At 73.8% G+C, this 55,535-nt stretch carries 53 protein-coding genes (1 of these 53 cut by a window edge); 15 read left to right on the top strand and 38 right to left on the bottom strand.

Going from position 1 to position 55,535, the window contains the following annotated elements; all coding sequences use genetic code 11:
- Window positions 1–130, bottom strand: partial view of a LysR family transcriptional regulator gene (locus ACIQI7_RS23560; protein WP_401113069.1) — the 5' portion only. 872 nt of this gene lie to the left of the window's left edge; 130 of the gene's 1,002 nt are visible here — the first part of the coding sequence; its start codon is at window positions 128–130; the stop codon falls past the left edge of the window.
- 139 nt (window positions 131–269) lie between these two features.
- Between ACIQI7_RS23560 and ACIQI7_RS23555 the strand changes: the two genes are divergently transcribed.
- Complete coding sequence (locus ACIQI7_RS23555) at window positions 270–1,274, top strand: NADP-dependent oxidoreductase (protein WP_401113067.1); 1,005 nt, start codon at window positions 270–272, stop codon at window positions 1,272–1,274.
- Between the two features lie 94 nt (window positions 1,275–1,368).
- Here ACIQI7_RS23555 and ACIQI7_RS23550 read toward each other — a convergent pair whose 3' ends face one another.
- Complete coding sequence (locus tag ACIQI7_RS23550; protein ID WP_401113065.1) at window positions 1,369–2,349, bottom strand: sigma-70 family RNA polymerase sigma factor; 981 nt, start codon at window positions 2,347–2,349, stop codon at window positions 1,369–1,371.
- A 74-nt stretch (window positions 2,350–2,423) separates the two neighbouring features.
- Here ACIQI7_RS23550 and ACIQI7_RS23545 point away from each other — a divergent pair, with 74 nt between their 5' ends.
- The gene (locus ACIQI7_RS23545; RefSeq protein ID WP_401113064.1) at window positions 2,424–3,113 is read left to right on the top strand and encodes an FMN-dependent NADH-azoreductase; all 690 of its coding nucleotides are present in this window, start codon (window positions 2,424–2,426) and stop codon (window positions 3,111–3,113) included.
- Window positions 3,114–3,162: 49 nt separating this feature from the next.
- On the opposite strand, the gene ACIQI7_RS23540 is transcribed toward ACIQI7_RS23545, so the two are convergent.
- From ACIQI7_RS23540 to ACIQI7_RS23530, 3 genes are all read right to left on the bottom strand, one after another.
- Window positions 3,163–4,119, bottom strand: coding sequence for a M48 family metalloprotease (locus tag ACIQI7_RS23540; protein WP_387753125.1), 957 nt, complete (start codon window positions 4,117–4,119; stop codon window positions 3,163–3,165).
- A 3-nt stretch (window positions 4,120–4,122) separates the two neighbouring features.
- Entirely contained in the window at window positions 4,123–4,548 is a 426-nt protein-coding gene (locus ACIQI7_RS23535; protein WP_387753122.1) for a BlaI/MecI/CopY family transcriptional regulator, read from the bottom strand.
- Window positions 4,549–4,751: 203 nt separating this feature from the next.
- Entirely contained in the window at window positions 4,752–5,660 is a 909-nt protein-coding gene (locus ACIQI7_RS23530) for a DMT family transporter (RefSeq protein WP_401113061.1), read from the bottom strand.
- Between ACIQI7_RS23530 and ACIQI7_RS23525 the strand changes: the two genes are divergently transcribed.
- Window positions 5,659–7,113: a PLP-dependent aminotransferase family protein gene (locus ACIQI7_RS23525; protein WP_401113059.1), complete on the top strand. Its 1,455-nt coding sequence runs from the start codon at window positions 5,659–5,661 to the stop codon at window positions 7,111–7,113. The genes ACIQI7_RS23530 and ACIQI7_RS23525 overlap by 2 nt on opposite strands.
- 40 nt (window positions 7,114–7,153) lie before the next feature.
- Here ACIQI7_RS23525 and htpX read toward each other — a convergent pair whose 3' ends face one another.
- From htpX to ACIQI7_RS23470, 11 genes are all read right to left on the bottom strand, one after another.
- Window positions 7,154–8,014 carry a zinc metalloprotease HtpX gene (gene htpX / locus ACIQI7_RS23520; protein WP_401113057.1) on the bottom strand — a complete coding sequence of 287 codons (861 nt, stop codon included), beginning with the start codon at window positions 8,012–8,014 and terminating at the stop codon, window positions 7,154–7,156.
- Window positions 8,015–8,210: 196 nt separating this feature from the next.
- Entirely contained in the window at window positions 8,211–9,779 is a 1,569-nt protein-coding gene (locus tag ACIQI7_RS23515; protein WP_401113056.1) for an NADH-quinone oxidoreductase subunit N, read from the bottom strand.
- Window positions 9,780–9,835: 56 nt separating this feature from the next.
- Window positions 9,836–11,392: a NuoM family protein gene (locus ACIQI7_RS23510; RefSeq protein WP_401113054.1), complete on the bottom strand. Its 1,557-nt coding sequence runs from the start codon at window positions 11,390–11,392 to the stop codon at window positions 9,836–9,838.
- Window positions 11,393–11,445: 53 nt separating this feature from the next.
- The gene (locus tag ACIQI7_RS23505) at window positions 11,446–13,506 is read right to left on the bottom strand and encodes an NADH-quinone oxidoreductase subunit L (RefSeq protein ID WP_401113053.1); all 2,061 of its coding nucleotides are present in this window, start codon (window positions 13,504–13,506) and stop codon (window positions 11,446–11,448) included.
- Entirely contained in the window at window positions 13,503–13,895 is a 393-nt protein-coding gene (gene nuoK, locus ACIQI7_RS23500; protein ID WP_401113051.1) for an NADH-quinone oxidoreductase subunit NuoK, read from the bottom strand. Before nuoK ends, ACIQI7_RS23505 begins: the two co-directional genes overlap by 4 nt.
- Entirely contained in the window at window positions 13,895–14,644 is a 750-nt protein-coding gene (locus ACIQI7_RS23495) for an NADH-quinone oxidoreductase subunit J (protein ID WP_401113049.1), read from the bottom strand. The genes nuoK and ACIQI7_RS23495 overlap by 1 nt, the downstream gene beginning before the upstream one ends.
- Window positions 14,641–15,276 carry a NuoI/complex I 23 kDa subunit family protein gene (locus ACIQI7_RS23490; RefSeq protein WP_401113047.1) on the bottom strand — a complete coding sequence of 212 codons (636 nt, stop codon included), beginning with the start codon at window positions 15,274–15,276 and terminating at the stop codon, window positions 14,641–14,643. The genes ACIQI7_RS23495 and ACIQI7_RS23490 overlap by 4 nt, the downstream gene beginning before the upstream one ends.
- A gap of 73 nt (window positions 15,277–15,349) precedes the next feature.
- A complete protein-coding gene (gene nuoH, locus ACIQI7_RS23485; protein ID WP_401113046.1) occupies window positions 15,350–16,309 on the bottom strand; it encodes an NADH-quinone oxidoreductase subunit NuoH in 960 nt (319 codons plus the stop codon).
- Window positions 16,306–17,388: an NADH-quinone oxidoreductase subunit C gene (locus ACIQI7_RS23480; RefSeq protein ID WP_401113044.1), complete on the bottom strand. Its 1,083-nt coding sequence runs from the start codon at window positions 17,386–17,388 to the stop codon at window positions 16,306–16,308. Before ACIQI7_RS23480 ends, nuoH begins: the two co-directional genes overlap by 4 nt.
- Entirely contained in the window at window positions 17,385–18,035 is a 651-nt protein-coding gene (locus tag ACIQI7_RS23475; RefSeq protein ID WP_401113043.1) for an NADH-quinone oxidoreductase subunit B, read from the bottom strand. The genes ACIQI7_RS23480 and ACIQI7_RS23475 overlap by 4 nt, the downstream gene beginning before the upstream one ends.
- Window positions 18,026–18,442 (bottom strand): NADH-quinone oxidoreductase subunit A, encoded by a 417-nt coding sequence (locus ACIQI7_RS23470; RefSeq protein ID WP_355267027.1) that lies wholly within the window; start codon window positions 18,440–18,442, stop codon window positions 18,026–18,028. Before ACIQI7_RS23470 ends, ACIQI7_RS23475 begins: the two co-directional genes overlap by 10 nt.
- A 341-nt stretch (window positions 18,443–18,783) precedes the next feature.
- Here ACIQI7_RS23470 and ACIQI7_RS23465 point away from each other — a divergent pair, with 341 nt between their 5' ends.
- Window positions 18,784–19,953, top strand: a complete 1,170-nt coding sequence (locus tag ACIQI7_RS23465) for a sensor histidine kinase (RefSeq protein WP_401113248.1) — start codon at window positions 18,784–18,786, stop codon at window positions 19,951–19,953.
- Window positions 19,954–20,364: 411 nt separating this feature from the next.
- Here the strand turns inward: ACIQI7_RS23465 and ACIQI7_RS23460 are convergent, their stop codons facing one another.
- Complete coding sequence (locus ACIQI7_RS23460) at window positions 20,365–21,492, bottom strand: S1C family serine protease (RefSeq protein WP_401113246.1); 1,128 nt, start codon at window positions 21,490–21,492, stop codon at window positions 20,365–20,367.
- 175 nt (window positions 21,493–21,667) lie between these two features.
- On the opposite strand from ACIQI7_RS23460, the gene galE reads away from it, so the two are divergent.
- Window positions 21,668–22,654, top strand: coding sequence for a UDP-glucose 4-epimerase GalE (galE, locus tag ACIQI7_RS23455; RefSeq protein ID WP_401113040.1), 987 nt, complete (start codon window positions 21,668–21,670; stop codon window positions 22,652–22,654).
- 37 nt (window positions 22,655–22,691) lie between these two features.
- Here galE and ACIQI7_RS23450 read toward each other — a convergent pair whose 3' ends face one another.
- Window positions 22,692–25,085, bottom strand: coding sequence for a PQQ-binding-like beta-propeller repeat protein (locus ACIQI7_RS23450; RefSeq protein WP_401113039.1), 2,394 nt, complete (start codon window positions 25,083–25,085; stop codon window positions 22,692–22,694).
- Between the two features lie 427 nt (window positions 25,086–25,512).
- On the opposite strand from ACIQI7_RS23450, the gene ACIQI7_RS23445 reads away from it, so the two are divergent.
- A complete protein-coding gene (locus tag ACIQI7_RS23445) occupies window positions 25,513–26,160 on the top strand; it encodes a TetR family transcriptional regulator (protein WP_401113037.1) in 648 nt (215 codons plus the stop codon).
- Window positions 26,161–26,440: 280 nt separating this feature from the next.
- On the opposite strand, the gene ACIQI7_RS23440 is transcribed toward ACIQI7_RS23445, so the two are convergent.
- The 6 genes from ACIQI7_RS23440 to ACIQI7_RS23415 all read right to left on the bottom strand — a co-directional run bounded on the left by ACIQI7_RS23440 (window position 26,441) and on the right by ACIQI7_RS23415 (window position 32,355).
- A complete protein-coding gene (locus tag ACIQI7_RS23440; protein WP_387753075.1) occupies window positions 26,441–27,388 on the bottom strand; it encodes a beta-ketoacyl-ACP synthase III in 948 nt (315 codons plus the stop codon).
- Between the two features lie 121 nt (window positions 27,389–27,509).
- Window positions 27,510–28,805 (bottom strand): L,D-transpeptidase family protein, encoded by a 1,296-nt coding sequence (locus tag ACIQI7_RS23435; RefSeq protein ID WP_401113034.1) that lies wholly within the window; start codon window positions 28,803–28,805, stop codon window positions 27,510–27,512.
- A gap of 116 nt (window positions 28,806–28,921) precedes the next feature.
- Window positions 28,922–30,085 carry an aminofutalosine synthase MqnE gene (gene mqnE, locus ACIQI7_RS23430; protein ID WP_359902873.1) on the bottom strand — a complete coding sequence of 388 codons (1,164 nt, stop codon included), beginning with the start codon at window positions 30,083–30,085 and terminating at the stop codon, window positions 28,922–28,924.
- A gap of 51 nt (window positions 30,086–30,136) precedes the next feature.
- Window positions 30,137–31,099: a threonine/serine dehydratase gene (locus tag ACIQI7_RS23425; protein WP_387753067.1), complete on the bottom strand. Its 963-nt coding sequence runs from the start codon at window positions 31,097–31,099 to the stop codon at window positions 30,137–30,139.
- Window positions 31,100–31,102: 3 nt separating this feature from the next.
- Window positions 31,103–31,561: an Lrp/AsnC family transcriptional regulator gene (locus tag ACIQI7_RS23420; RefSeq protein WP_030055719.1), complete on the bottom strand. Its 459-nt coding sequence runs from the start codon at window positions 31,559–31,561 to the stop codon at window positions 31,103–31,105.
- Window positions 31,562–31,680: 119 nt separating this feature from the next.
- A complete protein-coding gene (locus ACIQI7_RS23415) occupies window positions 31,681–32,355 on the bottom strand; it encodes a UbiX family flavin prenyltransferase (RefSeq protein WP_401113031.1) in 675 nt (224 codons plus the stop codon).
- Window positions 32,356–32,445: 90 nt separating this feature from the next.
- Between ACIQI7_RS23415 and ACIQI7_RS23410 the strand changes: the two genes are divergently transcribed.
- Window positions 32,446–33,189, top strand: coding sequence for a cyclase family protein (locus ACIQI7_RS23410; RefSeq protein WP_401113029.1), 744 nt, complete (start codon window positions 32,446–32,448; stop codon window positions 33,187–33,189).
- Between the two features lie 57 nt (window positions 33,190–33,246).
- A complete protein-coding gene (locus tag ACIQI7_RS23405) occupies window positions 33,247–33,963 on the top strand; it encodes an MOSC domain-containing protein (RefSeq protein ID WP_401113028.1) in 717 nt (238 codons plus the stop codon).
- Between the two features lie 136 nt (window positions 33,964–34,099).
- Here ACIQI7_RS23405 and ACIQI7_RS23400 read toward each other — a convergent pair whose 3' ends face one another.
- Window positions 34,100–34,717 (bottom strand): hypothetical protein, encoded by a 618-nt coding sequence (locus ACIQI7_RS23400; RefSeq protein WP_401113026.1) that lies wholly within the window; start codon window positions 34,715–34,717, stop codon window positions 34,100–34,102.
- An 80-nt stretch (window positions 34,718–34,797) separates the two neighbouring features.
- Here ACIQI7_RS23400 and ACIQI7_RS23395 point away from each other — a divergent pair, with 80 nt between their 5' ends.
- On the top strand, window positions 34,798–35,553 hold the full coding sequence (locus ACIQI7_RS23395) for an alpha/beta fold hydrolase (protein WP_401113025.1): 756 nt from the start codon (window positions 34,798–34,800) through the stop codon (window positions 35,551–35,553).
- Window positions 35,554–35,593: 40 nt separating this feature from the next.
- Here the strand turns inward: ACIQI7_RS23395 and mqnP are convergent, their stop codons facing one another.
- Both mqnP and ACIQI7_RS23385 read right to left on the bottom strand, forming a co-directional pair.
- On the bottom strand, window positions 35,594–36,490 hold the full coding sequence (gene mqnP / locus ACIQI7_RS23390; RefSeq protein ID WP_387753048.1) for a menaquinone biosynthesis prenyltransferase MqnP: 897 nt from the start codon (window positions 36,488–36,490) through the stop codon (window positions 35,594–35,596).
- Window positions 36,487–37,944: a menaquinone biosynthesis decarboxylase gene (locus ACIQI7_RS23385; RefSeq protein ID WP_387753045.1), complete on the bottom strand. Its 1,458-nt coding sequence runs from the start codon at window positions 37,942–37,944 to the stop codon at window positions 36,487–36,489. Before ACIQI7_RS23385 ends, mqnP begins: the two co-directional genes overlap by 4 nt.
- Before the next feature lie 92 nt (window positions 37,945–38,036).
- Here ACIQI7_RS23385 and ACIQI7_RS23380 point away from each other — a divergent pair, with 92 nt between their 5' ends.
- From ACIQI7_RS23380 to ACIQI7_RS23365, 4 genes are all read left to right on the top strand, one after another.
- Window positions 38,037–38,462, top strand: a complete 426-nt coding sequence (locus tag ACIQI7_RS23380; protein WP_401113022.1) for a PLD nuclease N-terminal domain-containing protein — start codon at window positions 38,037–38,039, stop codon at window positions 38,460–38,462.
- 452 nt (window positions 38,463–38,914) lie between these two features.
- Entirely contained in the window at window positions 38,915–40,516 is a 1,602-nt protein-coding gene (locus ACIQI7_RS23375; RefSeq protein ID WP_401113020.1) for an acyl-CoA carboxylase subunit beta, read from the top strand.
- Between the two features lie 86 nt (window positions 40,517–40,602).
- Window positions 40,603–40,812: an acyl-CoA carboxylase epsilon subunit gene (locus ACIQI7_RS23370; protein WP_387753037.1), complete on the top strand. Its 210-nt coding sequence runs from the start codon at window positions 40,603–40,605 to the stop codon at window positions 40,810–40,812.
- 214 nt (window positions 40,813–41,026) lie between these two features.
- A complete protein-coding gene (locus ACIQI7_RS23365) occupies window positions 41,027–41,638 on the top strand; it encodes a ScbR family autoregulator-binding transcription factor (protein WP_387753034.1) in 612 nt (203 codons plus the stop codon).
- An 82-nt stretch (window positions 41,639–41,720) separates the two neighbouring features.
- Here the strand turns inward: ACIQI7_RS23365 and ACIQI7_RS23360 are convergent, their stop codons facing one another.
- Window positions 41,721–42,365 (bottom strand): ScbR family autoregulator-binding transcription factor, encoded by a 645-nt coding sequence (locus ACIQI7_RS23360; RefSeq protein WP_401113018.1) that lies wholly within the window; start codon window positions 42,363–42,365, stop codon window positions 41,721–41,723.
- 345 nt (window positions 42,366–42,710) lie between these two features.
- Between ACIQI7_RS23360 and ACIQI7_RS23355 the strand changes: the two genes are divergently transcribed.
- Entirely contained in the window at window positions 42,711–43,844 is a 1,134-nt protein-coding gene (locus ACIQI7_RS23355; protein WP_401113016.1) for a ScbA/BarX family gamma-butyrolactone biosynthesis protein, read from the top strand.
- Between the two features lie 6 nt (window positions 43,845–43,850).
- On the opposite strand, the gene ACIQI7_RS23350 is transcribed toward ACIQI7_RS23355, so the two are convergent.
- The 7 genes from ACIQI7_RS23350 to hemL all read right to left on the bottom strand — a co-directional run bounded on the left by ACIQI7_RS23350 (window position 43,851) and on the right by hemL (window position 50,894).
- Window positions 43,851–44,237: a hypothetical protein gene (locus ACIQI7_RS23350; RefSeq protein ID WP_355256523.1), complete on the bottom strand. Its 387-nt coding sequence runs from the start codon at window positions 44,235–44,237 to the stop codon at window positions 43,851–43,853.
- Window positions 44,238–44,378: 141 nt separating this feature from the next.
- A complete protein-coding gene (ccsB, locus tag ACIQI7_RS23345; RefSeq protein ID WP_401113014.1) occupies window positions 44,379–45,506 on the bottom strand; it encodes a c-type cytochrome biogenesis protein CcsB in 1,128 nt (375 codons plus the stop codon).
- Window positions 45,507–45,509: 3 nt separating this feature from the next.
- Window positions 45,510–47,297, bottom strand: a complete 1,788-nt coding sequence (locus ACIQI7_RS23340; protein ID WP_401113012.1) for a cytochrome c biogenesis protein ResB — start codon at window positions 47,295–47,297, stop codon at window positions 45,510–45,512.
- Between the two features lie 2 nt (window positions 47,298–47,299).
- Window positions 47,300–48,073: a cytochrome c biogenesis CcdA family protein gene (locus ACIQI7_RS23335; protein ID WP_401113010.1), complete on the bottom strand. Its 774-nt coding sequence runs from the start codon at window positions 48,071–48,073 to the stop codon at window positions 47,300–47,302.
- Complete coding sequence (locus ACIQI7_RS23330) at window positions 48,070–48,687, bottom strand: TlpA family protein disulfide reductase (protein WP_401113008.1); 618 nt, start codon at window positions 48,685–48,687, stop codon at window positions 48,070–48,072. The genes ACIQI7_RS23335 and ACIQI7_RS23330 overlap by 4 nt, the downstream gene beginning before the upstream one ends.
- 152 nt (window positions 48,688–48,839) lie before the next feature.
- On the bottom strand, window positions 48,840–49,490 hold the full coding sequence (locus ACIQI7_RS23325) for a histidine phosphatase family protein (RefSeq protein WP_401113245.1): 651 nt from the start codon (window positions 49,488–49,490) through the stop codon (window positions 48,840–48,842).
- A gap of 75 nt (window positions 49,491–49,565) precedes the next feature.
- On the bottom strand, window positions 49,566–50,894 hold the full coding sequence (gene hemL, locus ACIQI7_RS23320) for a glutamate-1-semialdehyde 2,1-aminomutase (protein WP_401113006.1): 1,329 nt from the start codon (window positions 50,892–50,894) through the stop codon (window positions 49,566–49,568).
- Window positions 50,895–51,334: 440 nt separating this feature from the next.
- Here hemL and ACIQI7_RS23315 point away from each other — a divergent pair, with 440 nt between their 5' ends.
- Window positions 51,335–51,817 (top strand): hypothetical protein, encoded by a 483-nt coding sequence (locus ACIQI7_RS23315; protein WP_121174810.1) that lies wholly within the window; start codon window positions 51,335–51,337, stop codon window positions 51,815–51,817.
- Between the two features lie 57 nt (window positions 51,818–51,874).
- Here ACIQI7_RS23315 and ACIQI7_RS23310 read toward each other — a convergent pair whose 3' ends face one another.
- The 3 genes from ACIQI7_RS23310 to ACIQI7_RS23300 all read right to left on the bottom strand — a co-directional run bounded on the left by ACIQI7_RS23310 (window position 51,875) and on the right by ACIQI7_RS23300 (window position 55,283).
- Window positions 51,875–53,317 carry a DHA2 family efflux MFS transporter permease subunit gene (locus ACIQI7_RS23310; RefSeq protein WP_401113004.1) on the bottom strand — a complete coding sequence of 481 codons (1,443 nt, stop codon included), beginning with the start codon at window positions 53,315–53,317 and terminating at the stop codon, window positions 51,875–51,877.
- A gap of 137 nt (window positions 53,318–53,454) precedes the next feature.
- Window positions 53,455–53,946, bottom strand: a complete 492-nt coding sequence (locus ACIQI7_RS23305) for a MarR family winged helix-turn-helix transcriptional regulator (protein WP_387753011.1) — start codon at window positions 53,944–53,946, stop codon at window positions 53,455–53,457.
- 62 nt (window positions 53,947–54,008) lie between these two features.
- Complete coding sequence (locus ACIQI7_RS23300; protein WP_401113002.1) at window positions 54,009–55,283, bottom strand: glycosyltransferase family 39 protein; 1,275 nt, start codon at window positions 55,281–55,283, stop codon at window positions 54,009–54,011.
- Between the last annotated feature and the right edge of the window lie 252 nt (window positions 55,284–55,535).

Here is a 55,535-nt window from a genome sequence, read left to right as displayed (position 1 = left end):
TCTGCTCCTCCTCGACCGCGACCAGGATCCGCAGCTCGTGCGGGGCGAGGTGCCGGCCGGACTCCGGGCCGGGAAGCGCGGCGGGATCCGGGCCGGGACGCGGGGCGGGGCGCTGGGCGGGAGCGATCATGCGCCGAATCTAACCCGCGATCCATCGACCCCGCTCATGGATGCCGCCGTTCCATCGACCGCCGCCCTTGCCCGGCCGCTCCCGCGCTTCCTACGGTGATCACGTCCCGCCGGCCACCGCCCACCTGGAGCAGCACCCGATGTCCCGTCCCACCGCCAGCGCCGTCCACCTGGTCTCCCGCCCCGACGGCGCGCCGACCGCCGCGAACTTCGCCTTCGTCGAGGAGACAGTCCCGGCCCTCGCGGCGGGCGAGGTCCTGGTCGAGAACCTCTACCAGTCCGTCGACCCGTACATGCGCGAGGAGATGGACGAGGGCGGCTGGGCGCTGCACGCCCCGCTGGAGGGCCGCACCCTCGGCCGGGTGGTGGAGTCCCGGGCCGACGCCCTGCCGGTCGGCGCGCTGGTCCAGCACCGCCGGGCCTGGCGCACCCACTCGGTGGTCGCCGCCGAAGGAGCGAGCCTGCTGCCCGACTTCGCCGGCGTCCCGCTCAGCGCCCACCTGTCGGTGCTCGGCGGCACCGGCCTGTCCGCCTGGGTCGCCCTGACCAGGATCGCCCGGCTCCAGCCCGGCGAGACGCTCTTCGTCTCGGCGGCCGCCGGCGGCGTCGGCACCGCCGCCGGGCAGCTCGCCCGCCTGCTCGGCGCCGGACGGATCGTCGGCAGCACCGGCTCCCCCGCCAAGGCCGCCCGCCTCACCGAGCGGCTCGGCTTCGACGCCGCCTTCGACTACCACGACGGCCCGATCGCGGACCGGCTGCGCGAGGCCGCCCCCGAGGGGCTGCACGCCTACCTGGACAACGTCGGCGGCGACCACCTGGAGGCGGCGATCGGCGCCCTGCGCGAGCACGGCCGGATCGCGTGGTGCGGCGCGGTCGCCCAGTACGACCGGCTCGGAGACCCGCCGGCCGCGCCGCGCAACCTGTACGACGTGGTCGGCAAGAGCCTGCGGCTGGAGGGCTTCCTGGTCCGCAACCACCTCGACGCCCGGCCGGAGCTGTACGACTTCCTGGTCCCGCACCTGCGCTCGGGCGCCGTCGTCCCGGACGAGACCGTCGTGGACGGCTTCGACCGGGTGGTGGACGCCTTCCTCGGCATGCTGCGCGGCGCCAACACCGGCAAGATGCTGGTCCGGATCGCCGACTGACCGGCCCCGGTCCCGCCGCGCGCGCCCGCCCGACCGCACGCCCCACACAGCCCGCGCGCCCCACTCCGCGCGCCCGCCGCCCGGCTCGCCGTGCTCACCAAGGCTGGACGGGCAGGACGGCCAGGTCGAGCGCGGCGAGCCGGGCCGGGTCGGCCACCACCTCGTACCCGGCCACCCGGCCGTCCGCGACCGCCATCCTCAGCACCAGCCGCAGCCGCCCGTCCGGGGCGATCAGGATGCCGGGAAGCCCGTCCACCAGGGCCACCGCGCCGTAGCGGGCCCGGCGGCCGAAGACCGTGGTCTCCCGGGCGACGGCCCGCGCGCCCCGGGCCACCGGCGAGAGGCCGGGCCCCAGCGCCGCCGGATCGGCCCGGCGCACCACGTCCGGGGCCAGCACGGCCAGCAGGTCGGCCAGGTCCCCGCCCCGGGCGGCGGCCAGGAACGCCTCCACCACCCGCCGGTGCCCGGCCAGCGGCTCCGCGGGCAGCACGGCCGTCCCGCGGACCCGCTGCCGGGCCCGGCTGGCCAGCTTCTTGGCGGCCACCGGGGTCCGCCCGACGATCGGCGCGATCTGCTCGAAGGGCACCGCGAAGCCGTCGTGCAGCACGAAGGCGACCCGCTCGGCCGGGCCCAGCCGGTCCAGCACCACGAGGAGCGCCCGGCCCACCGACTCGATCAGCAGCGCCTCCCGCTCCGGCTCCGGGCCGCCGCCCGCAGGGTCCGGCAGCGCATCGTCGGTCGGCTCCTCACGACGCGCCGCGCGGGCCCGCAGCAGGTCCAGGCAGATCCGGGAGACCACCGTGGTCAGCCAGCCGGGCAGGTTGCCGATCTCCGCCGGATCGGTGCGGACCAGCCGCAGCCAGGCCTCCTGCACGGCATCCTCGGCCTCGCCGGTCGAACCGAGCATCCGCTGGGCGATCGCCCGCAGCCGGCCGCGCTCGGCCTCGAACCGCTCGCCTGTCGCCCCGGTGTCCCGACCCGGGGCCGTCGGTGCTCCGGCCGTCGGCGTTCCGGCCGTCGGCGTTCCGGCCGCCGGTGCTCCGGCCACCGTTCCCGGCATCGTGTCGCGGTCCATCGGTCACCTTTCCTCGGCGGCGCACGTCACCGCCATGACGATCCGTCCCCCTCCGAGGTGACCAGGAGACCCCCATGACCTCCGCCACGCTGCTCCACCTGGACTCCAGCATCAGCCCGTCCGGCTCGGTCAGCCGCGCCCTGACCGCCCGCTTCGCCGACGCCTGGCGCGCCCGGCACGGCGCCGCCGCCCGGCACCGGCACCGCGACCTCGCCGCCGACCCGGTGCCCGCGGTGGGCGCCCCTTTCGACGCCCTCGGCCGCCGCACCGAGCGCAAGGGGACACTCCCGCTGGACGACATCGGCCGCCTCGCCGAGGGGCCGGAGGAGCAGCGCGAGTGGGCGCTCAGCCGCCCGCTGATCGAGGAACTGCGGGCCGCCGACGTCCTGCTGATCGGCAGCCCGATGTACAACTACACCGTCTCGACCGGCCTCAAGGCGTGGATCGACCGGGTCACCCTCCCCGGTGTCCACCACGACCCGGAGAGCGGCGAGCCGCTGCTGCGCGACACCCGCGTGGTGGTCGTCGCGGTCCGCGGCGGCAGCTACGCGCCGGGCACGCCGCGCGCCCACTGCGACTTCCAGGTCCCGTACCTGCGGGCGTACTTCGACCGGATCGGGGTCGCGGCGGAGCACCTGCACGTGGTCACCGCGGAACTCACCAGGGCCGCGGACGTCCCGGCGCTGAACGCCCTCCAGCCGCTCGCCGTCGAGTCGCTGGCGGCGGCCGGGGCCGCCCTCGACGACCTGGCCGCGACGCTCTGAGCCCGCCGCCCACCGCTCTGAGCCCGCCCCGCCCACGGGGCGACAGGCCCTACAGCGGGGTGACGGCCTTGAGCACCACCAGCAGGGCCACGGCGGCGTTGAGCGCGCACAGCGCCGACGCCGCCGTACCGATCGCCGCGACCATCGCCGCCAGACCCGCCGGGGTCTTGGCCGGCGGCCAGTTGCGGGAGGTCGGCACCGGGCCGAGCAGGGCGGCGACCCGGCGCGGCACCGGTCCGGCCGCCGCGGCCGGGGAGGCGAAGGCCGCGAAGCCGGGGACCGGGGCGGCGTGCGACACCAGCGCCGCCCGGGCCACCGCCCGCGCGGTGATCCGGCGGTCCCCGACGGCCTGCGCCGAGTCCTCGTCCGCCCACCGCTCCGCGCTGTACGCCACCGCGTGCTGCAGCGGCCGCAGGAACGGGTTGACGCAGGCGGCGAGCTGGGTGGCCAGCAGGTACCGGTGGTGCCGGTGGCGCAGGTGCGCCCGCTCGTGGGCGAGCAGCGCCTCGCGCTCGTCGGCGGCCAGCCCGGCCAGCATCCCGGTGGAGACCACCACCCGGCCGGGCGAGCCGGGCAGGGCGTAGGCGTACGGGCTGCGGTCCGGCAGCACCGCGAGGTCGCCGGACTCCCCCGGCCCGGCGGGCAGCCCGCTCAGCGCCCGGCGGGCCCGGGTCCGCACCCGCAGGTGCCGGACGACCGTCCGGGCGCAGGCGAATCCCACCAGGGCCAGCAGCCACATCACCACGGTGCCGACCGTCTCGTGGTACGGCAGCGCGGCCCGCACCTCCGGGTCGGACCAGCTGTCCGGCAGCGGGTTGCCCGGGATCTGCGCGGTGCCCACCACACCGATCAGCCCGAGGCAGAGCACGCTGCACAGCGCCAGCACCGCGCTGATCACGGTCATCAGCCGGGCCGCCCCGCGCGGATGCAGGTGCTGCTCGGTCAGCCGCGCGATCGGGACCGCGGTGAGCGGCAGGACGAGCGGGAGGAAGACGAAGACGCCCACGGCTCAGCTCTCACGGTCGGTCGCCGCCGGATCGGCGGACGCGGCGTCCAGCAGCGTCCGGAGCAGTTCCTCGTCGTGCGGCAGCAGCGCGGTGACGAAGCTGGCCAGGACGGCGTCCCGGTCCGCCTCGCCGTCGAGCATCCGGCGCATCCGCAGCGCGGCCAGTCCGGCGGCGTCCGAGGAGGCCTGCCACAGGTAGGAACGGCCGGAGCGGGTCCGGGTCACGGCGTTCTTGGCGTGCAGCCGGGACAGGATGGTCATCACCGTGGTGTACGCCAGGTCGCCCTCCAGGCGTTCCTGGACCCATCCCGCGGCGGCCGGGCCGGGCGCCTGCTGGAGCACCGCGAGCACCTGGGCCTCCAGCTCGCCCTGGCCGCGTCGGCGGGCCGGCGCGTCCCCGGCCGCCGGGGCGTTCCTCTCGTCTGCCATGGCGGCCCACTCCCTCCGGATGCCGCGCCCGGACCGTCGGGCGCGGGATCATCCTAACGAGCGAGGGGCCGACCGGGCCGGTCGGAGCCGGGGTCGCCGGGCGTACCGCAGGCGTCCGTACGGCACCGCGCTCCGCGCACGCACGGTGCCGGGAGCGACGGTGCCCCGGCAGCGCCCGGCCACGCCGCCGCGGCGCCCGCGGGTCAGGTCCGGGCCCGCTGGGTGACGGCGATGCAGACCAGCACCACCACCGCGGTGACCGGCGCGGCCGCCGGCAGCCGCTCGCCGAGCAGCAGCACCGACCAGACCAGGGTCAGCAGCGGCTGCGCGAGCTGGAGCTGACTGGCCCTCGGCACCCCGATCCCGGCCATCCCCCGGTACCACAGCACGAACCCGCCGAGCTGCGAGACCGCCGCCGTGTACGCCAGCCCGACCAGCGCCTTCGCCCCGAGCCGGACCGGCTCGGCGCCCAGCCCGAGCGCGGCGGTCAGCAGTGTCGCGGGCAGCGCGGCCACCACCGCCCAGGCGATCACCTGGGCGCCCGGCAGCTCCCGGGAGAGCCGCCCGCCCTCGGCGTACCCGGCGGCGCAGAGCAGCAGCGCCACGAACAGGTAGAGGTCGGCGGCGGTCGGCCGGCCGTGGCTCTGCACCAGGGTGAACGCGAGGACGGCGGCGGCCCCGGCGAGCGCCGCCGCCCAGAACGCCCCGGACGGCCGGCGGCCGGTGCGCAGCGCCGCGACCGCCGCCGTGGCCAGCGGCAGCACGCCGATGACGACCGCCGAGTGGGCGGTCGAGGAGGTGCGCAGGGCGAGCGTGGTCAGCAGCGGGAAGCCGAGGACGCAGCCGCCGGAGACCACCAGCAGTGCGGGCCAGTGCCGGCGCCGGGGCAGCGGGGCGCGGACGGCCGCCAGGTAGAGCACGGCCAGCAGACCGGCCAGGGCGCCGCGCAGACCGGTCGCGGACCAGGGGCCGAAGCCGGTCAGGGACCACGCGGTGGCGGGGAAGCTGAGCGAGAAGGAGGCCACCCCGAGGGCCGCGAGGGCGGTGCCGGAGGCGGGGGCCGTTCGAGGTGCTACCGCCCCGGGGCGGGTAGCGCTATCTTGTGCCGTCATGAACGAGCGTAGCAGTGTGGCCGAACTCGCCGACACCCTGCGGCGGGAGGTCGAGCGCTATCCGGAGGGACGGAAGCTGCCCTCCAGCCGGGCGCTGGTGGAGCGCCATCAGGTCAGCCCGGTGACGGTCTCCCGGGCCATCGCGGTGCTCGTGGCCGAGGGGCTGGTGGTCTCCCGGCCGGGCTCCGGGGTGTTCCGGGCGGCGGCGTTCGCCGCGGCCCCGGCCGTCCCCGCCGCGCCGTCCGGCCGGACCGGCGACCTCTCCTGGCAGCAGATCGCGCTCAGCGCCGACTCCGGCCCGCGCGACCTGCTCGCCGCCCCGGTGTTCGCCACCCTCCGGGTGCCCCCGCCGGACGTCATCGACCTCAACAGCGGCTACCCGCACGCCTCGCTGCTGCCCGAGCGGCTGCTCGCCGCCGCCCTCGCCCGGGCCGGCCGGCGGCCGGGCGCCTGGAACCGCCCGCCCACCGACGGCCTCACCGAGCTGCGCGGCTGGTTCGCCCGCGACATCGGCGGCCACGGCGGACCGGTCGGCGCCGGGGACGTCCTGGTCACCTCCGGCGGACAGAGCGGGCTGACCGTCGCCATGCGGGCGCTCGCCGCGCCCGGCGCGCCGGTGCTGGTGGAGTCGCCGACGTACTCGGGCATCCTGGCGGTCGTCCGGGCGGCCGGGCTGCGGCCCGTCCCCGTCCCCGTGGACTCCGACGGCGTGCGCACCGACCTGCTGGCGGACGCCTTCGAGACCACCCGGGCGCGGGTCTTCGTCTGCCAGCCGCTGTTCCAGAACCCCACCGGCGCGGTGCTGTCGCCCGGGCGGCGGGCGGAGGTGCTGCGGATCGCCCGGGCGGCCGGGGCCTTCGTGGTCGAGGACGACTTCGCCCGGCTGCTGGTCCACGCGGACGCCCCCGCGCTGCCGCGCCCGCTCGCCGCCGACGACCGGGACGGGGTCGTGGTCCACCTGCGCTCGCTGACCAAGGCGGCCTCCCCCAACCTGCGGGTCGGCGCCCTCACCGCGCGCGGCCCGGCGCTGGCCCGGCTGCGGGCCACCCAGGTGGTGGACAGCTTCTTCGTGCCCCGGCCGCTCCAGGAGGCCACCCTGGAACTGGTCGCCGACCCGGCCTGGGCCCGCCACCTGCGCGCCCTCGGCGCGGAACTGCGCGACCGCCGCACCGCCGCCGTCGCCGCCCTGCACCGCGAACTGCCCGGCGTCCTCGGCGCCCACCGCCCCGGCGGCTACCACCTGTGGCTGCGCCTCCCGGACGGCGTCGACGACACCGCCCTCGCCGCGGCCGCCCTGCGCGCCGGCGTCCAGCTCTCCCCCGGCCGCCCCTACCACCCCGCCGAGCCCCCGGCCCCGCACCTGCGCCTCAGCTACGCGGCGGCCGAGAGCGCCGCCCAGGTCGCCGAGGGCGTCCACCGCCTGCGCCTGGCGTTCGAGGAGGCGGCGGGCTGACGCCCCGGGGTGTCTGCCCGGCTCCGGCCGCGCGGACGCCTTAGCGGCCGCCCGCCATCCGCTCCAGGCGGGCGATGCGCTCGGCCATCGGCGGGTGGGTGGAGAAGAGCCTGGCGCCGGCCTCGCCGGGCCGGAACGGGCTGGCGATCATCATGTGGCTCGCCGTCTGGAGCTGCGGCTCGGGCGGCAGGGGCAGCTGACGGGTGCCGGCGTCGAGCTTCCGCAGGGCACCGGCGAGGGCCAGCGGGTCGCCGGTGATCCGGGCGCCGTCGGCGTCGGCCTGGTACTCGCGGGAGCGGCTGACCGCCAGCTGGATCAGCCCGGCCGCCAGCGGGCCGAGGATCATGATCGCGAGCATTCCGAACAGCCCGGGGCCGTCGTCGTCCTCGTCGCGCCCGAACGGGATCAGCCAGGCGAAGTTCACCAGGAACATCACCACCGAGGCGAGCGCCCCGGCCACCGAGGAGATCAGGATGTCCCGGTTGTAGACGTGGCTCAGCTCGTGCCCGAGCACGCCCCGCAGCTCGCGCTCGTCCAGGATCCGCAGGATGCCCTCGGTGCAGCAGACCGCCGCGTTGCGCGGGTTGCGGCCGGTGGCGAAGGCGTTGGGGGCCGGGGTCGGGGAGATGTAGAGGCGGGGCATCGGCTGGCGGGCCGAGGTGGAGAGCTCGCGGACGATCCGGTACAGCCCGGGTGCCTCGAACTCGCTGACCGGCCGGGCCCGCATGGCCCGCAGCGCGATCCTGTCGCTGTTCCAGTAGGCGTAGGCGTTGGTGCCGAGGGCGACCAGCAGGGCGATCACGAAGCCGGTGCGTCCGAAGAGTCCGCCGATCACCAGGATCAGCGCCGAGAGGCCCCCGAGCAGGACGGCGGTCCTCAGTCCGTTGTGCCGGCTGTGCACGTCAGGCCCTCCAGTGGTGCGGTGGGGAAGCCCTTTCTGCCTCGTCCCTCTTGCCCGGTCAACGGGTGGGGCCGGGGACCTTGTTCCCTTGTGACCGACGCGACACCGACGGGGAACCGGCAGCGGGACCGACGCGGAACCGCCGGGCCGGACCCCGGGCCCGGCCCGCCCCGGCCCGGGCCCGAGGCGCCCGGGCTCAGAACAGCGAGCCGCCCGCGACCTGGAGGACCAGCTGCGGCGCCACCGAGAGGACCACGGCCGCCGAGGCGGTGAGCCCCAGCGTCGCGGTGAGGCTCGCGGGCAGGCGGTGCCCGGTGGCGGCCTCCCCGAGGGGCTCCTCGCCCGCCGGGGCGAACAGCCGGGCCGTCCACAGCAGGTAGTAGTACAGGGCGACGACCACGTTGACGGCCATCACCACGGCGAGCCAGCCGAGCCCGGCGTCGACCGCCGCGCGGAACACCACGACCTTGCCGAACAGGCCGACCACGCCCGGCGGCAGCCCGGCCAGGCAGAGCAGGAAGAAGGCGAGCGCCAGCGCCGTCCAGCGGTTGCGGGCGAACAGGCCGCGGAACTCGTCCACGCTGGTCCCGGCCCGGCGGCCGACGGCGGCGACCACCCCGAAGGCGCCGAGGTTCACCACGCCGTAGATCAGCGCGTACGCGGCGGTGGCGCCGAGCGGGTCCACGCCGTCGGGCGCGTAGCCGGCCGCGGCGAGCGGCACCAGCAGGTACCCGGCCTGGCCGACCGAGGACCAGGCGAGCAGCCGCACCGCGCTGTACCGGGTGTCGAAGCGCTGCCGCAGCGCGCCGACGTTGCCGACGGTCATGGTGACGGCGGCCAGGACGGCGAGCACCAGGCCCCAGGTGTGGGCGTACGGGCGGAAGGCGACGGTGGTGGCGAGCGCGAGCCCGGACAGGCCGGCCGCCTTGCCGACCACCGAGAGGTAGCCCGCCACCGGCAGCGGCGCGCCGGTGTAGGTGTCGGGCACCCAGAAGTGGAACGGGACGGCGGCGACCTTGAAGGCGAAGCCGACCAGGGTCAGCACCGCGCCGGCCTCGGCCAGCGGCCTGAGCTGGCCGGGGGCGTGCTCCAGGCCCTGGGCGACGGCGCCGAGGTGCAGGCTGCCGCTCGCCGCGTAGACGAAGCCGACGCCGAGCAGCATCACGGCGGTCGCGGTCACCGAGGAGACGAAGAACTTGAACGCGGCCTCCGCGCCCCGGCCGTCCCGGCGCAGCGCGACCAGGGCGAAGGCGGGCAGCGAGGCGACCTCCAGGGCGATCACCATGGTGGCGAGGTCGCGGGAGGCCGGCAGCAGGGCGGCGCCGGTGGCGCTGGAGAGCAGCAGGAACCAGTACTCGCCGCGCGGCAGCTTCTCGCTCTCCACGGTGTGCGCCGACAGCAGCGCCGCGATCAGCGCGCCGCCGAGGGCGAGCAGTTGGAACACCAGGGCGAAGTGGTCGGCGACGTACGAGCAGCCGCCCGCGGCGGGCCCGCTGATGGAGGGAGTGTCAGACCCCCCTGCTACGTTCTGCGCACAGAAGGTCGCCCGGGGTGATCCGCCGGTGAGGGGAAGGAGTGCGATGAGGGCGAGGGCGAGTCCGGCCGCGGTGAGGCGGCCGAGCCACTTCTTGTGCCGCTCGGGCAGGAAGAGGTCCGTGAGCAGCACCACGAGGGCGGCCACGGCGGCGATCAGCGGGGGCGCGATCGCCACCCAGTCCACGGACTGGATCAGGCTGCCCGGGTTGGCTACGGCGAGGGAGGTCACAGTGTGCTGCCCCGTGGAGTGAGGTCCGAGTGCGGCGGTCTGGGCTGCGAGCACGGTCAGCCACCCCCGAGGAGGTGCTTGACGGCGGGGTCGGAGAGGCCGAGAAGCAGCGCGGGCCAGAGGCCGGCGAGCAGGGTGAGCGCGGCTAGCGGCGTCCAGCTGACGGCCTCGTACGGGCGCAGGTCGGTGAGCTCGGCCACCGGTGCGGGCTGCGTGGGGTCCCCCATGCAGACGCGCCTGACCACGATCAGGAGGTACGCGGCGGTGAGGAGGGTGCCGAGGCCGGCCAGGACCATGTAGGTGACGAACGCGGGGCGCGACAGGCCGTCGGCCGGGTCGAACGCGCCGAACATGGCGAGCAGCTCGCCCCAGAAGCCGGCCAGCCCGGGCAGGCCGAGGCTGGCGACGGCGGCGAAGGCGAGCAGCACGCCGAGCCGCGGGGCCCGGCCGTACAGGGCGGCGCCGGTGGCGCCGGAGAGCGTGTCGAGGTCGGCCGTGCCGTAGCGGTCCTTGAGCGCGCCGACGACGAAGAACAGCAGACCGGTGATCAGACCGTGGGCGATGTTGGCGAACAGCGCGCCGTTGACGCCCACCGGGGTGAGGGAGGCGATGCCGAGCAGCACGAAGCCCATGTGGCCGACGGAGGAGTAGGCGATCAGGCGCTTGAGGTCGCCCTTGGCGCCGGGGCGGGCCAGCGCCAGGCAGGCCAGTGAGCCGTAGACGATGCCGACGGCCGCGAAGGCGCCCAGGTAGGGCGCCAGGGTGGCGGCGCCGTCCGGCACGACCGGGAGGAGGACGCGGACCAGGCCGTAGGTACCCATCTTCAGCAGCACGCCGGCGAGCAGCACCGAGCCCACCGTCGGGGCGGCGGTGTGGGCGTCGGGGAGCCAGCTGTGCAGCGGCCAGGCGGGGGCCTTGACCGCGAGCCCGACCAGGATCGCCAGCGCGGCGATCACCTGGGTGGTGTGGCTCAGGCCGCCGCCGTGCGCGGTGGCCAGGGCCTGCATGTCGAAGGTGCCGGCCTTGCTGCCGATCAGCAGGAAGCCGAGCAGCATCACGGCCGAGCCGAGCAGCGTGTAGAGGATGAACCGGCTGGCGGCCGGCACCTTGGCGCCGCTGCCCCAGCGGGCGATCAGGAAGTACATCGGGATCAGCACGATCTCGAAGGCCACGAAGAAGAGCAGGAGGTCCAGCACCGCGAAGGTGGCGAGCATGCCGACTTCGAGCAGGAGGAACAGCCCGACGAAGGCCTGCGCGGAGGGCACGTCCGCCCCGTCCGGCAGCCGCTTCTCCGAGTACAGCGCGCAGAGGAAGGTGAGCAGCGCGGTCAGCACGACCAGCGGCAGCGAGACGCCGTCCACCCCGAGGTGGAGGCGCACGTCCAGGGCCGGGATCCAGGACACGTCGGTGGTGGCCTGCATCCGGGCGGGCTCGTCGTGGTCGAAGCCGGCCGCGAGGGCGACGGCGAGCAGGAACACCGCACCGGTGACGACGGTGTTCAGCCGCAGTGCCCGCCGGCCGGCCACGGCCCGGTCCGGCCCGAACACCGGCGCCAGGGTGAGCGCGGCGCCGAACAGCGGAAGCACCAGGAGGGCGATGAGGACTGCGTTCATCGGGGGCTCCCAGCAGCGGTCGAGAGGACGGAGGTGGAGGACAGCAGCACCGGCTACACCGCCACCAGGACGGCCAGCAGGACGACGACGGCCAGCAGGGCGCTGAGGTACGTCTGGGCGTTTCCGGTCTGCGCCAGCCGGACGGCCCGGCCGAGCAGGTCGGCGCCCGCTCCGCTGCCGCGCACGTAGGTCTCGACGACCTCGCGGTCGAGGAAGCGGACCAGCTTGGCGGCGGCGGCCACCGGGCGGACGAACAGCGCGTGGTACAGCCGGTCGACGCCGAAGCCGTGCCGGGCCGGGCCGAACAGCGGGCCGAGCAGGGTGCGCCCGGGGTCGGCGACGATCACCTCGGCGGCCGGGCTCCCGGCCTGCCCGGGCACCCGGCCCGGGCCGGCCGGGTCCGGACGGCCGGTGCCGAGCCGGGCGGTCGCCGAGCGCCAGGCGCCGTACGCGGCGAGCACGCCGACCACGGCGAGCCCGGTCCCGGTGACGGCGGTGACGGCGGAGGGCCGCAGCGAGCCGCCGTCCAGCAGCGCGGGCAGCCAGTCCGAGCGCAGGCCAGCGACGCCGAAGCCCATGGTCGGCACGGCCAGCACCCACAGCGGCCAGCGCATCGCGGGCGGCTCGGCGGCGGTCGGGTCGGCCTCGTCGAGCTCGGGCGAGTACGGCGCCCCGGCCTCGTGGTCGGCCACGACGGTGCCCCGGTCGGCGGCGGGCAGCACCTTGGGTGCGGCCGCGGCGGCACCGGCCGGGCTGTGGAAGGCCAGCAGGAAGAGCCGGGTCGCGTACGCGGCGGTGAGCAGCGCGGTCAGCCCGGCGGAGATCAGCACGATCCACCCGGCCGCCTGCGGCACCGCCGAGGACGGGCCGAGCCCGTTGGTCAGCGCCTCGCCGTTGGCGGCGTGCTCGGCGGCGGTCAGCACCGCCTCCTTGCTGAAGAAGCCGGCGAACGGCGGCAGCCCGACCAGGGCGACCAGGGCGATGCCCATCGTCCAGTAGGCGTCCGGCACCCGCCGGCTCAGCCCCGGGATGCGGGACATCGCGGAGATCGAGTTGGTGTGGGCGGCGTGGATCACCACACCGGCGGCCAGGAACAGCAGCGCCTTGAACGCGCCGTGGCTGACCAGGTGGAAGACCGAGGCCTCGCGGTCCCCGCTCGCCAGCGCTCCGGCCATGTAGCCGAGCTGGCCGACGGTGGAGTAGGCGAGCACCCGCTTGAGGTCGTCCTGGGCGAGCGCGCAGAGCGCCGAGCCGATCATCGTCACGGCGGCCATCACCGCGAGCACGACCAGCGCCGCGCCCGACAGCAGGAACACCGGCAGCAGCCGGGCGACCAGGTAGATGCCGGCCGCGACCATGGTGGCGGCGTGGATCAGCGCGGAGACCGGGGTCGGGCCGGCCATCGCGTCCGGGAGCCAGGTGTGCAGCGGGAACTGCGCGCTCTTGCCGGCCACGCCGGCGAGCAGCAGCAGCGCGGTCAGCGTCGGGTGCCCGAGCCGGCCGTCGGTCGCGGCCGCCAGCACGTCCGGGACGCGGAAGCTGCCGGCGTCCGCGCCGAGCAGGAAGATCCCGAACAGGAACGGCACGTCACCGAGCTTGGTGACCAGGAAGGCCTTCAGCGAGGCCGAGCGGGCGTCCGCGGTCTCCCAGTGGTGGCCGATCAGGAAGTACGAGCACAGGCCCATCACCTCCCAGCCGACCAGCAGCACGATCAGGTCGCCCGAGTAGACCACCAGGAACATCGCCGCGGTGAACAGCGAGACCAGCGCCGCGTACGAGGGGTAGCGCGGGTCCTCCTTGAGGTACGCCGTCGAGTAGACCTGGACGCAGGTGGCGACCAGGCCGACCAGCACCGAGATCAGCGAGCTGAAGCCGTCCAGGTGGAGGGCGAGCGCGATGTCCGGGCCGCCGGTCGGGGTGAGCCGGGTGGCGGCGTCCAGGGTCTGGCCGGTGCCCAGCTGGAGGGCGACCACCAGGGCGAGCACCGCCGAGACGGCCACCGGGACGATCGCCAGCGGCCGGGCCAGTCCGGGCGCCTTCCTCCCGACGGCCAGGGTCGCGGCGGCGCCGAGCGCGGGCAGCGTCGGGACGAGTACGGGCAGGGCGAGGTTCATGCGGTGGCCCAGCCCTTCAGTGCCCCGGCTCCGGCCGGCGCCTCGGCGTCGACCGGCGGCTCCTCCACGGCGAGCGCCTCGGCCGGGTCGCCGAGCGCGGTGGCCCGGTCGATGTCCGCGGTGCCCCGGGCCCGGAACAGCAGCAGGACGATGGCGAGCCCCAGGCCGATCTCGGCGGCGGCGACGGTGATGGTGAACAGGGTGAGCGCCTGCCCGGCGTGCAGCGAGTCCCGCAGCCAGGCGTCGAAGGCGACCAGGTTGAGGTTGACGGCGTTGAGCATCAGCTCGACGGACATCAGCACCAGGACGGCGTTGCGCCGGGCGAGCACGCCGTACACGCCGACGCTGAACAGCAGCGCGGCGAGGACGGCGGGGTAGGCGAGGTGCATCAGCTCTCCTCCGTCACGGGCTCGGAAGGCGCGGTCGGCTCGGACCCGGTCGTGGACGACGCGGGCGCGGTCGGCTCGGGTGCCGGCGCCCCGGACGGCCCGGGCGCGGACGCGGCGACCGTCCCGTTGGAGCCGACCGGCCGCCCGGCGCGCAGCCTGCCCGCCCGGGGCGCCGGCACCCGCCGCCTGGAGCCGCGCGACAGCACGATCGCGCCGACCAGCGCCGCCAGCAGCAGCACCGACAGCGCCTCGAAGGGCAGCACCCAGTGCCGGAACAGGCTGGCCCCGGTGACGGCGGCCGAGCCGCCGCCCTGCCCGAGGTCGATCCAGGAGGTCCGGAAGGCGTCGACCACCAGCGTGACCAGCGTCCCGGCCGAGGCCAGCGCCACGACCAGGGCCACCCAGCGGTTCTTGGAGTCGGCGTCCGGCGAGCGCCCGATCGGCGCCTTGGTGAGCATCAGCCCGAACAGCACCAGGACGACCACCGAGCCGAGGTAGATCAGCACCTGCACCCAGGCGATGAACTCGGCCGTGAGCAGCAGGAACTCCACCGCCAGCCCGCCGAGCGCGACCACCAGCCAGAGCGCCGCGTGCACCAGCTGCCGGGTGGTCACGGAGACCACGGCCGAGCCGAGCACGGCGATGCCGACCAGCAGGAAGACGATCTCCTGCCCGGTCGGGGAGAGGAACGAACGGGCGGCCGGCTCCAACGAACCGGTCGCCGCGAGAAGCGTGGCTGCGGAACTCATGCGTCGTCGCCCTTCTCCTCGACGGCAGCGGTCTCGACGGCAGCGGCCTCGGCGGCAGCGGCCTCGGCGGCGGCGGTCTCAGCGGCGGCAGCGGCCTCGGCAGCAGCCGCCGCGGCGGCCACCAGCTTGTCCGCCGCCTTGCGCGCGGTGGCGATCTCCTTGGGCTCCTCGGCCGCCGGGTCCAGCGCCGGCGGCGCCGGGACGGTCCACATCCACTCGCGGAGCTTCTCCCGCTCGTGGGTCAGCTCGTGGATGTCGGTCTCCGCGTACTCGAACTCCGGCGACCAGAACAGCGCGTCGAAGGGGCAGACCTCGATGCAGATCCCGCAGTACATGCAGAGCGAGAAGTCGATGGCGAACCGGTCCAGCACGTTGCGGGTGCGGGCCCGGGCGTTCGGCTCGGCGGCCGGCAGCGTCTCCTTGTGGGAGTCGATGTAGATGCACCAGTCCGGGCACTCGCGCGCGCAGAGCATGCACACCGTGCAGTTCTCCTCCAGCAGCGCGATGACGCCGCGCGAACGCGGCGGCAGCACCGGCTGCACGTCGGGGTACTGCGCGGTGACGCTCTTCCTCGTCATCGTCCGCAGCGTCACCGCCAGGCCCTTGGCCAGGCCGGCACCGGGGAAACTCATGCGCCCACCTCGCTGCGCTCGGCGGGGGCGTTCGCCCGTACCCGCCTGACGATGATCCGCTCGCTTCGCCCGCTCATGAGATCGCCACCTTGATGATGCCGGTGAGGGCCAGCTGGACCAGCGCGAGCGGGATCAGCACCGCCCACGCGAAGCGCATCAGCTGGTCCTCGCGCAGCCGCGGGTAGGTGACCCGCAGCCAGATGACCACGAAGGCCAGCGCGAAGGTCTTGAGGATCGTCCAGAGCCAGCCGAGCTGGTCCGGCAGCGGTCCGTGCCAGCCGCCCAGGAAGAGCACCGCGGTCAGCGCGGACACCACCAGGATGCCCACGTACTCGGACAGCAGGAACAGGGCGAACCGCAGACCGGTGTACTCGGTGTACGCGCCGAAGATGATCTCGGAGTCGGCGATCGGCATGTCGAACGGCGGGCGCTGGAGCTCCGCCAGACCGGCCGTGAAGAAGACGAACGCGCCGATGATCTGCCAGGGCAGCCAGTACCACTCCCAGGCGTCCACGATCCCGGGCAGCGACAGGGTGCCGGCGGCCATCGCCACCGAGGCCGCCGCCAGCACCATCGGCAGCTCGTACGACATCAGCTGCGCGGCCGTGCGCAAGCCGCCGAGCAGGGAGAACTTGTTCGCGGAGGCCCAGCCGGCCATCAGCTTGCCGATCACGCCGACGCCCATCACGGCCAGCACGAAGAACAGGCCGGCGTCGACCGCCTGGCCGACGAAGCCGTTCGGGCCGACCGGGATCGCCAGCAGCACGAAGAGGTACGGCAGCAGCGAGACGACGGGCGCCAGCTGGAAGATCCGGCGGTCCGCCCCGGCCGGGACGATGTCCTCCTTCTGCGCGAACTTCACGCCGTCCGCGACGAGCTGCGCCCAGCCGTGGAAGCCGCCCGCGTACATCGGGCCGAGCCGGCCCTGCATGTGCGCCATGACCTTGTGCTCGGTCTGGCCGATGACCAGCGGGAAGACCAGGAAGACGACGAGGGTGGCGACGCAGCGCAGCACCGTGTCGAGCAGGTTCACGCGCCGTCTCCGTCCTGGTCGGCCGGTCCGGCCGAGGTCTCGTCCTTCTGCTCGCCCGGCTGCGGCTCGCCCGGGCGGCCGTCCGACGGCTCCTCGTCGTGGGCGGGCACCGGGTTGTGCCAGGGCGCGTCGGAGGAGCGGGGCGCGTCGGCGGGCCGGGGCCGTACGGGGGCCGCGGGCTCGGCCGGCGGCTCTCCGGCCGCCTGGCCGGCCGTCTGGCCGGCCGTCTGGCCGGCCGAGCCCTCGGACACCGACCGGGTCCGCCGCGGCCGGTCCGCCCGCACCGGCGGGGCACCCTCGACCGCGGGAGCGGCCGGGGCGGCGGGCGCCTCGGCACCCGCCTGGCTCGCCGAGCCCTCGGACACCGACCGGGTCCGCCGCGGCCGGTCCGCCCGCACCGGAGCACCGCCCTCGCCAGCGGCAGCCGCACCGGCGGCCGCTGCCGCCCGGGGCGTCCGCGCCGCCGCACCCGCCGCCCGCGCACCGCGCGCGGGCCGCTCGGCGACCGGCGGCAGGGTGCCCTTGAGCGGCCCCCACTCGTTCGGGTCCGGCACACCGGCCGGCTGCATCTTGCGCCGGGCCGGCCCGCCGCCGTGGTCGGACTCGCCCGGCTCCTTGGCGCCCGGCCAGTCCTTGGCGACCCGGGCCGCGAGCACGAACTCCTTGCGCAGCGGGTGCCCCTCGAAGCCGTCCGGCAGCAGCAGGGTGGCCAGGTAGGGGTGCCCGGGGAAGTCGATGCCGAACATCTCGTGGGTCTCGCGCTCGTGCCAGGCGGCCCCCGCGTACACCGGGACGGCGGTCGGCAGCGCGGCCCCGTCGCGCGGCACGCGGGTGCGCAGCGCGAGGTGCCGCACGCCCGGCGCCTCGACCGCGGCCAGGTGGGCGACCACGGAGAAGCCCTCGGCGAGTTCGTCGACGGCGCTCAGCCAGTCGAAGAAGCCCAGGCCCAGGACGTCCCGGGCGTTGGTGAGCGCCTCGGTCCAGTGCTCGGCCGGCACGTCGACGGTGATCAGCCCGTACGCCTCGGCGCCGGTCGCCCACTCCCCGACCGACGCCGCGTACTGCTCGGCGGACGTCACGAGGCCCCTCCCTCGGTCCGGGCGCCGTTCGACGGCCCGGCCACCAGCGGGCGGCGCAGGGCCGACGCGGGCGCGGTGTAGCGGTCCGGCAGGGACTCGGCGGCGATCTTCTCCTGGAGCTTGAGGATGCCCTGGAGCAGCGCCTCCGGCCGCGGCGGGCAGCCGGGCACGTAGACGTCCACCGGGATGATCTGGTCCACGCCCTTGGTGACCGAGTACGAGTCCCAGTACGGGCCGCCCGAGTTGGAGCAGGCGCCGAAGGAGATGACGTACTTCGGCTCGGGCATCTGCTCGTAGAGGCGCTTCACGGCGGGCGCCATCTTGTCGGTGACCGTCCCGGAGACGATCATCAGATCAGCCTGACGGGGGCCGGGCGCGAACGGGATCACACCCATCCGGATGAAGTCGTGCTTGGCCATGGACGCGGCGATGAACTCGATCGCGCAGCAGGCCAGGCCGAAGTTGAAGCACCAGAGGCTGTAGCGGCGGCCCCAGTTGAGCACCACCTTGACCGGGTCCGGCGCGAGCCGGGCCAGCGGGCCGATGCCGCGGCGCTCGACGGCGCCGGGGCGCGCCGGGTCCGGCAGGCCGAGCGGGACGGGGCCGCCTTGGGCACCGCCGTGCGAGTGGGAGTGCGTCACGTCCATTCCAGAACGCCCTTCTTCCAGGCGTAGAGCAACCCGACCGCGAGGAAGCCGATGAACAGGAACATCTCGATCAGCGTTCCGGCGCCGTACCCGGCGGAGGCGAAGACGGTCGCCCAGGGGAACAGGTAGATCGCGTCGACCGCGAAGATCACGTACAGGAAGGCGTACACGTAGTAGCGGATCTGGGTGTGCGCCCAGTCCTCGCCCACCGGGTCCACCCCGCACTCGTAGGCGAGGAGTTTCTCGGGCGAGTACACCACGGGCCGCAGCAGCCGGTTGGCGGTGAACGCCACGGCGACGAAGAGCACCCCGACGACGGCCAGCAGGCCCATCGCGGCGTACGCGTCGAAGTAGCCGCTGCCGACCGCCGGGTCGGCCGCGGCCACCGCCGCGCGCTTCCCCTCCATGCCTTCGCCTCCACCTCGGCCGTGAACCCACCCTCAGGACAGTTCTACGACGTTTACTCTCACAGGCCTAACGCTGGCCAAAGCGTGAGTCTAAGGGGACCGCTCCGCTCCGCCCGAACCCTGCCCGATCCGCAAGACGACCGGTGGACACCGTGTCGGACGTCCGGCGGCCGGGCCCGGGGGTGGGGTTAACCCCCGGCCGGGAAGATGTATCACCCCCATGGCATCCACCGCCCCCGGTTCGGGAAGCTTGGTCCAGCCGCACGACGAAATAGGGACGGTAGATCCGGATGAAGCCGCTGCACCGCGCCGTGGACGCCATCAAGGAGCAGGACGCTCGGATGGAGCGCCCGCCGCTGTACGGCACGAGGATGTGGCACCAGGCCGGCCGACTGCTGTTCAACCTGCCGCTCGGCATGTTCGGCTTCCTGGTGGCCGTGAGCACGCTGTCGGTCGGCCTGGGCCTGTCGGTCACCGTGATCGGCCTGCCGCTGCTGGCCGGCGGGCTGGCCGCCTCGCGCTCCCTGGGCGCGCTGGGCCGGCAGCGGGCGCGGGTGGCGTACGGCTCCGAGATCGACGAGCCGGAGCCGGTGAAGCCGCGCCGCCCGGGCGTGGTCGGCTACACCATCGCCCAGCTCACCGACCTGCTGAACTGGCGCTCGGCGCTCTACAACGTGCTGATGCTGCCCTGGGGCGTGCTCAGCTTCACGCTGACCCTGGTCTCGGTGATCGTGCTCTGGCCGGTGCTGCCGTGGGTGGTCCGCGGGCTCGCCGCGGTCGACCGCATCCTGATCGAGTCGCTGCTCTTCCCGGGCGCCCTGGCCGAGCGGGTGCGCGAGCTGGAGGACGACCGCGGCACGGTGGTCGACACCGCCGCCGCCGACCTGCGCCGGATCGAGCGCGACCTGCACGACGGGGCGCAGGCCCGGCTGGTCGCGCTGGCGATGGACCTCGGCATGGCCAAGGAGCGGCTGCGCGAGGTGGAGAGCGAGGACGACATGGCGGCCGCCACCAGGATGGTCGACAACGCCCACGGCGAGGTGAAGCTGGCCCTCCAGGAGCTGCGCGACCTGGCCCGCGGCATCCACCCTGCGGTGCTCACCGACCGCGGCCTGGACGCCGCGCTGTCCTCGGTCGCCGCCCGCTGCACCGTGCCCGGCGGGGTCCGGGTGAACGTCGACCTGGCCGGCCCGGACGGGCAGCCCGAGCGCCCTGACTCGGCGGTCGAGGGCATCGCCTACTTCACCGTCAGCGAGCTGCTGACCAACGTCTCCAAGCACGCCGGCGCCCGCTCCGCCTCGGTCGAGGTCTGGCGCTCCGAGGACCAGCTGATGGTGCTGGTCCAGGACGACGGCAAGGGCGGCGCGGCCCCCTACCCGGGCAGCGGGCTGGGCGGACTGGCCGAGCGGATCCGCGCGGTGGACGGGGTCTTCCTGGTGGACAGCCCCGAGGGCGGGCCGACCACCGTCACCGTCGAGCTGCCCTGGCGCACCCGCACCGCCCGCCGCTGACCCGCCCGCGCAGGGCACCGCACCGGCCGGACCGGTGACGGATGGACCGGTGACGGACAGCAGGGCGCCGGGACCTCGTCGAGACCGGGACGAGGTCCCGGCGCCGTTCCGGTACGACACCCGACCCGCTGAACCCTTGCGCGGCGTGCGGCCCGGCGTCCCCGTACCGGGGTCGGAGTGGTGCCGGCTAGGGCGTGTCTGACAATTCGCGTCGGATCAGGGCGCGGCGTTGGGGTGCGTGCATCGCAAGGCGGAAGAGGGAGCCACTGCGGTGGGGGCACCTCCCGGTCGGAGGCTGGGGGCCATTGGCGACCGACGACAACGCGGCGAGGTGCGCTTGTGCCCTGGGGGTACCTCCCGGCCGAAGGCTGGGGGAGCGTCGCGCACCCGGCGGGAATTGTCAGACACGCCCTAGGGCGCCTGCAGTTCGCCGAGGGTGACCTCGGCGGTCTTGGTGGCACCGTCCCGGGTGTAGGTGACGGTGACCTTGCTGCCCGGGGTGAGCGAGGCGAGCGCGGTGGTGAGCGCGTTCAGCGAGTCCACCTGGGTGTCGTCGATCCTGGTGATCACGTCACCGGCCTGGAGCCCCGCCGAGGCGGCCGCGCCGCCCGCGGTGACCGCCACGATGACCGCGCCGGCCGGCTGGAACTGCTGGTTGAAGCTGGTCCGGGCGGTGACGCCGAGCGCGGCCCGGCCGGAGTTGGTGACCTTGCCCTGCTTGATCAGCTGGTCGGCGATGTTGGTGATGGTGCTGGCCGGGATGGCGAAGCCGATGCCGGGGGCGGCCGAGCCGTTGGTCTGCGGCTCGGTCGCGGCGAGCGTGTTGATGCCGATCACCTTGCTGTCCAGGTTCACCAGCGCGCCGCCGCTGTTGCCCGGGTTGATCGCCGCCGAGGTCTGCACCATGTTGCCGATGGTGGCGCCCGGCGAGCCGGGGCCCTGGGGCTCGGTGACGGTCCGCCCGGTGGCCGAGACGATGCCCTGGGTGACGCTGCTGGAGAGCCCCAGCGGGCTGCCCATGGCGAGGGTGATCTGGCCGAGCTGGACCTTGCCCGAGTCGCCGAAGCTGGCCGGCCGCAGCCCGCTCGGCGGCTTGCTCAGCCGGATCACCGCGAGGTCGGAGTCGGGGTAGCTGCCGACCAGCTCGGCGTCCAGCGTGGTGGTGCTGTTGGCGAGGGTCACCGTGAAGGTCTTCGCGGAGCCGATCACGTGGGCGTTGGTGACGATGTCGCCCTTGTCGTCGTAGACGATCCCGGAGCCGAGGCTGTCGCCGGTGGTGATCTGCACCACGGAGGGCAGCACGTTGGCGATCACCGTCTGGTAGGCCTCCTGCAGCTGGGTCGCGCCGTTCGACTGGCCGGGCGCGGCCTGGGTGGCGCCGGGGGCCGAGGGCGAGGTGGTGGCGGCGACGGTGGCCGGGGAGGAGGAGCCGCTGCTGCACCCGGCCAGCGCCAGCGCGGCCGCCGCCGCGACCGCGACCGCCCCCGGCAGCCGCCCGTACGGCGCCCCCGGCCGGGTCCGCCGCGGGCCGGCGGGCAGGGTGCGGGTGTGTTCCTTGCGACGGCTCACCTGGCTGCCTCCGGTTCGTCACCACGCCGAGCGGGCGCGGGCATGAGTACACGGAAATCGTTGTCAGCTTTCCACCGTTTTGTCCGCTTCGCGGCCCCGACTCGCCCGAACGTGACGATCGAATCCGAACGCCTAGGATCGGCATATGACTTGGTTGATCACCGGCGGTGCCGGATACATCGGCGGACATGTCGTCCGACAGCTGCTCGACGCCGGGGAGCGCGTCGCCGTCCTGGACGACCTCAGCACCGGCGACGCCTCCCGGCTGCCGGCCGGCGTCCCCCTGATCGAGGGCTCCACCCTGGACCGCGCCGTCCTGGACGCCGCGATCCGCGAGCACGGCGTCGAGGGCGTCCTGCACTTCGCCGCCAAGAAGCAGGTCGGCGAGTCCGTCGAGCAGCCCTTCCTGTACTACCGCGAGAACGTGATCGGCCTCCAGACCGTCCTGGAGGCCGCCGCCGAGGGCGGGGTGAAGCGCTTCCTCTTCTCCTCCTCCGCCGCGGTCTACGGCATGCCGGACGTCGACCTGGTCACCGAGTCCACGCCCTGCGACCCGATGAGCCCGTACGGCGAGACCAAGCTGGCCGGCGAGTGGCTGGTCGCCGCGGTCGGCAAGGCCTACGGCATGTCCACCGTGGCCCTGCGCTACTTCAACGTGGCCGGCGCCGCCTCCCCCGAGCTCTCCGACGCCGGGGTGTTCAACCTGATCCCGATGGTCTTCGAGCGGCTCACCGCCGGCCAGGCGCCGCGGATCTTCGGCGACGACTACCCGACCCCGGACGGCACTTGCGTCCGTGACTTCATCCACGTCTCCGACATCGCCTCGGCGCACGTGGCGGCCGCCAAGCGGATGGCCGCCGACCCGGCCGGCGCGACCTCCCTGGTGCTGAACATCGGCCGCGGCGAGGGCGTCAGCGTCAAGGAGATGCTGGAGGTGATCGGCAAGGTCACCGGCTACGACACCACCGCCGAGGTGACCCCGCGCCGGGCCGGCGACCCGGCCCGGGTGGTGGCCTCCGCCGACCTGATCCACCGCGAGCTGGACTGGACCGCCCGGCACGACGTGACGGAGATGGTCTCCTCCGCGTGGGACGGCTGGTGCAGCCGCCACCCCGGGGCCCGCAGGGCCTGATCCGACGGCGCCGGCCCGGCGGTGTCCGCCCCGCGGTTCAGCGGGCGGGCACCGCCGTGCCGTAGAAGGCGTCCAGCGCGTACACGCAGCGGTCCTTGGAGCCGACGAAGACCCGGCCGCCGACCGCCACCGGCGAGCCGGTGAGCTCACCCTTGGTGCCGAGCTCCCAGCGCAGCTGACCGCTCGCCAGGTCCAGGGTGTGCAGCGAGTGGTCCCGGCTGCCCAGGTGGACCAGGCCGTCGGCGACCGCCGGGGAGCCGACGATCTCGCCGCGGGCGGTGTAGCGCCAGCGCTCCCGGCCGGTGGCCGCCTCGAAGGCGTACAGCACCTCGCCGTTGCCGACCAGCACCATGCCGTCCGAGACCACAACCGGGTCGGCGCCCTGGCGGCGGCCGGTGACCCCGCGCCAGCGGTCCAGTCCGGTGGCCGCGTCCAGCGCGTAGACCGTGCCCAGGTAGTCCGCCACGTAGACCGCGTCGGCGTCCAGGGCGGGCGGGGTGAACAGCACGACCGGGGCCTCGAAGCGCCAGCGCTCGGCCCCGCTGGCCGCGTCCAGCGCGTACACCCGGGTGCCGGCCGACACGTACAGCACGCCGCCGCGCTCGACCGGGTGCGAGGGCACGTCCTCGCCGACCGGGAACGACCAGCGCAGGCCCGCGCCGCGCGGGTCGACGCAGCGCAGCCGCCCGCCGCCGTAGTAGTAGGCGGCGCCGCCCACCAGGACCGGGCCGGACTGCGGGTTCTCGTAGTCCTGCTGGGCGTCGTCGGCGCGCCACAGCTCGGCGCCGTTGGCGGCCGAGCGGAGCTGGACGCCGCCGCCCCTGATGCCGCAGCAGAGCACGCCGTCGGCGGCGGAGAGCGAGTAGACCCAGCCGTCCAGCGAGGTGCGCCAGCGCTCGGTGCCGTCCGCGGAGTCGACGGTGTACAGGTGCGGGCCGTCCGCGGCGTGCACCCGGCCGGCGTCCACCGCGAGCGCCCAGGCGACGTCCCGGGTCTTGTAGCGGCGCTCGCCGGAGCCGATGTCCAGCGCGTGCACCTCGAAGCTGGAGACGAAGAGCGTGCCGTCGGCGACCACCGGGGTGCCCCAGACGTCGTTGGACATCCGGAACCGCCAGGGGCGCCAGCGGGCGGCCGGGACCGGCGGTGGCGGCGGGGTGGGGGCCGCCCGGCGGACCCAGTCGGTCGCGGCCGGGGCGGTGCTCGGACCGGGCTGCTCGTGCTCGGCCCGCGGCCCCGGGCCTATCCGCACCGAGGCACCGGACAGCTGCACCTCGACGGCGCCGCCGCCGGTCGGCGCGCGGTGCCTGTTCGGGGCGGCGAGCTTCGCGGTCGGGATCTCGGTGTCGGAGCCGTGGCCCGGCAGCGGCGCGGCGTGCACCGGACCGGCCGGCGGCTGCGCGTGCCGCCCGCCCGGGTTGGTGCGCGGGTCGGCCGGCCCGAGGTGCTGCGACGGGACGTGCGAGGGCGGCGCCTGCGGGTGCGGGGGCGGCTGCGGCGGCTGGGCCGGGCCGGCCGGCGGGCGCGACGGCGGGGCGGCCGGCCGGCGGCCCCGCTTGCGCTCGATCAGCTCCAGCGCGTTGGCCGGCAGCCAGTCCCCGGCCTCGCCGGAGGCGTCGTCCCGGGAGAAGAGGTGCGGGGCCAGCTCGGTCTGGATCTGCGCCGGGGTGGGCCGGCGCTCGGGGGCCTGCTGCATGCAGGCGCGCACCAGGTCCATCAGCTCGGGCGCCATGCCGGTCAGGTCCGGCTCCTCGCGCAGCAGCTGGAACACCGTCTCGACCGGGTTGGAGCCCCGGTAGGGCGGGTGCCCGGTGGCGCAGAAGACCATCAGCGAGCCCAGCGAGAAGACGTCGCTGGCGCCCCGGACGGTCCGGCTGTCCCTGGCCTGCTCGGGGGACATGTAGGCGGGGGTGCCGACCGCGACGTTGGTCATGGTGAGCCGGGTGCTGGACACCCCGGCCGCGATGCCGAAGTCGATCACCTTCGGGCCGTCCTCGACCACCAGGACGTTGGAGGGCTTCAGGTCGCGGTGGATCAGCCCGGCCGCGTGGATGGACTGGAGGGCCTCCGCGATGCCGGCGACCAGCCAGCGGGTGGCCTCCACCGGCAGCGGGCCGCACTCCTCGACCAGATCCTCCAGCGAGGGCGCCGGGATGTACGCGGTGGCCAGCCAGGGCACCCGGGCGTCCGCGTCCGCGTCCACCACGGCCGCCGTGTAGAAGCCGCCGACCGTCTTGGCCGCCGCGATCTCCCGGGCGAAGCGGACCCGGAACAGCTCGTCCTCGGCCAGCTCACCCCGCACGGTCTTGATGGCCACCCGTCGACCCGACGCGGAACGCGCCAGGTAGACCAGCCCCATCCCACCCGCGCCGAGCCGCCCCAGCACCTCGAAGGGCCCGATCCGCCTCGGATCGTGCGCCGTCAGCTGGTCCACTCCGCTGCCACCTCCCCGTTGTCCGCACCCGCCGCGTGGTGCCGGACCCGATTCTCCAATGCCGCCCCGCGCATATCCAACCTCCCCCACCCGCCGGAACGCGCCGTCCGGGCCCGGACGGCACCCCGGACGGCCCTCTGACCAGCGCGGACGGAACGGCTGGATCCTGACGCCCGCTCCGGAGGCGGCTTGCGCGCGGAGCCCCGGACCGTCCACCGCCGAACCGTCACGCTCTGTCACCCGATCACCCCTCAGCGGACTCGCCGTCACGCTGTGAGGTCAAAGGCACACGGGGGGGCTTCAACAGGGGCTTCGAAGCCCGGTGAATATCCGTCCGAAGTGGTTCATGCCGCTATACCAACCCCCGTGCGGAGTAATAGTCGCATCACCGAATCGCGCCAAGATCGTGCCACGGTAAGCTGACGGCATGACAGGACAAGTTCGCACCGTCGACGGTCGCGTCGCCGGGCGACGCGGACAGGAGACGCGGCAGAAGCTGCTCGATTGCCTCCGCGAGATGCTCAGCACGTCGCCCTATCGGGACGTCAAGGTCATCGACGTCGCCCGTATGGCGGGTACCTCCCCCGCGACCTTCTACCAGTACTTCCCGGATGTCGAGGGCGCCGTCCTCGAAATCGCCGAGGAAATGGCCAAGGACGCCGACCAGCTCAAAGAGCTGGTGGCCGGAAAGTCCTGGGCAGGGAAGTCCGGACCGACCACTTCGGAAGAACTGGTCGACGGATTCCTCGCCTTCTGGCGCAAGAACGACGCCATTCTCCGAGTGGTCACGCTCGGTGCCGCCGAAGGGGACAAGCGGTTCTTCAAGATCCGCATGACGGTCCTCAACGCGGTCGCCAAGCCGCTCGCGGAGGCCGTCAAGGAACTCCAGTCGAAGGGTCAGGCCGACAAGACGCTCGACGCGAACGCCGTGGCCGGGGCCCTGGTCTCGCTGCTCGCCTCGGCGGCCGAGCACCAGAAGGCCTTCACCTCCTGGGGCGTCAAGGTCAAGGACCTCAAGCCCAACCTCGCTCCCCTGGTGTACCTGGGCGTCACCGGCAAGAAGGCGCCCAAGTAGGACCGTCCTCCGACCCACCATCCGCTCCGCGCGCAGCCCCGGCCTCCTGTCCGGGGACCGACGGACGGCGGCCGTGTCCTCGGGGGAGGTCCGCCGACGTACCGCTCGCGCGCCAGACATGCCGGTGGGCGGGCACCCGCGACAGGGTGCCCGCCCACCGGCATGTTCGCGTCCGGACGGCGTGCGGTGCCCTCGGGCGGCCGTGCGGTGCCCTCGGCAAAGCCCCGGGGCGCCGTTTGGGCGGCCCCGGGGCGCCGTCGGGTCAGGGGCTGCCGTCGGGTCAGGGGCAGCGCACGACCTGGCCGGCGTAGGCCAGGCCGCCGCCGAAGCCGAAGAGCAGGACCGGGTCGCCGGGCGAGAGCTCGCCGCGCTCGACCAGCTTGGAGAAGGCCAGCGGGATGGAGGCGGCCGAGGTGTTGCCGGAGTGCACCACGTCCCGGGCCACCACCGCGTCCTCGCCGAGGCCCAGCTTCCGGGCGATCGCGTCGATGATCCGCAGGTTGGCCTGGTGCGGGACGAAGCCCTTCAGCTCGGCCGGGTCGATCCCGGCCCGCTCGCAGGCCTGACGGGCCAGCGGGGCGAGCTGGGTGGTGGCCCAGCGGAAGACCGACTGGCCCTGCTGGCTGATCACCGGGTCCCATCCGGTGATCACCACGGCGTCGCCCTTCTCCGGCTCGGAGCCCCAGACCACCGGCCCGATGCCGGGCTCGGCGCCGTCCTCCTGGGCCTCGACCACCGCGGCGCCCGCGCCGTCGCCGAAGATCACGCAGGTGGAGCGGTCGGTCCAGTCGAGCGTGTCGGACATCCGCTCGGCGCCGATCACCAGGGCGCGGCGGGCCGAGCCGGCCCGGATCGCGTGGTCGGCGGTGGCCAGGGCGTACGAGAAGCCCGAGCAGACCGTGTTGATGTCGTACGCGGCGGGCGAGCGCACGCCCAGCCGGGCGGCCACGGCGGCGGCGGTGTTGGGGCTGCGCTCGATCGCGGTGCAGGTGGCGACCACGACGAGGTCGATCTCCGCGGCGTCCCGTCCGCTGTTGGCGAGCGCCTTCTGCGCGGCCTCGGTGGCGAGGTCGACCAGGCTCTCGTCCTCGGCGATGTGCCGGGTGCGGATGCCCACGCGGGAGCGGATCCACTCGTCGTCGGTGTCGACGAGTGCCGCCAGGTCGTCGTTGGTGAGGACCTTGGGGGGCTGGTAGTGGCCGAGTGCCACAATGCGCGAACCGCTCATACTGCCATGGAACCGGGTTACCCGCTGGTCAGCATGGTATGACCGGTGACAGGATCCGCCCCCTCGTTCTGTAGGAGGTGGACAAGGCCCCTTGCGGGGCCCGGGTCCGCGTACGCCGAGGTCAGGCGGCCAGTGCGGCCGCGTCGCCCATCACGATGACCGGGTGGGCCGCCGGGTCCAGGGTGCGGATCAGCTGGGCCATCTTGTCCTCGGGGATCGACACGCAGCCGTGGGTCGGGCCGTCGTGGTCCACGTGGAGCCAGATGCCGCCGCCCTTCTTGGAGCCCATCGGGCGGCGCGGGTCGAGCGGGGAGTTGCCGGCGACGCGGTTGTAGTTGATCGCGACCACGTAGTCGAAGGAGCCGGCCAGCTGGTCGCCGAAGAAGCCCGTGCCGGAGACCACGAAGCTCGGGTCCTTGTCGTACGGGAGCCTGCTGCCCGGGTCCGCCTTGCGGCCGCCCGCGTCGGTGAGCTCGAACACCCCGATCGGGCTGCGCAGGTCGCCCTCGTTGTGGTCGGTGGTCCAGCCGTTCTTGCCGTTGTGGCCCTGCCAGGTCTCGCCGGCCAGCCAGCGTCCCTCGGGGGTGCGGGTCCAGAGGGTGACGCTGTTCTTGTCGGTGTTCTCGTCCTGGCCGGAGGCGACCACGACCTGGGTGGTCGCGGCGGGGATCTTCGCGGTGAAGGCCGCGCCGAGGCCGGGTATCGCGGCGACCGAGCCGTCCGGGCGGGTCTGGCTGCGGTCGGCGGCCGGGACCGCGGCCTGCCGGTCGGCGGCGGCCTGGGCGGCCGCCGGGTCCGGAGCGGGCTGGTCGGGCTTGCTGACGCCCTCCGGGCCGGGGCCGTCGGCGGTGGTGATGCCGGGCTTGGCGCCGTCCTGGCCGACGGCGTACCAGCCGGCGGTGGCGGCGACCAGCAGCGCGGTGCCGGCCATCACGGCCTTGCCGTGACGTTTCTGCTTGGCCTTGCGCCGCCGTCCCCGGGCCGCCGTCCGGGCGCCCGCGACCGGTGCGGTGGGCGCCGCGGCGAGCACGACGGGCTCGGGCTCGTAGCCGGCTCCGGGAAGGGGCTCGTGGCCGGCTCCGGGGAAGGGCTCGTGAGCGGCTCCGGGGAACGGCTCGTGCACGGGCCTGGCTTCGTAGACCGAGGCGGGCTCGTAGCCGGCTTCGGCCCCGTACCGGGCCGGCTCGGCGCCGTACCCGACCGGCTCGGCCCCGTACGGCTGGAACGGCTGGTCGTACGCCGCGTAGTACCCGTCAGGAGCCTGCTCGTACGGCTGGTACCGGTCGTACGGGTGGTCCTGCCGGACCGGCTGCTGGTACGGCTGGAAGCCCTCGTACCGCTGCTGCGGCATCAGGTCGACCGGCTCCTGCGTCGGCTGGTGCGGCGGGTACGCGGTGGCGCGATCAGAACCGGACATGCTGTCGATCCTGCCAAACGCCCTACCCGTTGGTAAACCCGGGCCTCGTGCGGAGGCCGTGAAGACAACCGCCGCCCGGGCCGCGGGGCGGCCGGGGCGGCGGGGGGCTTCGCAGGTCAGAGGCGCATCGCCTGCGGGGACTCACGGCGCATCGGGTCCGGCCCGTCGTACTCGCGGATGACCTCGTAGCGGGTGTTGCGCTCCACCGGGCGGAAGCCGGCGTCGCGGATCAGCCCGAGCAGGTCATCGCGGCCGAGCTTGTTCGGGGTGCCGAAGTTGTCCGCGTCATGGGTGATCTTGTACTCGACCACCGAGCCGTCCATGTCGTCCGCGCCGTGGCTGAGCGCCAGCTGGGCGGTGGCGACGCCGTGCATCACCCAGAAGACCTTGACGTGCGGGACGTTGTCGAAGAGCAGCCGGGAGACCGCGAAGGTCTTCAGCGCCTCGGCGCCGGTGGCCATCTCGGTACGGGCCATCAGCTTGTTGCGCACGACGCCGTCCTTGGAGTCGTGGAAGTCGTGCTGGTAGCGCAGCGGGATGAAGACCTGGAAACCGCCGGTCTCGTCCTGGAGCTCGCGCAGCCGCAGCACGTGGTCCACCCGGTGGCGGGGCTCCTCGATGTGGCCGTACAGCATGGTGGCCGGCGTCTTGAGGCCCTTGCTGTGCGCGAGGCGGTGGATCCGCGACCAATCCTCCCAGTGGGTGTCGTGGTCGACGATGTGCTGGCGGACCTCCCAGTCGAAGATCTCCGCGCCGCCGCCGGTCAGCGACTCCAGGCCGGCGTCGATCAGCTCGTCCATGATCTCGTCGGCGGACAGGCCGCTGATCTTCTCGAACCAGTGGATCTCGGTGGCGGTGAAGGCCTTCAGCGAGACGTTCGGCAGAGCGGCCTTCAGCTCCCGCAGCGAGCGCGGGTAGTAGCGCCACGGCAGGGTCGGGTGCAGGCCGTTGACGATGTGCAGCTCGGTGAGGGACTCGACCTCCATCGCCTTGGCGAGGCGGACGGCCTCCTCGATGCGCATCGTGTACGCGTCCTTCTCGCCCGGCTTGCGCTGGAACGAGCAGTACGCGCAGGACGCGTTGCACACGTTGGTCATGTTGAGGTGGCGGTTGACGTTGAAGTGGACGACGTCGCCGTTCTTCCGCGTCCGCACGTGGTGGGCCAGCCCGCCCAGCCAGGCCAGGTCGTCGCTCTCGTAGAGCGCGATCCCGTCCTCGCGGGTCAGCCGCTCACCCGCGTAGACCTTCGCCTCCAGCTCGCGCTTGAGCCCTGCGTCCATGCGGTGCCCCGCCTCCTCCGACTTCGATTCCTTGCCGGAACGAGCGTACGCCTATGCCGAGAGCAGCTCGGCGAGCAGTGTCGGGTCGATGTTGCCACCGCTGACCACGGCCGCCACCGCCTGGCCGCCGGTTTCGGCGGCGCGGTGGAAGTAGGCGGCCGGGGCGACCGCCCCGGAGGGCTCGGCGACGAGGCGTCCGCGGCGGGCCAGCACGGCCACGGTGGCACGGATCTCGTCCTCGGTGACGGTGACGATGTCGTCCACGTAGGCGGTGACGTGCTCGAACGGCAGCACGCCGAGCGAGGGGGTGCGCAGTCCGTCCGCGATGGTCCGGTAGGTGTCGGCGACCGGCCACTCGACCCGGCGGCCGGCCCGCAGGCTGGCGCGGGCGTCGGCGGCCAGCTCGGGTTCCACGCCGATCACCCGGATGCCCGGGCGGGTGAGCTTGAGCGCGGCCGCCGTCCCGCCGATCAGGCCGCCGCCGCTGACCGGCACCAGGACGGTGTCCAGCTCGGCCGGGGCATCCTCGGCGATCTCCAGCCCGACCGTGCCCTGGCCCGCGATGATGAACGGGTCGTCGTACGGGGGCACCCAGACGTAGCCGTGCTTCTCGGCCAGCTCGGCGGGCAGGGCGTCCCGCTCCGCCGGGGCGACCAGGATCACCTCGGCGCCGAACGAGCGGGTGGCCTCCACCTTCACCGCGGGCGAGGTGTCCGGCATCACGATCACGGCCTTGATGCCGAGCGTGCGGGCCGCGTACGCCACCGCCTGCGCGTGGTTGCCGCTGGACTGGGCGACCACGCCGCGGGAGCGCTCCTCCTCGGTGAGCGCGGCCAGCCGGTTGTAGGCGCCGCGGGTCTTGAAGGCCCCGGTCGGCTGGAGGTTCTCGGGCTTCAGCCAGAGCCGCCGCTCCCCCTCGGCCGCCCAGGGGGCGGGAACGAGCGGGGTGCGCACGGCGACCCCCGCGATCCGCTGCCGAGCCGCGCGCAGCTCCTCCAGACCGACCAGTGCCATACGTCACTCTCCTACAGGAGGAAGTTCACTCACCCGGTTCTCCCACTTGGTGGAGAGTACGACGGTGGTGCGGGTCCGGGCCACGCCTTTCGTGCCCGAGATCCGCTTGACCACCGACTCCAGGCCGGCCACGTCGGCCACCCGCACCTTCAGCATGTAGGAGTCGTCGCCGGCGATGAACCAGCAGTCCTCCACCTCGTTGAGGTCCTTCAGCCGGAACGCGACGTCCTCGTGGTCCGCCGCGTCGGTGAGCTGAAGGCCGATCAGGGCCGTGACGCCGAAGCCGAGCGACGCCGGGTTGACCGTCGCCCGGTAGCCGGTGATGACCCCGGCCTGCTCCAGGCGGTTGATCCGGTCCGTGACGCTCGGGCCGGAGAGCCCGACCAGGCGGCCCAACTCGGCGTAGGACGCGCGGCCGTTCTCCCGGAGCGCCTGGATGAGCTGTCTGTCCACCGTGTCCATATACCGTCCGCGTCCTTCCGAACCTCACCAGACCCACAGATCATTATCCGGATTCAAAGGCGCTGTGCGCCGACCGACCCGGATATCGCAGAGAAGATACTCTCCCGCCCCCGGTCCGCTTACTCCCCCTCAGGCCGCGGGCCCCCGCCGGCCGCCGGCTTGCGGGCGGCCGCCCCCAACTCCCCTTCCCAGCGCAGGTACAGGGAATGCGGCACGTCGACGGCGTCCAGCACCCGTCCGGCCACGAAATCCACGAGTTCGCGCACGGTGGAGCCGCCGGCGTAGAAACCGGGTGAAGCGGGCAGAACGACCGCCCCCTGTGCGTCGAGCTCCACCAAGTGCTTCAACGTCACCCCGTTGAGTGGTGTCTCGCGCACGCAGACGACGAGCGGACGGCGCTCCTTGAGGGTGACGCTGGCCACGCGCTGCAGCAGGTCCTTGCTCAGGCCGAGCGCGATCCCGGCCACCGCGCCGGTGGTCGCGGGCACCACGAGCATGCCCTTGGCCGGGTAGGAGCCGCTGGACGGGCCGGCCGCGAAGTCCCCGGCGGGCCAGTAGCGGACGTCGTCCAGGCCTTCGTCGCTCCCGAGCCAGGCGGCGAGGTCGGCGCGCCAGTGGGCGTCCCGGAAGGAGATGCCGGTCTCGTCCAGGATGGTGAGCCGGGCGGCGCGGCTGACGATCAGGTCCACCGCCTCGCCTGCGGCCAGCAGCGCACGGATCACCGAGGCCGCGTACGGCGTCCCCGACGCACCCGAGACCCCGACCACCCACGGCTGACGCTTCGCAGTTCCCATGGGGCAATTCTGTCCCGGCCGCACCAGCGCGTTCGGCCCGGGCGGGCCGGGAGGGGCCCGGAAGCGCCCGGCCCCTGGGAGGATGGGCGCATGGCAGCGACCCTCGTCGACCTCACCCATCAGGTGACCACCGCGATGCCGGTCTACCCCGGCGACCCGGCCGTCCTGCTGGAGCCCGCGCTCACCACGGCCACCGCCGGGGTGAACGTGCTGGCCCTGCACCTGGGCTCGCAGTCCGGGACACACGTGGACGCGCCCTACCACGTGGACGTCACCTGGCCGACCCTGGACGGGCTGCCGCTGGAGCGGTTCACCGGCCCCGCCGTGGTCGCCGACCTGCGCGGGCTGGAGCCCCGGACGGCCGTCACCCCCGAACTGCTGGCGCCCGCGCTGGAACGGGCCGCCGAGGGCACCGTGCTGCTGCTGGCCACCGGCTGGGCCCGGCACTGGGGCACCGACGCGTACCTCGCCCACCCCAGCCTGACCCCGGCCGCCGCCGAGGCGATCGTCGCCGCCGGGGTGCGGACGGTGGGGGTGGACGCGCTCAGCGTCGACCCGACCCCGGACCCGGGCCCGGGCGACCCGGCGGTGGCCGCCCTGCTCGCCGACCTCACCGACGAGCACGACCCGGACACCGCCGACGAGCCGTCGCTCGCCGCCCACCGGGTGCTGCTGGGGGCCTCCGGCGGCGGGGTGATCGCCGAGAACCTGACCGACCTCCGGCCGCTGCTGGCCGCGCAGGAGGCCGGTCTGCCGGTGGAGGTCTCGCTGTTCCCGGTGCGGCTGGTCGCGGCGGACGGCGCCCCGGTGCGGGCGGTGGCCCGGCTGGGCTGAGGCCCCCGGAGACTTGGTCTAGACCATCCCCCGTCAACGCCAGTACGCTTTCCGGCCATGGCAGAGATCATCGGAGTGATCGAGCGACTCTGGCGCTACCCCGTGAAATCCACCGGCGGCGAGCGGCTCGACTCCGTCGAGGTGGACGAGCGCGGCCTGGCCGGCGACCGCCTCTACGCCGTCCGCGACGCGGCCGGGCGGCTCGGCTCGGGCAAGAGCACCCGCCGCTTCCGCCGGATGGACGGCCTGCTCCGCCTCTCCGCCCGGCTCGGCCACCGGATCGACGGGCCCGAGCTGGTCGACCCGCTCGGCCGCCCGGTCGACCGGCCGAACGCCTTCCTGCGCGCCTACCTCCAGCGCGCGGACGTCGAACTCGCCCGCGAGGACGCCGTGTCGCACTTCGACCAGCTGCCGGTCAGCGTGCTCAGCACCGCCACCCTGGACTGGGTCCGCGAGGCCGTCCCCTTCGCCGTGATCGACGAGCGCCGGTTCCGCCCCAACATCGTGCTGCGCACCCCGCCGGGCACCCCGCCGTTCGTCGAGGACGCCTGGCTCGGCCGCCGGGCGTCCGGCGAGGCCCCCGGCAGCGCCGGGCTCTCCTTCGTCGCCTCCAGCGAGCGCTGCGCGATGACCGGCGCCGCGCAGCCCGGGCTGCCGCACGCGCCCGAGATCCTCAAGGCCGTGGTGTACGCCCACGACGGCCGGCTCGACGCCCTCGCCGAGGTCGCCGCCCCGGGCCGGCTGCGGGTCGGCGACCGGCTGGTCCTGGACTGAGCACCCTCCCGCGAGCGGCTGACCGCTCGTCACTTCGCCTGCGCTGCCGAGGGCTTGACCGGCCCGCGGGTTCCGCTCCCGGCGGCTGCCGACCAGGGGGAAGAAGGGCCCGGCCGGGTGCCGGTCACGGCCCTCCTCAGGGGGTGTCGACGTCGCGCCCGGACTCCGCCGCCTCCGCCGCGGGGAGGGCCACCGCCCGCAGATAGGCGTCGACGAAGATCTCGACGGCCTCGTCCATCGGGGGCATCCCGGCGCCGCCCGGAACGGACTCCAGCACCGGCCGCATCAGGACGTGGTTGAGCAGCGGACCGAGCAGCAGCTGGGCCAGCACCGGGGTGGGCAGCGGCCGCAGCCGGCCGGCCCGCACGTGCGGCCGCAGCAGCCGGTCGAGGCTGTCGAGCACCCGCGGCAGGGTGCCGGCCATCACCCTGGCGGCGGGGCCGTCCGGGCGGCCGAAGAGGTCGGCGAAGACGGCGGGGACGATCCGCGGCTCGTGCGCGAAGGCCGCCAGGAAGGCGGCGTGCAGCGCCCGGACGGTGTCCTCCAGGCGCGCCGGCGGGTCGGCCGCGAGGGCCTCCAGGCCGGGCAGCGCGGAGCCGGTGCTCAGCGGCCGCCGGGTCGGCCCGCCGCGGCGGCTGGTGCTGCTGGCCCGCTTCGCGCCCGGCTTCCGGCAGCTGGTCTCCCGCCTGATCGCCCTGGGCCCGCTCCCCGAGCACGCCCCGGCGTTCGCCCGCCGCGACGCCTGAGCCGCCACGGCCCGTACGCCGCTCCCCGCTTCCCGCTCCCCCCGGACCGTCCGTTCGGGCGGGCGGCCCGCGGGGAACGACGGTTGGCATGACGATCCCTCACCGCTCGACCGGCACCGGCGACCACCGCGTCCTGGTCCTGCACGACTGGTTCGGCACCAGCGCGGGCTGGGGCCCGTTCCTCGACTACCTCGACGGCGACGCCTTCAGCTACGCCTTCCTCGACTACCGCGGCTACGGGCAGCGCAAGGACGTCCCCGGCGCGTACACGCTCGCCGAGATCGCGTCCGACGCGCTCGCCCTGGCCGACCAGCTCGGCTGGGACCGCTTCTCCCTCGTCGGCCACTCGATGGGCGGCAAGGCGGCCCAGCAGGTGCTCGCCGAGGCGCCGCTGCGGGTGCGCAAGCTGGTCGGCCTGGCACCGGTGCCGGCCGGGGCGTTCCCGCTGGACGCGGCCGGGGAGGCGCTGTTCTACGGCGCCGCCGAGGACCGGGAGAAGCGCCTCGCCATCCTGGACCTGGTCACCGGCCGACGGGCCGGCCGGGTCTGGCTCGACCGCATGGTCGACCAGTCACTGCGGCTGTCCACCCCCGAGGCCTTCGGCGGCTACGTCCGCGACTGGGCGACGGCCGACCTGGAGCGCCGGATCAGCGGCAACCCGGTGCCGGTCAAGGTGATCGTCGGCGAGCACGACCTCGCCCTCACCGCCGAGGTGATGCGCGGCACCTTCCTCAGCCACTACCCCCACGCCGAACTGGAGGAGCTCGGCGGCAGCGGGCACTTCCCGATGTACGAGGCCCCGGTGGCCCTGGCGGTGTCATTGGAGGGCTTCCTGCACAACTGAGGGCAGGCCGACCGGCCGGGGTTCCGGGCGGGGGCGGGCGTCAGATCCCGAGCCCGCGGACGACCAGGTCCACCAGGGCGAAGAAGAACAGCGAGATCCCCACGAAGCTGTTGGTCTGGAAGAACGCCCGGTTGAGCTTCGACAGGTCGTTCGGCTTCACGATGGTGTGCTCGTACACGAACGCGCCCGCGACGACCACCAGGCCGATCCAGAACGCCGGTCCGGCGTCCGTGCGGAGTGCGAACCAGCCCAGCAGGAGCGTCGTCAGGAGGTGGCAGACCCGCGCGCCCCGGACGGCCGCCGGTACGCCGTAGCGCGCGGGCACCGAACGCACGCCGTTCTCGCGGTCGGACTCGACGTCCTGGCAGGCGTAGATCAGGTCGAAGCCGCCGATCCAGATGCCGACCGCGACGCCCAGCACGACCGCGTCCCAGGACCACGTGCCCGTCACCGCGAGCCAGGCGCCGACCGGCCCCATCGCCTGGGCCAGGCCCAGGATCGCCTGCGGGAAGTCGGTGAACCGCTTGCCGTACGGGTAGACCACCATCGGCACCACGGCGACCGGCGCGAGCGCCAGGCAAAGCGGGTTGAGCATCGCCGCCGCGCCGAGGAAGACCACCAGGGCGACGGCCGAGCCGACGTACGCGGTCTTCAACGACACCGCGCCGGTGACCAGTTCGCGGGTGGCGGTGCGCGGGTTCCGGGCGTCGATCTCGCGGTCGATGATCCGGTTGGCCGCCATCGCGAAGGTGCGCAGCCCGACCATGCAGACGGTGACGACGAACAGCTCGCCCCAGTGCACCCGCCGGTCGGCGAGGAACATCGCCGTCAGCGCGGCGATGTACGCGAAGGGCAGGGCGAAGACCGAGTGCTCGATCATCACCAGGCGCAGGAAGGCCTTCGTGCGCCCGGGGGTCTCGACGGCAGCCGTGCTCACAGTCCGTACTCCTTCCAGCGGCGCGAGACCAGGGCGGCCGTCGCCGGGTCCGAGGACACCATCTCCGGCCAGCCGCCGTCCCGGGTGTAGCCCTCCTCGGGCAGCTTGCGGGTCGCGTCGATGCCGGCCTTGCCGCCCCAGAACTGCTGGTACGAGGCGTGGTCCAGGTGGTCCACCGGGCCTTCGACCACGGTGAGGTCGCGGCTGTAGTCGACGTTGCCGAAGGCGCGCCAGGCGACTTCCTGGTAGTCGTGCACGTCGCAGTCGGAGTCCACCACGATGATCAGCTTGGTCAGCGACATCATGTGCGCGCCCCAGATCGCGTGCATCGTCTTCTGGGCGTGCTTGGGGTACTTCTTGTCGATCGAGACGATCACGCAGTTGTGGAAGCCACCGGCCTCGGGCAGGTCGTAGTCGACGATGTCCGGGATGATGATCTTCAGCAGCGGCAGGAAGAACCGCTCGGTGAACTTGCCGAGCGGGCCGTCCTCCGTCGGCGGGCGGCCGACCACGATGGACTGGAGGATCGGGCGGCGGCGCATCGTCACGCAGTCGATCTTCAGCGCCGGGAACGGCTCCTGCGGGGTGTAGAAGCCGGTGTGGTCGCCGAACGGGCCCTCGGGCAGCATCTCGCCGGGCTCCAGCCAGCCCTCCAGCACGACCTCCGCGTCGGCCGGGACCTGCAGCGGCACGGTCTTGCAGTCGACCATCCGGACCCGCTCCCCGGCGACGAAGCCGGCGAAGAGGTACTCGTCGATGTCCCCGGGCAGCGGCGCGGTGGCCGCGTAGGTGACGGCCGGCGGGCAGCCGAAGGCGATCGCGACCGGGAGGCGCTCGCCGCGCCTGGCCGCCACCGCGTAGTGGTTGCGGCTGTCCTTGTGGATCTGCCAGTGCATGCCGATGGTGCGGCGGTCGTGCCGCTGGAGGCGGTAGAGGCCCAGGTTGCGGATGCCGGTGTCCGGGTCCTTGGTGTGGGTCAGTCCCAGGTTGAAGAACGAGCCGCCGTCCAGCGGCCAGGTGAAGAGGGCGGGCAGCGCGTCCAGATCGACGTCGTCACCGGTGAGCACGACCTCCTGCACCGGGGCGTCGCCGGACTTCACGTGCCGGGGCGGGACGTGCGCCATCGAGGCGAGCTTGCCGAAGGCGTCCCGGAAGCCGGTGAAGCCCTGCGGCAGCTCCGGCTTGAGCAGGCCGGCGATCTTCTCGGAGATGTCCTCCGGGCCCTTGAGGCCCAGCGACTTGGCCAGCCGCCGTTCGGTGCCGAAGACGTTCATGGCCAGCGGCATCGACGAGCCCTTGACGTTCTCGAAGAGCAGCGCCGGGCCCTTGGCCTTCTGCACCCGGTCGACGATCTCGCCGATCTCCAGGTGCGGGTCCACCTCCGCCTTGATGCGCTTGAGGTCGCCCTCGCGGTCGAGGGCGCGGAGAAACGAGCGGAGATCGTCGTATGCCATGCCTGTCAGTATCCGCCACCCGATAGCCTGGCCGGGTCAAGGGCCCCTGGAAGGCGCCCGCCACCGTCGTCGCCCGGGGGGAGATCCCAGCCGTGCCGAGGATTCTTCTGACCATCATCCTTCCGCTCGCGCTCTGGGTCTGGGCGTTCGTGGACTGCCTGACCACGCCCGAGGACGAGGTGAAGCACCTGCCCAAGGTGGTCTGGGTGCTGATCGTGCTGCTCTTCCCGCCGCTGGGCCCGATCGCCTGGCTGATCGCCGGCAAGCAGCGCGGCTTCCTGCGGACCGCGCCCGCCGGGGCGGCCGACCCGGGGTACCCGGCCGACGACCGCCCGGGCCGCCCGGCTCCGCGCGGCGGGCGCCCGCTGGCGCCGGACGACGACCCCGAGTTCCTCGCCTCGTTGAAGAAGAGCGACAAAGACCACGAGGACATGCTCAAGCAGTGGGAGGCCGACCTGCGCCGCCGCGAGCGGGAGCTGCGCGACCGCGACGAACCCGAGGACGGCAGGAAGAGCTGATCGGAGCGGGTCCGCCCGCTCGCTCGGACAGCCCACCCCCACCGCGCGGGGTGGGCTTCGGTGTTTTTGGCGCTTCTCTACGATTGCTCAATCCCTCGGCCGGTCGGCGAACCCCCGGCCACCGGGCTGGAGTGGACCTTGAGCGCCCCCCGAGAGGACCGGCTCGGGGCGCTGACAGACGGTCCTGACCTGCGCTTTTCTTCATGCTCAGATCATCGGACCATCATCTGTTCGACAACCCCCGGTATCCGGATGAACACCGAGCGCACGGTGATCGGGTCGGCCGTTTCTGTAAGGGCCTGACAGCTAAACGAACCCGACCTTGTACGGAATCGACGCCGAAACCAGCGCACGGCCCCTCGTACAGTCATAAGTGAAGAAAGTGATTCGCAGCCGGGGGCACAGCAGACGTTGGCTGTCGGACAGTTCCCTCACCCTTGGAGTGGTTCGAGATGACGGTTGTGCATGAGGCGCCGGTCGACGGCGAGGTCCCGGAGGTCCCGGCCGACGCCCGTGGGCGGGTCGCCGAGCTGCACGAGCTCCGCGAGAAGGTCCGCCGCGGCCCCAGCGACAAGGCCACCGAGGCCCAGCACGCCAAGGGCAAGCTGACCGCCCGCGAGCGCATCGAGCTGCTGCTGGACGAGGGCTCCTTCCAGGAGGTCGAGCCGTTCCGCCGGCACCGCGCCCAGGGCTTCGGCCTGGAGGCGAAGAAGCCGCACACCGACGGCGTGGTCGTCGGCTGGGGCACCGTCCACGGGCGCACCGTCTTCACGTACGCGCACGACTTCCGGATCTTCGGCGGCGCACTGGGCGAGGCCCACGCCCAGAAGATCCACAAGATCATGGACATGGCCATCGCGGCCGGCGCTCCGCTGGTCTCGCTGAACGACGGCGCCGGCGCCCGCATCCAGGAGGGCGTCACCGCCCTGGCCGGGTACGGCGGCATCTTCCAGCGCAACACCAAGGCCTCCGGCGTCATCCCGCAGATCTCGGTGATGCTCGGCCCGTGTGCCGGCGGCGCCGCGTACTCCCCCGCGCTGACCGACTTCGTCTTCATGGTCCGCGAGACCTCGCAGATGTTCATCACCGGCCCGGACGTGGTCCAGGCGGTGACCGGCGAGAAGATCACCCAGAACGGCCTCGGCGGCGCGGACGTGCACGCCGGCGTCTCCGGTGTCGCCCACTTCGTCTACGACGACGAGCAGTCCTGCATCGAGGAGGTCCGCTACCTCCTGTCGCTGCTGCCGCAGAACAACCGCGAGATGCCGCCGTCCGTGATGAGCGACGACCCGGTCGAGCGGCGCAACGACAGCCTGCTGGACCTGGTGCCCGCCGACGGCAACCGCCCGTACGACATGCGCAAGGTGATCGAGGAGATCGTCGACCACGGCGAGTACCTGGAGGTCCACGAGCGCTGGGCCACCAACGTGCTCTGCGTGCTCGCCCGGATCGACGGCCACGTCGTCGGCATCATCGCCAACCAGCCGCAGTCGCTGGCCGGCGTGCTGGACATCGACGCGAGCGAGAAGGCCGCCCGCTTCGTCCAGATGTGCGACGCCTTCAACATCCCGCTGGTCACCCTGCTCGACGTCCCCGGCTTCCTGCCCGGCGTCGACCAGGAGCACGGCGGCATCATCCGGCACGGCGCCAAGCTGCTCTACGCGTACTGCAACGCCACCGTGCCGCGCATCTCGCTGATCCTGCGCAAGGCCTACGGCGGCGCCTACATCGTGATGGACTCCCGCTCCATCGGCGCGGACCTGTCCTACGCCTGGCCGACCAACGAGATCGCCGTGATGGGCGCCGAGGGCGCGGCCAACGTCATCTTCCGGCGCGAGATCAACGCCGCCGAGGACCCGGACGCCATGCGCGCCCAGAAGATCAAGGAGTACAAGAGCGAGCTGATGCACCCGTACTACGCGGCCGAGCGCGGCCTCGTGGACGACGTCATCGACCCGACCGAGACCCGTCAGGTGATCTCCGCCGCCCTCGCCATGCTCCGCACCAAGCACGCCGACCTGCCCAGCCGCAAGCACGGCAACCCGCCGATGTAGCGGCGCCTCCCAGCGCACCCGCTCCACCGCAGCAGCCCGCACCGGGCACCCACTCAGACCACAGCCACCGGGGGAGAAACCAGGACATGACCGCTTCCGCCGAACCCCTCGTCCGCATCGTCCGCGGCACTCTCACCGACGAGGAACTCGCCGCCCTGACCGCCGTCCTCGCCGCGCGCGCCGCCGCCGCGCAGCAGGCCGCCGCCGCCGCGCCGATGGAGCCGATCGCCAACTGGCAGCGCCTGGAGCGCCGCCCGGCGTACTACTCGCCGTTCAGCTGGCAGCAGGCGGCCTGACCGCCCGAGCCGACGGCCGGTCACCCGAACGGGGTGGCCGGCCGTCGGGCGTTCCCCGGGGGCCGCGCCGGCCGGGCCCCCGCCCGGTCGGCCGGGGCCGGAGGGGGCCGCGGAGGGCTCGGTAGGATACCTGCTGGGCGGTACGCGTCCGCCGCCCCGTCCGCCCCCACGGGACCGGCCGCTGCCGGGACCAGAACTTTCCAGGGAGGCTGCGATGGCCAGGCAGGCCCGCGCGCTGGCGACCCGCCAGGCGGTACTCGTCGCGGCGGCCGAGGTGTTCGACGAGCGGGGCTACGCCGCCGCCACGATGGCCGAGATCCTGGACCGGGCCGGCGTCACCAAGGGCGCGCTGTACTTCCACTTCCATTCCAAGGAGGACCTGGCGCTCGCCGTCATCGAGGGGCAGGGCGCCTGGATCTCCGGGTGGGCACCGTCCTCGGACAGCCCGGTGCAGAACCTCATCGACCTCGGGTACGCCTTCGCCCGCGCTCTCCAGACCGACCCGCTGGTGCGCGGCAGCATCCGGCTGACGATCGAGCACGGCAGCTTCACCCAGCCGCAGATCGCGGCCTACCAGGGCTGGATGGACACGGTCGGAGCACTGCTGGAGCGCGCCCGGGAGGCCGGCGACCTCCACCCGGGGGTCGACCTGACCGCGGCCTCCGGGGTGATCACCGGGGCCGTCACCGGCATCCAGCTGAGCTCCCAGGTGCTGGCCGACCGGCAGGACCTGGTCCAGCGGATGTCCGACCTCTGGACGCTGCTGCTGCCCGGCCTGGTCCAGCCGCACGCGCTCGCCCGGCTGAGCGTCGCCGAGCGCGCCTGAGCCGTCGGGCGCGCCCGGGCCGTCCGACGCACCGGGCCACCGGGCAGGGCCGGGCCACCGGGAGCCCCGCGACCGCGCCGGGTCAGACCCGGTAGCCCGCCCGGTGCTCCGCCGCCACCAGGGCCGGCAGCGCGGCCGTCCAGAGCCGGCTCACCGTCTCCGGCCCGGGCGCGCCGGTCCCCTCGCCCCCGAGCAGCACCTGGCCCGCCGCCACCGCGGTGAGCAGTTCGGCGGCGGCCCGACGGTCCACCCCCGGGCCCAGCTCACCGGCCTCGGCGGCGCGGTCCAGCAGCCGGTGGACGACGGCGGTGAGGCTGCGCCAGGCGACGTCGGCGGCCACCGGGGCGGCCCGGCCGGACGGGCCCTCCAGGACGCCGTCCCGGCGCCGGCCCTGCTGGACCAGCCGGACGCCGGCCCGCACCACCACGTCCTCCCGCAGCATCCGGGCCAGCTCGTGGGAGAAGTCGATCAGGCCCTGGAGCGCCGGGCCGTCGGCCCGCAGCGCGCGCAGCGCGGCCGAGCCGACCTCCCGCCCGGAGGCGCGGCGCACCCCGTCGGCGAGGGCCTGCTTGGACACGAAGTGGAAGTAGAGGGCCCCCTTGCTCACCCCGGCCCGACGGCTGATGTCGACCAGGCTGGCGGCCTCGAAGCCCACCCGCGCGAAGGTCTCCGCGGCCGCGAGCAGTACGGCCTGCCGGGTCCGCCCGGCCCGTTCCTGCTTGACCACTGGCCCCCTCCGGACTCGACCGGGCGCGATCCCCGCCCCACCCGGCTGCTGTCGGCGCGCCCCCGCGAGGCGGCGCCGCATGCGGACGGGAACGTCCGAAACCGCATGGTTGGTATCTAATCTAGCGCCTGTTTCGCCCCCGCCGTCCAGCGGGGACGGCCCCCCACCGATGGTCCGAGGTCCGCCGAACGGGCATTCCCCCAGCGCACGGGGCAGGTAGCGTGGCCGTACCGGAGAGTGCGGCCCGGGCACCCCGGTCGGCAAAGACAAACCGGGTGGTATGTATGTTTTGCTCGGACGGCCGTGGCGGCCGCTCCGACCGACACCCTGAGGCGGGGGCCAGTCATGCCATCGATCGTAGAGCCGGACCCGCGCGGCCCGTACGCCCACCCCGGCCCGGGCAGCGGTGGCGGCCTCGACTTCCACGACGGCCCCGCGACCGGCTACGACTTCCACGACCGGACCGTCTCCCGGCACCTGGTGCACCGCGCCGCGGTCTCCGAGGTGTTCCTCACCGGCTGGCGGTCCACCGGCCCGTACGGCTTCCTGCTCGGCGCCCAGTGGCCCCGGCTGCACGGCTTCTACCGGCTCCCCGGGGACCGCTACCACGACCCGGTGCTGCTCGCCGAAACGATCCGGCAGGCCGGGCTGCTGATCGGCCACGCCGGCTTCGGGGTGCCGCGCGGCCACCACTTCGTGATGGAGGACCTCTCCTACGCGCTCGACGGATCCGGACTGCCGGGCCTGGCCGTCACCACCGGCCCCGCCTCGCTGATGCTGGCCGTCGACTGCGAGGACGTCCGGATGCGGCACGGCGAGCTGGTCTCGCTGCGGGTGTGCGTCGACGTCACCCGGGACGGCCGGCCGATCGGCCGGGGCACCGGCCGGCTGCGGGTGGTCTCCCCCGCCTCGTACGCCCGGCTGCGCGGCCCCGGGCGGCGCACCGCCGCGCCACGGCCGCCGGCGCCCGCCGCCCCCGAACTGGTCGGCCGTGCCCAGCCCGCCGACGTGGTGCTCAGCCCGACCCTCGCCCCGGACACCTGGCTGCTGCGCGCCGACGCCACCCACCCGGTGCTGTTCGACCACGAGCTGGACCACGTGCCCGGGATGCTGGTGCTGGAGGCCGCCCGGCAGGCCGCCCAGCGGCTGCGCCACCCCGAGCCGGTGGTGCCGGTCGAGCTGGTGACCTCCTTCGAGCGGTACATCGAGCTGGACCGGCCCTGCCTCGTCCGGGCGGTCCCCGAACCCGCCGCCGGGCCGGCCTCCGGGCCGGTCGACGCACCGGCCGCGGCGGGCGGCCGGCACGCGGTACGGGTCCAACTGCTCCAGGACGGCCTGACGGCGGCCGAGTGCCTGCTGCTCACCGCGCCGCTGGACGGCCCGGCCGAGGGCCCGGCGGTACCGGCCCGGCGGGACGCCTACGACGGCCGCCCCGCCGCGCCGGGCCTCGGCGGCACCCGGCTGCCGCTGGCGAGCTGACCCCCGTCAGGCGGCCACCAGGGCGGCCGGCCGGCCCGCGTGCATCACGCTGAGGTTGGTCGCCAGCCGGACCGGGTCCTGGGCCAGCCAGAGCCGCAGCGCCGCACCCAGGGCGGCGCTGGCCGACTCGATCCGGACGTCGGTGATCTGCGCGATCCGGGCCGCGCCGGGCACCAGCAGGTCGGCCAGCGGGGTCGGCAGCCACACCGTCAGGGCGCACGGCGCGGGCACCGCCAGCGCCCCCAGCAGCCGGTAGGCGTCCCCCGGCGCGCTGAGCGTGGGGATGATGTCCAGCAGCGCGTCGGACACCACCTCGGACACGTCGCTCCGGTGTCCCTGGGCGAGCCGGCGGAGCAGCATGCGCTCGGCGGCGGTGATTCGGACGGTCAACATGACCTCGTCGCACTCCATTGCGCGATTTCCTCCTCAGTTCCCTCTCGCACCGACCGGCGGCCGGCGCGCACTACCCCTGTTGCACCTCGGCCCGGCTACCTGTGGGAGAGAGCCGGGCCGGTGGGTGGTCGTGCGTCCCGGTCAGATCCCCGCGTAGGAGTGCTTTCCGGTGACGAAGATGTTCACGCCGTAGTAGTTGAAGAGCCAGCAGGCGAACGCCGCCAGCGCCAGGTAGGCGGCCTTGCGGCCCTTCCAGCCGGCCGTCGCCCGGGCGTGCAGGTAGCAGGCGTAGGCGACCCAGGTGATGAACGACCAGGTCTCCTTCGGGTCCCACTCCCAGTACTTGCCCCAGGCCGCCTCGGCCCAGATCGCGCCCGCGATGATGGTGAACGTCCACAGCGGGAAGACCAGGGCGTTGATCCGGTACGACAGCTTGTCGAAGGTCGACGCGGCGGGCAGCCGGCGCCAGATCGAGGCCGAGGTGCCCAGCGGGCCGGTGGTGAGGCCGGCCGCCATCCGCTTGTCGAAGGAGTCCTTGCCGAGGTACAGCAGCGTGGCGATGAACGCCGCGTAGAAGGCGCCGCCGCAGAAGATCGCGGTGGAGACGTGGATCGCCAGCCACGGCGAGTGCAGCGCCGGGACGAGCTGCTCGGAGTCGGTGTAGAGCACCGTGGTGGCGATGCCGAGGGTCAGCAGCCCCGCGAGGACGACCGGCAGGCCCAGCCAGCGGACGTTCTTCCTCGTGGCCAGCAGCACCAGGTACGCCGCCGTCATCGCGAAGGCGAAGGCGCAGGAGAACTCGTACATGTTGCCCCACGGCCAGCGGGAGACCGAGAGGCCGCGGGTGACGATCCCGCCCGCGTGCAGCAGGGCGGCGAGCACGGTGAGCGAGACGGCGATCCGGCCGGCCAGGTCGGCCCGCTCGCTGGTGCCGGCCGCGCCCGGGCCGTCCTCCTCGTCCGCGCCGCGCCCGCTGGTGACCACCGTCGCGCCCTCGCCCGCGACCGCGGTGCGGGTGAGCGTGGTGGTGCCGCCGCCGGCCCCCGCCACGGTGACGGTGACCTTCTTGGCCTTCTTCCCGGCCGTGGCGACGGTCTCGCCGAGGCTGACGGCCTGCTCCTTCGAGCGGACGGCGACGGCGCCCTTGCTGCCGAAGGTCCACTCGATCATGTGGGCGAACATGGCGAGCGTGTAGACCACCATCGCCGAATAGATCAGCTTGTTGGAGAGGTCGGCCAGCTGGGGGTCGACCGCCGAGGCGAGTTGCACCGTCTACTCCTTGGAGTTCTGGTCGGCAGGGACTGCGGGGGCTGAGGCCTCGGCCTCGGGGTCGTCGGACACCGCGTCGGGAGCGGCGGCGGAGCGCTCGGCGCCGTCCCCGCCCTCCTCCGCGGAGTCCGGGGCGTCGTCCTCCTCGGAGGCCGGGGCGTCGTCCTGGAGGTCGACCGCCAGCTCCGCCAGCTCCTCGGCGATCTTCGCCGACTCGCTGCGGGCCAGGCCGGCCAGCTCCACCTGGGTGCCGCCGCCCGGCAGGGCGACCGCCCGCACCCAGATCCGGCGGCGCTGGATGAACAGCGAGCCGATCAGACCGAGGATCGCCAGCACTCCGCCGGCCAGGGCGATCGAGTTGCCCGGGCGGTGCGTGACGTTGAAGCTGGCCCACTGCTTGTAGCCCTCGAAGGTCACCGAGCCGTAGCCGTCGGGGAGCTCCCAGCCCTGGCCGGGCTTGAGCCGGGCTTTGGCCGGCTCGCCGTCCCGGGTGAGCTGGGTGAGCTTGCGGGTGTTGAGCTGGTAGACGTTCTGCGGCAGGCCGGAGTCGGTGCCGAGGTCGCCCGCGAAGGCGTTCAGCACCAGTTCGGGGGCGGCGTCACCGGGGAACAGCGAGACCGGGCCGGTGCCCTCGAAGCTCAGCGGGGCGGTCGGCAGGAAGAAGCCGGAGAAGCCCAGCTGGGTCTTGTTGCCGTCGGGGCCGGTGCCGTAGTCGGAGACCTTCACGACGCCGGTGGAGGTGAGGTTGCCGTCCTGCGGCAGGAACGGCACGGCACCCCGGTAGACGACGTCGCCCTTGCCGTTCTTGACGGTGATGACCGGGGCGTAGCCGTGGCCGATCAGGTAGACCTTGCTGCCGCCGACCTCCAGCGGGTGGTTGACCTCGATCGTCGACTTCTTCAGCTTCGACTCGTCGCTGCCCGCGTAGTACTCGACGTTCGCGGTGAACTGCCGGGCGGCGCCGATCTGGTCGCCCTTCTCCTGGAACTTCGAGGTGAAGCCGTTCAGCTTCAGGTAGAAGGGGTCGAGGTCCTGGCTGCCGTAGAACCGGGTGCCGTTGAAGTCGTCGAGCTGGGTGATGGTGTTGGAGTAGCCCTCGCCCTCGATCATCAGCTTGCCGCCGGTGCCGGCGGCCAGGCTGGACCAGGCGAAGCCGCCGAGCAGCGCGAACAGCGACAGGTGGAACAGCAGGTTGCCGACCTCGCGCAGGTAGCCCTTCTCGGCCGCGACCGAGCCGCCGGACAGGTGCGCGCGGAAGCCGCGCCTGCGCAGCAGCCGGTGCGCGGCGGCGTTCACCCGGTCGGCGTCCGCGTCGGTGCGCCAGGCGGCGTGCACCGGCATCCGGGTCAGGTTGCGCGGCGCGGCCGGCGGCTGGGAGCGCAGCACGCCGACGAACTGCCAGGTGCGCGGGACGATGCAGCCGGCCAGCGAGACGAACAGCAGGATGTAGATCGCGGAGAACCAGACCGAGCTGTAGACGTCGAACAGCTGGAGCTTCTCGTAGACCGGGGCGACGGTGGCGTGCTGCGCCTTCCAGGCCTCGACCTTCAACTGGCCCTGGCCGTTCTGGTACTGCGGGATCAGCGAGCCGGGGATGGCCGCCAGGGACAGCAGGAAGAGCAGGATCAGGGCGACCCGCATGGACGTCAGCTGGCGCCACATCCAGCGCGCCCAGCCGAACGTCCCTATGCCGGTCGGGCCTTCGGACTCGACCGGCGCGGTGCTGAGCCGCTCGGCCGCGCCGTCGTCCGGCGCCGGGGGCTGCTCGGTCTCGGTCGTGGTGTTGCTCACGGTCAGATTCCGATCTGGAAGTCGGCGGTCCAGGACTGCAGCTGGCTCATCATCGAGTCCCAGATCCCGGTGACGAGCAGCAGACCGACCGCGACGAGCATGCCGCCGCCGATCCTCATGACGAGCGGGTAGTGCCGCTTGACCCAGCCGAAGGCGCCCAGCGCCCGGCGGAAGGCCACCGCGGCCACGATGAACGGTACGCCGAGGCCCAGGCAGTAGAAGGTCATCAGCATGGCGCCGCGCGCGGCGTCGGCCTGGTTCAGCGCCAGGTTCTGGACGGTCGCCAGGGTCGGGCCGATGCACGGCGTCCAGCCGACGCCGAAGACCACGCCCAGCAGGGGGGCGCCGAGCAGGCCGACCGCCGGACGGCGGTGGGAGCGCATCTCGCGCATGCTCAGGCCGGGGACGAGGCCCATGAAGGCGAGGCCCATCACGATCGTCACCGCCCCGAGCACGATCGAGATGGCCCGCTTGTGCTCCTGGAGGGTGTCGCCGAACTGCCCGAACAGCGCCCCGCCCGAGACGAACACGGCGGTGAAGCCGAGGATGAACAGCGTCGCCCCGAGCAGCATCCGGCCGCGCCGGGCGCCGCGCGCGTCCGCGAGGTCGGCGGCGGAGAAGCCGGTCACGTACGACAGGTAGCCCGGGACGAGCGGCAGCACGCAGGGCGAGAAGAACGACACCAGCCCGGCCACCAGCGCGATCGGCGCGGCCACCAGCAGCGCCCCGCTCTGGAGCGTCCCGGTGTTGTCGGCGAGCTGCTGCGGCAGGCTCACTGCTTCTGCTCCGCGACCACCGGCTGGAGGATCGACTCCAGCGCGTCCTCGGTGGTGCCGCCGACGGCGCGGGCGGCCAGCCTGCCGTCCCGGTCGACGATCAGGGTGGTCGGGATGGACTGCGGGTTGAGGCTGCCCTTGGGGAACTTGAGCAGCTGGGTGCCGGCCGGGTCGAAGAGGCTCGGGTAGGTGACGCCCTGCTCCTGCTCGAAGCGGACGGCGTTCTGCTTCTCGGTGTCCCGGGTGTTGATGCCGAGGAACTGGACGCCCTGGTCCTTGTACTTCTCCGAGACGTTCTGGAGGCTCTTGGCCTCGGCCCGGCACGGGCCGCACCAGGAGCCCCAGACGTTCAGCACGACGATCTTGCCCCGGTAGTCGGAGAGCTTGGCCGGGGTGCCCTCCAGGGTCTCCCCGGAGATGTCCGGCGCGTCGCCGCGCTTGCCCGCCTCCGCCTTCGACAGGTTGGTGCCCTTGACCGTGACGAAGCCGACCTGGCCCTCGCCGCCGCCCGACGAGCCCGAGGAGGAGCAGCCGGTGAGGGCGAGCGCGGCAGCGGCGACGGTGACGACGGCTGCTGCGGCGACACGGGGACGGGGGCGCGTCATGGCAGACATGTGAAAAGTTTCGCATGGAGTTCCGGGCAGGTTCGCCGGGGTCCTGCCTTGCGCGCCGCACCGCGTCTGACCTGCGACGACTTCGGGTCACCCGGCACGTGCCAGGTGACCCGAAGTCATACTTACGCACCGCTTACGGGAGGGGCGGAAGGCTAGGCGCCGAAGCTCTTGCCCACCGGCTTGTCCCCCTTGCGGCCCTTGCCGACCAGGTGCGCGGGCAGCAGGTCGCGGGCCGGCTCGCGGTAGCCGACCGAGACGATCCGGTCGCCCTCGAAGGTGAAGCTGGTCAGCGAGGCCAGCGAGCACTGCCGGTTGCGCGGGTCGTGCCAGAGCCGGCGGCGCTCCACGAAGGAGCGCAGGATCCAGATCGGCAGCTGGTGGCTGACGCAGACCGCCTCGTGCCCGCGCGCGGCGTCCCGGGCGGCACCGATCGCCCCCATCATCCGGACCGCCTGGTCGAGGTACGGCTCGCCCCAGGAGGGCTTGAACGGGTTGGTGAGGTACTTCCAGTAGCCCGGGTTGCGCAGCGAGCCGTCGCCGACCCCGAAGGTCTTGCCCTCGAAGACGTTCTCCGCCTCGATCAGCCGCCCGTCCGCCGCGACGGCCAGGCCGTGCGCCTCGGCGATCGGCGCGGCCGTCTCCTGGGCCCGCTCCAGCGGGGAGGCCACCACGTGGGTGACGTCCCGGTCGGCCAGGTCCTCGGCGACCCGCTCGGCCATCTTCCGGCCCAGCTCGGACAGGTGGTAGTCCGGCAGGCGCCCGTACAGGACGCCCTCCGGGTTGTGCACCTCGCCGTGCCGCATCACGTGGACGACGGTGATCTCTTTGGCGCTCACTTCTCGACTGCTCCTGGGGAATCGGGTTCGGGCCGCGGCGGGTCAGGCCGTGGCGGCGGCAGCGGCGCGCGCGGCGGCCGGCAGGGCGGCGGCGATCCGCTCGATCGCCCGCTCGTCGTGGGACGCCGAGACGAACCAGGACTCGAAGGCGGACGGCGGCAGGTAGACGCCCTCGGCCAGCATCGCGTGGAAGAAGGCGGTGAAACGGTACGCCTCCTGGGTCCTGGCCTCGTCGTAGTCGGTGACCGGGGCCTCGGTGAAGAACACCGAGAACATGTTCCCGGCGGTCTGCAGCCGGTGCGTCACGCCCTCCTTGGTGAGCGCGTCGGTGACCAGGCCGGAGATCTCGGCGGCGACCTTGTCCACCGTCGCGTACACCTCGTCGGTGCAGCCGCGCAGCTGGGCCAGGCCGGCCGCGGTGGCGACCGGGTTCCCGGACAGGGTGCCCGCCTGGTAGACCGGGCCGGCCGGGGCCAGGTGCGCCATCACGTCGGCGCGGCCGCCGAAGGCCGCGGCCGGGAAGCCGCCGCCCATGACCTTGCCGAAGGTCAGCAGGTCCGGCGCCCAGCCCTCGTTCGCCGCCTCCAGGCCGTACCAGCCGGCCTTGGAGACGCGGAAGCCGGTCATCACCTCGTCGGAGATGAACAGCGCGCCGTTCTCCCGGCAGAGCCGGGCCAGGCCGCCGTTGAAGCCGGGCAGCGGCGGGACGACGCCCATGTTGCCGGGCGAGGCCTCGGTGATCACGCAGGCGATCTCGCCCGGGTGGGCGGCGAAGGCCCGCTCGACGGCGGCCAGGTCGTTGTACGGCAGCACGATGGTGTCGCCGGCCTGGGCGCCGGTGACGCCCGGGGTGTCCGGCAGGCCGAAGGTGGCCACGCCGGAACCGGCGGCGGCCAGCAGCGCGTCCACGTGGCCGTGGTAGCAGCCGGCGAACTTGACCACCTTCGCCCGGCCGGTGAACCCGCGGGCCAGCCGGATCGCGGACATGGTGGCCTCGGTGCCGGAGGAGACCAGGCGGACCTGCTCGACCGGGGCGACCCGGGAGACGATCTCCTCGGCCAGCTCGACCTCGCCCTCGCCGGGGGTGCCGAAGGAGGTGCCGTTGGAGACGGCCCGCTGGACGGCCTCGATCACCGGGGGGTGCGCGTGGCCGAGGATCATCGGACCCCACGAGCACACCAGATCGACGTACTCGCGGCCGTCGGCGTCGGTGAGGTAGGGGCCGGTGCCGGACACCATGAAGCGCGGCGTGCCGCCGACCGCGCGGAAGGCGCGCACCGGGGAGTTCACGCCGCCGGGCGTCACCACGGAGGCGCGGTCGAACAGCGACTGGGACTGGGGGGCTTCGTAGGGGTAGCTCACAAAAGACATGGTCTCAAATCGTGTCCTCGCGCTCTGCATGTCCGACCCGATCATCTGGAACGATGATCCGGGCACCGTTGTCTGTACGGTTGTCCGTACAGCAGGGGCCGCTGACTGCACCGGACCGGGGACCAGTCAGACTGTGTACACAGAGTGCGCAGGCGCTCCGGTCTGTGTGCAGGGGTGTGGAGAGGACTGCCGCGTACCGCGAATGGGTACGGCGGCGCATGACGGGTAAGGAGCACGTCCGGTGGGACGCCGGACGTGCGGGGGTCTGTCGATTCCGGCGAATTCCGGTGAGGATGGTCCGAGTGTCCGAGGCGCAGGACGGCTACGACGAGGCCGCGGGGGGCTCCCGCCGGCCCACCGAGGCCGCACGCGGGGGTACGGGAGCGGGTACGGGCCGTGGTCGTCGCGGCGGTGAGAGGCGGGGTGAGGGACGCGTGGGGGTGACCTACAAGTACTTCGGCGCCCCGGACCGCGCGACCGCCGCGAGGGTCCCCACCGCGCTCGGCCCGGGCGGGCTCGGCCTGGACGCCGGTGAGCTCGGCTCGCTGGGGCGGCTCGGCGACCTGATGGAGACCAGCGGCTCCCCCACCGGCCACCTCTCCACCAAGATCAAACCGGAGACGATGAGCGCCATGGTGCTCACCGGCATCCAGGGCGTCCCGCTGCACCAGGTGCCGCCGCTGGAACTGGTCGTGCTGCACCCCGACTACGCCGTCGTCCAGCTCCCCCACAACGTCGTCGAGCCGCTGCGCAAGGCCGACGAGACCGAGCTCGGCGCCGCCGCCTTCATCTGGTCCACCGTGCCGGACCGGCGCGGGCCGCGGGACGCGTTCGTGATCTACAGCATGCTGCACGAGTGGCAGGACTTCGCCAACCGGCTGCACGACGCCGGGCACCAGCTGTACTGCCTGGTCTGGCCGTGACGCCCGCCGCCCCGACTCCGCCGAACGCGGGCCGGGGCGGGGCTGGTTGACGGTTCGTCAATCCTGGCGCCCGGCGGGCCGCAGTACGGTGGCGGCGAGCAGCAGAGCCGTCGCCAGCAGGCCCGCGGCCACCGCGAAGGCGAGCCGGAAGCCGTCCGCGAGCGCCTCGGTGGCGGGCTGCCCGGCGGCCGAGAGGGCCGCGGTGCGGCCGTCGGCGAGGGTGGTGAGGACGGCGACCCCGAGCGCGCCGCCGATCTGCTGGGTGGTGTTGAAGAGCCCGGAGGCGGTGCCCGCGTCGGCCGGTCCGGCGCCCGACATGCCGAGCACGGCGAGGGTGGAGAGCACCAGGCCGCCACCGCCGATCAGCAGCATGGTCGGCAGCAGGTGCACGGCGTAGTCGGCGTCCGCGGGCAGCCGGGTGAGCAGGCCGAGCGCGGCGACCAGCAGGGCGAGCCCGGCTAGCAGGACGCGGCGCTCGCCGAAGCGCGCGCTCAGCCGGGCGGAGAGCAGCAGGGACACCGCGCCGATGGCGACGGCGGCCGGCAGCATCGCGAGGCCGGTGGCGGCGGCCCCGTAGCCGAGCACGTTCTGCATGTGGAGGGCGACCAGGATCTGGAACCCGAACATCCCGGAGATGGTCAGGACCTGGACGAGGTTGGCGCCGGAGACACTGCGCGAGCGGAACATCCGCAGGGGCAGCAGCGGGTGGGCGGCCCGCCCCTCGTGCCACAGGAAGGCGGCCAGCAGGGCGACGGCGAGCGCGCCCAGGCCGAGGGTGCGGACGGAGGTCCAGCCGTGCTCGCCGGTGCCGACGATGGTGTAGACGCCGAGCATCAGGGCGGCGGTGATCAGCACGGCGCCGGGGGCGTCGGCGCCGGCCCGCAGGCCGGGGCCGCGCTCGGGCTCCAGCACCCGGACGGCGAGCAGCGCGGCGGCGATGCCGAGCGGCAGGTTGATCAGGAAGATCCAGTGCCAGTCGAGGGCTTCGGTGAGGACGCCGCCGAGCACCTGGCCGATGGAGGCGCCGGCCGCGCCGACGAAGCTGAACGCGCCGATCGCGCGGCCGCGTTCGCGCGGTTCGGGGAAGAGCGTGACGATCATCCCGAGGCTGACCGAGGAGGCCAGCGCGCCGCCGGCGCCCTGGAGGAAGCGGGCGCCGATCAGCAGCCCGGGGCTGGTGGCGACGGCGCAGAGCAGCGAGGCGGCGGTGAAGACGGCGAGTCCGGCGACGAACACCCGCTTGCGGCCGATCAGGTCGCCGAGCCGGCCGGCCAGCAGGAGCAGGCCGCCGAAGGCGATCAGGTAGGCGTTGACCGTCCAGGTCAGTCCGGACGGCGAGAAGCCGAGGTCCTGCTGGATGGCGGGCAGGGCCACGGTGACGATCGAGCCGTCCAGGATGATCATCAGCATTCCCGCGCAGAGCACCACGAGGGCGAGGGTGCGGGAGCGGGCGGGGGCTGCGGAAGCCGGCCTGGTGGCGGCCGGGGCGTGCGTGGTCATGGCGGTTCTCCCGGTTCGTCGAGTACCGGGTAGGACGCTATCAGATTGTTTTGTTCGGGACTATCTATCTCGGGAGTAGATGCGCGCGGACGGTCCGGGCTCTCGGGTACGGCGGTCGGAGACCGGCCCCGGCCCCGCTAGCCCCGGGAACGGCGGGCCCGGCGGACGGTGCGCTCGACCTCGACCGGCTCCGCGAGATGGCCGTCCACCAGGTGCGTCAGGGCGGAGACGAACACCTCGCGCTCGGGCCGCGGCAGCGACTCCAGCAGCTCGCGGTGCACCCGGTCGGCGATCGCGGTGCCCTGCACCACGGCCCGCGCGCCCGCCTCGGTGACCGAGACGATCCGGGCCCGCCGGTCGGTCGCGGACGGACGGCGCTCAGCCAGGCCCGCCTTCTCCAGTTCGTCGACGGTGACCACCATGGTCGTCTTGTCCAGGTCCGTCAGCTCGGCCAGCTGGATCTGGGTGCGCTCGGCCTCCTGCGCGTGGAACAGCACGCAGTAGGCGCGCGGGGTGATCCCGAGCTCGGTGAAGGCGGCCGCCATCCGGGTGGCCAGCACGTGGCTCGCGTGGTCCATCAGCCCGGAGATGTCGCGGATCTGGCGCGCGGGCGGCGGGGTCGTCGTCATACGTCCGAGGTTAGCAACGGCCCGTCTGCTGCCGGATGATCCCGTAGCCAACCAACGGCGGTCTACGGGATGCCCAACTCGAACAGCGCATAGCCCGCGTACCAGCCCGCCGCGAGGACCGGCGTCGCCAGCAGCCCGGCCAGCGAGGAGGTCCGCACCCGGCGCAGCGCCACCGCCAGGCCGATGCAGAGCGGGAAGGCGGGCAGCAGGTAGCGCGAGATGTTGCCGAAGATCTGGTTGGTGCTCAACGCGGTGAAGAGCGTGAGCCCGGTGTAGACCCACAGCACCAGCGGCGGCCGGGTGCGCCAGAGCAGCACCAGCAGCCCGGGCAGGGCGATCAGCAGGACGATCGCGATCAGGTCCGGGACGGGGTTGGCCTGCCAGTAGACCCAGTGGCCGGCGAGCACGTCCCTGATCGTGCGCACGGTGGACACGCCGCCGTCGAAGTAGCGGTTCCAGGCGCCCTGCTGGAGCTTGAAGTAGCCGGTCCAGTCGCCCATCTTCCAGCCGACCCAGGCCACGTAGCCGAGCAGGCCCCAGGGGGTGACCAGCATCGCGGTCAGCGGACGGGCCACCCCGTCGGTGCGGCGGACCAGCGCGACCAGCGCGGCGATCGAGACGGCGGCGATCAGTACGGCGGCGGTCGGCCGGTTGAGGCCCGCCACCAGGGTCAGCAGGCCGGCCGCGATCCAGCGACGGGTCATCACGCAGTAGCAGGCCCAGGCGGACAGCGCGACGAACAGCGAGTCCGAGTAGACCGCCCACTCCACGCCGGAGCCCGGGAACAGCCCCCAGAGCACCGCCGCGATCACGCCCGCCCGGAAGCCGCCGAGCCGCTCGGCGATCGCGAAGATCCCCGCCGCGGCGACCAGCGAGGCCAGCACCGAGACGACCATCCCGGAGCCGTACGTACCGAGCCCGGTGACCGCGCCGACCAGCCGCATCAGCCAGGGGTAGAGCGGGAAGAAGGCGGCCGAGTTCTCGTAGTAGGTGGCCAGCGGGAAGCCGTGCAGCGGGATCAGCTGCGGGTTGTAGCCGTCCTCGGCGATCCGCTGGTACCAGACGCCGTCCCAGGTGCCCAGGACGTCCCACGGGGTGGCGGCGCCACCGCGGCCCGGCTGCTTCGTCAGGTAGTCGCCGGTGTGCGAGAGCAGCAGCAGGAAGACGGTCATGCCGATCGCCTTCACCACCGCGTACGCGCCCAGCGCGGGCGCGAAGCGGTCCACCAGCGCCCCGAACCGCCGGGGCACGCGGCCCGTGCGCTCCTCGGGGGCCTCCACCGGCGCCGCCGCTCCGGGCTGGGTGCTGGACGACTCAGTGCTCGATGCCGTGCTCATCTGGTCTGGACTCCCCGCCCCGCTCGTGGTCCCGCGCGGCTCCGGCGCAACGATTTTCCCGTGAGCCTACGGCACGCCCCCGAACCGAGGCCCCGTGGCGCCCCTGGGCCGCCGCCCGGCGGTGCCCGGGGACGCGGCCGTGGGCGCCCCGGCGGGGGGGGGGCCGCCCCCGGGGGGGGGGGGGGGGGGGCGCCGGGGGGCCGAACAATGCCCCCAAGGTTGGGTGGCAGACCGTGTTTGGTGTGGCCCGGT

It is taken from the genome of Kitasatospora sp. NPDC092039 (assembly GCF_044756065.1).
GTDB lineage: Bacteria > Actinomycetota > Actinomycetes > Streptomycetales > Streptomycetaceae > Kitasatospora.
Note: the sequence above shows the minus strand (reverse complement) of the source record. Positions and strands in the feature narration are given on the sequence as shown.

Bases quoted from the DNA above. Each gene is read 5' to 3' on its own strand.
- ACIQI7_RS23445 (WP_401113037.1), top strand. From the start codon at position 25,513: ATGACAGGACAAGTTCGCACCGTCGACGGTCGCGTCGCCGGGCGACGC.
- mqnE (WP_359902873.1), bottom strand. From the start codon at position 30,085: ATGGACGCAGGGCTCAAGCGCGAGCTGGAGGCGAAGGTCTACGCGGGT.
- ACIQI7_RS23545 (WP_401113064.1), top strand. From the start codon at position 2,424: ATGACCTCCGCCACGCTGCTCCACCTGGACTCCAGCATCAGCCCGTCC.
- ACIQI7_RS23475 (WP_401113043.1), bottom strand. From the start codon at position 18,035: ATGGACGTGACGCACTCCCACTCGCACGGCGGTGCCCAAGGCGGCCCC.
- ACIQI7_RS23525 (WP_401113059.1), top strand. From the start codon at position 5,659: ATGAACGAGCGTAGCAGTGTGGCCGAACTCGCCGACACCCTGCGGCGG.
- ACIQI7_RS23410 (WP_401113029.1), top strand. From the start codon at position 32,446: ATGGCAGCGACCCTCGTCGACCTCACCCATCAGGTGACCACCGCGATG.
- ACIQI7_RS23535 (WP_387753122.1), bottom strand. From the start codon at position 4,548: ATGGCAGACGAGAGGAACGCCCCGGCGGCCGGGGACGCGCCGGCCCGC.
- ACIQI7_RS23350 (WP_355256523.1), bottom strand. From the start codon at position 44,237: ATGTTGACCGTCCGAATCACCGCCGCCGAGCGCATGCTGCTCCGCCGG.
- ACIQI7_RS23310 (WP_401113004.1), bottom strand. From the start codon at position 53,317: ATGACCACGCACGCCCCGGCCGCCACCAGGCCGGCTTCCGCAGCCCCC.
- nuoK (WP_401113051.1), bottom strand. From the start codon at position 13,895: ATGCACCTCGCCTACCCCGCCGTCCTCGCCGCGCTGCTGTTCAGCGTC.
- ACIQI7_RS23505 (WP_401113053.1), bottom strand. From the start codon at position 13,506: ATGAACCTCGCCCTGCCCGTACTCGTCCCGACGCTGCCCGCGCTCGGC.
- galE (WP_401113040.1), top strand. From the start codon at position 21,668: ATGACTTGGTTGATCACCGGCGGTGCCGGATACATCGGCGGACATGTC.
- ACIQI7_RS23330 (WP_401113008.1), bottom strand. From the start codon at position 48,687: ATGTCTGCCATGACGCGCCCCCGTCCCCGTGTCGCCGCAGCAGCCGTC.
- ACIQI7_RS23395 (WP_401113025.1), top strand. From the start codon at position 34,798: ATGACGATCCCTCACCGCTCGACCGGCACCGGCGACCACCGCGTCCTG.
- ACIQI7_RS23490 (WP_401113047.1), bottom strand. From the start codon at position 15,276: ATGAGTTTCCCCGGTGCCGGCCTGGCCAAGGGCCTGGCGGTGACGCTG.
- ACIQI7_RS23300 (WP_401113002.1), bottom strand. From the start codon at position 55,283: ATGAGCACGGCATCGAGCACTGAGTCGTCCAGCACCCAGCCCGGAGCG.
- ACIQI7_RS23425 (WP_387753067.1), bottom strand. From the start codon at position 31,099: ATGGCACTGGTCGGTCTGGAGGAGCTGCGCGCGGCTCGGCAGCGGATC.
- ACIQI7_RS23405 (WP_401113028.1), top strand. From the start codon at position 33,247: ATGGCAGAGATCATCGGAGTGATCGAGCGACTCTGGCGCTACCCCGTG.
- ACIQI7_RS23325 (WP_401113245.1), bottom strand. From the start codon at position 49,490: ATGCGGCACGGCGAGGTGCACAACCCGGAGGGCGTCCTGTACGGGCGC.
- ACIQI7_RS23510 (WP_401113054.1), bottom strand. From the start codon at position 11,392: ATGAACGCAGTCCTCATCGCCCTCCTGGTGCTTCCGCTGTTCGGCGCC.
- ACIQI7_RS23435 (WP_401113034.1), bottom strand. From the start codon at position 28,805: ATGTCCGGTTCTGATCGCGCCACCGCGTACCCGCCGCACCAGCCGACG.
- hemL (WP_401113006.1), bottom strand. From the start codon at position 50,894: ATGTCTTTTGTGAGCTACCCCTACGAAGCCCCCCAGTCCCAGTCGCTG.
- ACIQI7_RS23555 (WP_401113067.1), top strand. From the start codon at position 270: ATGTCCCGTCCCACCGCCAGCGCCGTCCACCTGGTCTCCCGCCCCGAC.
- ACIQI7_RS23420 (WP_030055719.1), bottom strand. From the start codon at position 31,561: ATGGACACGGTGGACAGACAGCTCATCCAGGCGCTCCGGGAGAACGGC.
- ACIQI7_RS23375 (WP_401113020.1), top strand. From the start codon at position 38,915: ATGACGGTTGTGCATGAGGCGCCGGTCGACGGCGAGGTCCCGGAGGTC.
- ACIQI7_RS23530 (WP_401113061.1), bottom strand. From the start codon at position 5,660: ATGACGGCACAAGATAGCGCTACCCGCCCCGGGGCGGTAGCACCTCGA.
- ACIQI7_RS23305 (WP_387753011.1), bottom strand. From the start codon at position 53,946: ATGACGACGACCCCGCCGCCCGCGCGCCAGATCCGCGACATCTCCGGG.
- ACIQI7_RS23440 (WP_387753075.1), bottom strand. From the start codon at position 27,388: ATGAGCGGTTCGCGCATTGTGGCACTCGGCCACTACCAGCCCCCCAAG.
- ACIQI7_RS23370 (WP_387753037.1), top strand. From the start codon at position 40,603: ATGACCGCTTCCGCCGAACCCCTCGTCCGCATCGTCCGCGGCACTCTC.
- ACIQI7_RS23470 (WP_355267027.1), bottom strand. From the start codon at position 18,442: ATGGAGGGGAAGCGCGCGGCGGTGGCCGCGGCCGACCCGGCGGTCGGC.
- ACIQI7_RS23385 (WP_387753045.1), bottom strand. From the start codon at position 37,944: ATGGCATACGACGATCTCCGCTCGTTTCTCCGCGCCCTCGACCGCGAG.
- ACIQI7_RS23495 (WP_401113049.1), bottom strand. From the start codon at position 14,644: ATGAGTTCCGCAGCCACGCTTCTCGCGGCGACCGGTTCGTTGGAGCCG.
- ACIQI7_RS23550 (WP_401113065.1), bottom strand. From the start codon at position 2,349: ATGGACCGCGACACGATGCCGGGAACGGTGGCCGGAGCACCGGCGGCC.
- ACIQI7_RS23415 (WP_401113031.1), bottom strand. From the start codon at position 32,355: ATGGGAACTGCGAAGCGTCAGCCGTGGGTGGTCGGGGTCTCGGGTGCG.
- ACIQI7_RS23355 (WP_401113016.1), top strand. From the start codon at position 42,711: ATGCCATCGATCGTAGAGCCGGACCCGCGCGGCCCGTACGCCCACCCC.
- ACIQI7_RS23365 (WP_387753034.1), top strand. From the start codon at position 41,027: ATGGCCAGGCAGGCCCGCGCGCTGGCGACCCGCCAGGCGGTACTCGTC.
- ACIQI7_RS23465 (WP_401113248.1), top strand. From the start codon at position 18,784: ATGGAGCGCCCGCCGCTGTACGGCACGAGGATGTGGCACCAGGCCGGC.